Source organism: Ehrlichia minasensis, from assembly GCF_004181775.1.
GTDB lineage: Bacteria > Pseudomonadota > Alphaproteobacteria > Rickettsiales > Anaplasmataceae > Ehrlichia > Ehrlichia minasensis.
In genome coordinates this window covers 1-54,294 of sequence record NZ_QOHL01000005.1, presented here as the reverse complement: position 1 = coordinate 54,294, position 54,294 = coordinate 1, and the positions used below count along the sequence as shown (strand labels likewise).

Genomic DNA, 54,294 nt, shown 5'->3' with positions numbered 1-54,294 from the left:
TCAAATGCTCAGATAGAAATAGCTAACACCAATGCAGAACAAGAAAATATTCTTAACAGTACTACAGAAGAAAATACGATCAATCTTAATATTGAAGAGCAATTAATTAATAATCCAGAAATACAAGTAAATCCAAATATTCAAATAGAGCCAACTATTGCTGATGCAATGCAAGAACCAGATAATTCAAATGCTCAGATAGAAATAGCTGTTGCCAATTTAATAGGAGAGCTAGGAAATATCAATGAAATACATCCAGACGTTTCAGAAAATCATATTATTCAAGCAGCAATAAATGCAGCTACAGAACAAGAAACAGTCAGTATTACACATAATGATATAAATAAAATTATGAAAATGGATGATAGCGCCGTAAGTAGGCAAAAAATAGTAAAAGAAACAGTTGCTAAAATACAAGAAAATATTAACGATATTGTTTTACAGATAGTAAAAAACACAATTATTAAAACAAAAAAAGATGTTAATTGCACAATGCAAAACCTTGAAGATTTGCATGCTAACACAACACAGGAAAACCTAAATGCTCAAATAGAAACAACTATTGCTGATGCAATGGAAGAAGAACAAGTAGTACCTGATATAATAAGTACAATACTTCAAGAAAATCCAAATAATACTCAAATAGAAGAAGAACAAGTAGTACCTAATATAATAAATACAGTACTTCAAGAAAATCCAAATAATACTCAAATAGAGGAAGATCTTGCTAATGCAATAGAAGAAGAACAAGTAGTACCTAATATAATAAATACAGTACTTCAAGAAAATCCAAATAATACTCAAATAGAAGAAGATCTTGCTGATGCAATAGAAGAAGAAGTTAATATTCAAAGTGATGATATTTCAAGTAATAATGAAGCAGTAGTTGAACTAGATATGAGTGCTCGTTCACTCAGACATTCTGCTTCTACAGAATTAAATGATTTTTACTCTGAACAGTTGAATACACGTTACAACAATATTAATAGATAACATTTTGATTTTGTTAATAATCAATATACTAGTTACACAAATATGTGAAAACTAGTATATTGATTACTTAGCAGAATTTCTCAGCGAAATACATATTAATTAAATGACAACATCATTATGTAAAACACTAATGTTACAATGTCATTGCACAGAAATATACATTCATAGTTAATTTTATATAATAGAACAGTAAAATCAATAGCAAATCATATTATCTAAAATAATTAGAATACTCTGATCATTCTAACGTTGTTACGATAACAAGCATTTAAGTAACACAACATAAGAATTCATTAACAGCAATACATTTAAACTAAGTATTCCTAGAACTTTAAAGGTATACGCTAATACAAATAGTAAAGAGATAAACAAAAACAAATGAATAATTTAAAGGTGTTAAAATATATATTATAATAATAACTTTTATAAAACTTATATAAATAAAAAATGCATATTAATTTCGACATTATAAAACAACAAATAATCTAAGCAAGATACACAAAACTTCACGTATTACCAATACTAATCTCAACATACACATAGATCTAACAACATCACATACATATATCATAAATACTATAACAAAGAATTCTTGAAGTCTAGGTCAGATAACAAGAAACAAAACACATATCAATAAAAAGTATTACAAATAAATCTTATATAAATTATACAAAATTTTTTATCGCAATTATAGTATGTTCATTTTCTCTTACTACAAACGTGTAAGATAAAAAATAACTTCATATAATTTATTAATAAAACAAGTAAGAACACCCTAAAATATATTTAGTGTACAACATTCAGTTTGATATCTTATAAAATATCAAATCAACATTATACGATTACATTTATATTAGAATAAGTTGATTCTTACACCTATATACTATATATTACGTAATAGTTAAGTACCATTTTTGTTAACTGTATAAAATATTACAAAAGTTTTATTTATGAGGTTTCTAAATTGTTGTTTATTGTAAATTTACATTTCACGTCTTGAGGTGATTTTTACAGCATTCTTTGCTTGCAGGCTGATTTATAAACATATATGATTTCAATTTTTAATGGGTAAATTATGGAAAGTAATGATGGAAAGTTAGAATCTATTAAAGATACTGTGACTAAAATCGTCATTGATTGTTTAAAGCTCAAAGATGAGCAAAAAGCTACTCTTTCTGGCAGCACAAATTTAGCAAAAGATCTGAATCTTGATAGCCTTGATTTTGTAGATTTGGTAATGTGCTTAGAAGATCACTTCTCTATAGAAATTTCTGATGAAGAAGCACAAGAACTAGAAACTATAGATAAAATAGAAGAGTATATACGTAATAAAATATCAAGTGAAAACTAACTAAGGTAATTTGCTATGACAAAAAGGAGAATCGTGATCACTGGTTTAGGGTTGGTTACTTCTTTAGGAAGTGATGTAAAAACAGTATGGGAACTTTTATCTAATGGAGTATCAGGAATAAGAAAAATCAATAGATTTGACACATCTGACCTTGATTGTAAGATAGCTGGACAAGTAATAATGAAATCTGAATCTGAAAAATATGTTTTTAATCCTGAAGACTACATTCCAGAAAAAGACTTAAAAAAAATGGATAATTTTATTCATTTTGGTATAGCAGCTGCCACACAAGCAGTCAACGATTCTAATTTACTTGATTATAAAGATCTTGATTATGACAGAGTAGGAGTAATAGTAGGGTCAGGAATAGGTGGTCTTGTATTCATAGAAAAAACAGTTATATGTTTACAAGAGAGAGGTCCTAGAAGGATTAGTCCTTTCTTTATACCAGCAAGTTTAATTAATCTTATCTCTGGTCATATATCTATAAAATATGGGTTCACAGGGATCACTGATGCAGTAGTAACTGCATGCTCTACAGGAGCACAAGCTATAGGTAATGCAGCAAGAGCGATTCAATCTGGTGAAGCAGATGTGATAATAGCAGGTGGAGCTGAAGGTGCAGTATGTCGCTTAGGAATTGCAGGATTTGCAGCTATGAAAGCACTATCAACAAAGTTCAATGATACTCCAGAATTAGCATCACGACCTTGGGATAAACAAAGAGATGGCTTTGTTATGGGGGAAGGTGCAGGAATAGTTATACTAGAAGATTATGAGCATGCTAAAAAACGTGGAGCAAAAATATACGGAGAACTGTTAGGATATGGTATGACATCAGATGCATATCATATGTCAGCACCTCATCCAGAAGGAAAAGGCGGAATGAAAGCCATAGAATTAGCACTATCTAGTGCACAATTAAATCCAGAGTCTATCAATTATATAAACGCACATGGTACTTCTACTCCTTTAGGAGATAGTACAGAAATTCAAGCAATAAAAAGCATATTTAAAGAAAGCATCTACAAAGTTCCAATATCATCCACTAAATCCTCTATAGGTCACCTACTTGGAGCTGCAGGAAGCGTCGAAGCTATCTTTTCTATACTCGCTATGAATACAGGAATTACACCACCTACATTAAACTTATATGAATCATCAGAAGATCCACAATTAAATCTTGTTCCATTCAATGCACAGGAACATAAGGTTAATCATTGTCTTTCTAATTCTTTCGGCTTTGGTGGAGTAAATATATCACTAGTCTTTGGAAAATTATAAAGTCTTGCTTCTATACTTTATATTTGATAACATATAGACTTGTTTTATGTTGATAAATCAAGTTTAAGTGTGTTTTTAAGATGCATAACTAGCAGTATGATTTTAACAACACACTTCTTAGTCGATAGTTGCCACCTTTATTTATTATAAAACTTTCATTAATTGTTTGATTATTATTAGTTAATATTTTAACTTATATTATTAAACATCAATGTGAAACTAATTATGAAAACTAAGAAAGAGTTATCTTATCAAGAGTTTATCTCATGTATCAGATTAATAAGAACACCAAATATAGGTCCATCAACATTTCATGCATTAGTCAAATTATACAAAACTTGTCAATACACATTAGAAGTACTGCCAAATTTAATAAAAAGATCTAATACAAATGATAAACTATACAACATATGCTCTACTGAAACAGCAGAATTAGAAATAGAAAACATCAATAAGATTGGCGGAAAAATAATTACAGTATTTGATCAAGATTATCCAGAAGTTTTACGCCATATCCATGATTACCCACCAGTTTTAACAGTACTAGGCAACACATCTATATTAAAAGAAAAAACAATTGGTATAGTAGGAAGTAGAAACCCATCAATCAATGGAAAAAATCTTGCTTATAAGTTATCATATGAACTAGCCAACTCTGGTTTTGTAATAGCATCTGGATTGGCAAGAGGAATAGATAAATCTGCACATAGTATAATCTTTCAACAATTACCAACAATTGCTGTTATGGCTAGTGGAATCAATATAGTATATCCACAAGAAAACACACACTTATATAAAACTATAATAGATAAAGGAGGATTAATTATTACAGAATTTCCTTTTGCAACATTACCAAGAGCACAATTATTCCCACAACGTAATCGTATAATTTCTGGACTATCACTTGGAATAGTAGTTGTTGAAGCTTCAATACAATCAGGATCACTCATTACAGCAAATTTCGCATTAGAACAAAATAGAGAAGTATTTGCAGTACCTGGATCACCACTTGACCATAGATGTAGTGGAAGCAATAGGTTAATAAAAAATGGAGCAAAATTAGTAGAATCAACAGAAGATATAATAGAAAGCTTACAATTTAACAGACATAATGCCTACATTCAAAATTCACTATTTGATAACACTACACAAAACAACTATCATTTTAATGAAAGCAACAATACAAAGGATATCATCTTACAACATATCAGTCACAGTCCAATTGAAATAGAAGAAATTATTACATCTACTAACTTAAATATAAGCAGCATTTTGATAGCATTAACTGAGTTAGAAGAATCAAAAAAAATAGAAAGATTCCCTAATAACAAAGTCGCTCTAATACATTAAAAAATTCTAAGAACATTAAAATTTTCAAATAAAGTCACCTTATTAGCAATTTTCACAAATTTATACGCATCTTCATATAATATTTTTCCATGGCTACACTACAGCAATTACTTTATAGGTGCATTTACTGCCAATGTTATCTTGCATCAGTAATTTTTGCTTTTATTTGAGTATTATTTGGATTTTCTTGCAGTACTAGACTTGTTGCATTGGATACCACTTCTACCAGATTACGTTAGTAATATCTATCTACATTTGAGTACTTGTAATACTATACAAAAAATTTTCTAGTTTCTTTATCACACATTAAGTATCTTTTCAAGTTAGCTATTGTTTTCTTACTTGCAATTGTCAGTTGTTTCTACTTCAGTAAGCATTTGTTTATTATCTTTTGTATATTCACAATACTACCAGATGTTTCTATAGTCTATATCACTGCTGTAATAGCTTTGAAATGAAGGACTCTATGGAGGTGTTGGTATTATCTTAAATTATATTCAGAAGGTTATATGTACCAGTAGGTGAAACACATATGGCTGTTGAAGCTCCAAAAGGTGAATTTGGTGTATATAGTATCCGATGGAACAACCATATCGATATGGAATTAGAGCTTCTGGATTTGCTCATTTGTAAGCAATAGATATTATAAAGGTCATATGTTAGCTGATTTAACAGCTATAATTGGGCCTTTAGATATAGTATTTTGAGAAATAGATAGGTAAAATAATGTTTAGCACACAAAAAAATAATAATACAACTTACACTGGAGAATTTAAATTCAGTAGGGAAAATCTAAAACAGGTAAAAGATATAATTAATAAATATACTAAGATAGAAAATCTAGCTGCAAGCTTAACTCTTTTGCATACATTAACAATATCTGTTTTTATTCTAGTAAACAGTAAAATTAATCACAACCTAGTATTTAAAAAGTTAAGAAACATAAACTCAAATAAAGTGTAATCTATCAATAAACAAGTAATTATATGTAGAAGGATCTTGCATAATCAAGTCATTGCAATACATCATAGAAACAGAAAACAATAACTATAGAAATTTTAAAAATGTATCAAATTTCATATAAAAAACATTATTACAACATAAAAGGATTATACATAATGAAAGATTCTAATACACTAGAAAACCTGACAATCAGCACTTAATACTTTAACAACTTACTGTATATAAACTAGAAAAAATAAACTATAGAAATTCCAGCTTAAAGATTACTTTCTTTTATATAATGCATTATTACAGTATACAAAATTATATATAAATAAAGTGATTCTAACCCCATCACAAATTTTACAAACATTCAACCAAATAAAATTTTCACATTATAAGTCACATATCTATAAACTAGCAATTATAGACAGTCATAATTAAAGCAACATAAACCCCAACATATTATTATTACATCCAATAACACTATACAGTATAGAAAAATCACACATAATAAAGTTATTTTAATACACTAGACAATTCTGCAAATTCTTAAACAGAATTCACAAATTACTATTAAATACTACATGACAAGTATATAAAGATACTAATTGATATAACACTGTGTTTTGAAACTAATTTATAAAGATATACATAAATGAATAAATTGCATTTTTTGATGCATATATACTATAACTTCCCACACAAGATAGCAAAAACAGAAAATCAAGTACAACACCTCATAAACACAATATTTAGAACACAACTAATTCTAACCAAAAAAGAAGAAAAACTCATATAACCGCTAATTAACTTATCAACTGGCAAATTAATACGAACTATATAATTTACTATCTCCTCGCAAAAAGTTTATCTAACTCAACTAAACTAAGTTCAACATAAGTTGGTCTACCATGATTACATTGCCCAGAGTGTGGAGTACTTTCCATACTTCTTAGAATAGCATTCATCTCTTCAATTTTTAATTTTCTACCACTCCTGATAGAACTATAACATGCTATTGTACCACATATATCTTTAATCTTATCATCTAAGAATAAAGTATCACCTACTTCTATAATACTATCAACTATATTAATAATAAGAGATTTAACATCAAAGCTTCCAAAAATTGCTGGTACTTCCCTTACTATTACTGATAAATTACCAAGTGGTTCAATAAGTAATCCAAGTTTCAATAATTTTGCTTTATATTCAACAAGTAGTTCCAAGTCAAGATGGTTATTCATTTCAATAACTTCAGGTATTAATAGTATTTGACGTTTAATACCCTCTTTTTTCATAACTTGCTTCATATATTCATAAGTCAATCTTTCATGAGCTGCATGTTGATCAACAATAACAATAGAATATTGAGTTTGGGATACGATATATCTACTGTGTATTTGGCATAATGCATGACCCAACAGATAATTATCAATTAATAATTCGTTTTCTATCTTTTTATAACTTACTTGCTTCAACTTATCATTTTCTAACTCCATACTCCCACTTACAACACCTACGCTAAAATCATTAAAATCTTGTAGTGTGTTGCTGCTTAAATTAATATCATCCTTCTTTTCTTCAAATATATTAAATTTTCCTGATTTTTTACAATTAACAGATTCTTCAAAATTTTTGTTAACAATTTCACATTCAGATTGAACATCTTGCAAATCTTGACAAAAAGCATTGCTATCATTTAACAAATCACTTGCTTCCATACTTGTAGAATAACATTCTTGTGCATCATTAAATGACTGTTGTTTAGTTTTAAGACGTTTCAGAAGTTCAAAAGTGACATCATTACCAATGTTACGCGAGTTATTTATGTTTGCAATATTATCTCGAACAAAATGATCACCTTCAAATTCATTAATAGATTTTAATTTTGCATTCATGTTAATAGACAACACTTCTTTAATTGCATCAACCACAACTCTATATACTAACTTTTTATCTTGAAACCTAACTTCAGATTTATTTGGGTGAACATTAGCATCAACTTGATCACATGGGATATTAAGATACAATACAACAACTGGATATTTGTCTTTCTCTATAAAATCACTGTAAGCATATCTCACTGCTCCTATAAGTAAACTATCATAAATAGGACGACCATTAACAAAAGTATATATAAGACTTGATTTACTACGACTGAGCGTAGGAGATCCAATGTAACCTGATAACTCGATCTCCTCTTCTTTTACATTTATTGGCAAAGAATTTTTACAAAACTCTATCCCCAAAGCTTTTATTTCAGACAATCTATCAATATTTGATTGTTGCTTTAAATATTTAAATATCTGTTTATTATCAACAGACAATGAAAACATTATACCATGATTAACCATTGCTAACTTGTTAATCATATCTATAATAGATTGAATTTCTGTTTTTTCTGTTTTCAGAAACTTTAATCTATTAGGTGTAGCAAAAAATAAATCTCTCACTTCTATATATGTACCATAAGAAAGTGAATCTGGTGTTAATTCTTGCGTTCTATCTCCACCTTCAAATACTATTAACCATGCAGTATCAGAATCTTGATACTTTGAAATCATTTTCACCTTAGCAACAGCTGCTATAGAAGTTAACCCTTCCCCTCTAAAACCTAAAGATTTGACTTTAGTTAAATCACCATCAGGAAGCTTGGAAGTAGCATGAAGAGTAAACGCAATTTCTATATCTTCTTTTTTTATTCCAATACCATTATCGCTAACAACTATTAAATTACGTCCACCACGTTCTATTGCAATATCAATAGTAGTAGCATTCGCATCTATTGAATTCTCAACTAACTCCTTAACTACACTAGCTGGACATTCTATAACTTCCCCCGCAGCAATCCTATTAATTGTCCTAGGGTCTAATAGTATAATCGACATATGCTAACACTGATAATTGTAATACAGCTTATAAGCTATAGAAAATAGCAATGATCTTTCAATAGTATAAACATTATTACATAACCTTTAAGTAAACTACTAAGATGATACATTGCAATAATTCTACAATCCAATCTTATCAATCTATTTTACTTACTACAATTAAAAATACTACATCACTACCAAATTAAATAATGTTACCTGGTTAACAGCATTTGAAAATACATATTCATAAAAACAAATACACATTTCCTATTTTTTTTATATAATCATTAAAAGCTCTTCTCTTCAAGTGTATCAGTATATGGGAACGTCAATGTTACTATAGTACCCAAATTAGGTTCACTTTTTATTTTGAAAACACCATCCATTAATTCAACTAATTTTTTACTTAATGGCAACCCTAATCCTGTACCCTCATATTTACGAGCATGTCTACTATCTACTTGTCCAAAAATAGACATCACTTTATACAAATCTTGTTGTGCTATACCTATACCATTGTCAACAACTTCAATATCAATGACCTTCTCTTCAAGGTTATACTCTACTACTAATTTTACAACCCCATTTTCTGGTGTAAATTTTATTGCATTAGACAATAAATTAATTATAACCTGCTTCATTCTTTTAGGATCTGCAACCATTATGACTTTATTAGACGGTAATACTTTTTCAAGTTTAACTTTTGCCTGTTCAGCTCTTGGAACCATCATGTTAAAACATGAAGAAATAATCTTACTTAAATCAAACTTTACAAACTCCACAACTAATTTATTAGCTTCAGCTTTAGAAAAATCTAGAATATCATTAATTAAACTTAATAAATGAACACCAGAATTATGAATATCATTTATATATTCTTTGTAATGAACATTATCTATGGTACCCATAGATTCACTTTTCATCATTTCAGAAAATCCAATAATAGAGTTTAACGGAGTACGTAGTTCATGACTAACATTAGCAAGAAACTGGGATTTGCTTATATTCTCTTGCTCTGCTACTTCTTTTGCTTCTTTTAATTTTAGATTAGCATCATACTGTTTACTCAGTATTTTAGTATTTTTATAATATATACACCATGTTACAACAACAAATATAATAATGATTAATATAACTATTATCAAAAATATAGTATAAAAATTTACAATAAAACTAGATAAATTTTCCGAATTTTTAATTATCTTTAAAAACATTAAAGGATGACTCTCTTTATTATCTAATGGGAATATAGGAAATATAGATTCAGTAATTGCACTATTATTTACTTTATGATCTACATATTCTCCCCTCAATAATGAAGCCATATCTTCAGAATGTAATAGCAAATCTTGATCTGCAATATCATCGCTATTTCTATTAGAAAATATTATATTCCCATCTACATTATACAAAATAACATGAAACCCTTTTATTTCTCCCAACGCTTTTAAGAACTCAGCACGCAACTTTATTAATAAGTTCATATAGTAAGTATTAGTTGCCACATGACTCGGAGCCTTTGCTAATAATTGAGCATACTTATTAATAATAGAATTAACAAGTACTGCTTTAATATTCACATTTATTTCTTTTGATACTTCATACAAATAATCATCCCTCAAATATATATGCGTGTAACCAACTGCAAAAAACAAAGTAATAACTAAGAACATCAATAATAAAACTCTAAAATACTTCATAATATATATCCAGCTGCTCATATCATGATAATATGTATACGATGTTATTTATAAACTTTTTCTTAGTTGACATATAACAATATCATGCTACATTCATATATACAGTAGGTTTACTACTTAAGTTTTAACTTTTCTATAATATTGGAGCTGTATAGTTATGAGTAATTCACCTCTTTTATCTGTTTATTCACCATCTAGTGTTACATTTTCACACGGGAAAGGAGTATACTTATACAGTTATGATGGAAAAAAATACCTAGATTTTCATGCAGGAATAGCTACTAGTTCTTTAGGGCATGCTCACCCAGTATTAGTAGATGCATTAAAAACACAAGGTGAAAAGCTCTGGCATTTATCAAACTTACATACAATACCAGAAGCCATAAGATTGGCACAAAAGTTGGTAGATATTAGTTTTGCTGATAAAGTATTTTTCAATAATTCAGGAGCAGAATCTGTAGATTGCTGCATTAAAATAGCAAGATCATATCAATGTGGGAAAGGTAATCACCAGCGTTACAGATTTATTACGATGAAGGAGTCCTTTCATGGAAGAACATATGCAGCATGTTCAGCAAATGAACCAAGTAAATTTTCTCCGCTACTCAAGCCATATGTTGAATGGTTTGACAGTGTGAATCCTGATATTACATCTGTAAAAAACGCAATTAATGAGCATACAGGAGCTATATTATTAGAACCTATTCAAGGTGAAGGAGGAATAAATGTACTTGATGAATCTTTTCTAAGAGAGTTACGTGCAATTTGCGATCAAAATGATATATTATTAATTTTTGATTGTGTACAATGTGGTTCTGGAAGAACAGGAAAGTTCTTTGCATATGAGCACGTTGGAGTAACTCCAGATATATGTTGTCTTGCAAAAGGATTAGGTGGAGGGTTCCCTATATCAGCATCTTTATCAACTAACAATGCTTCTCAATTCATGAGCGTTGGCATGCATGGTTCTACTTTTGGAGGAAATCCTCTAGCAACTACCATTGGTATGACTGTAGTTGAAGAAATTTTAAAAGACGGGTTCCTAGAAAATGTCACCAAAAATGGTCATTATTTACATAAAAAACTAGAAGACGTAGCCAATAAATTTCCAATAATTGAGCAGATAAAAGGTAAAGGGCTCATGATAGGAATGAAATTCAACACTAATGTTAATACCAGAGAGTTAATGTATGAATTAATAGACTGTGGATTACTCACCAGCACTGCTAGTGGTAACGTTATTAGAGTTATACCACCTTTAATAATTAACCAACAAGAAATTGATGAAGGCATTGCTATATTAGAAAGTTGTCTAAAAAGTAAATATTGTTAATAAAAAAATTAACTTGATTCTTAATAACTGACATGTTATTATTTGTGGTAAATTTTTGTGTAGCACTCAATAGTTATTCAACATAAAGTTATTGCTTCACCTGTTTTTAATCAATGGGTATATTTATGGTATTAGAAAACAACAATATTACTGATGATGATGATGCACAAGAAAGCACAAGCGCACAGGAATCCACAGAAACAGTCAGTGAATCCTCTTCTTCCACGTCAGTAACACAGTCAACACGTGACAAAAAACTAGATAATATTGACTTTAACACATTGTTTTTAGCAATTTCTTTTGTTGGATTGTTAATAGAGGCTGCATCTTCTACATTTAATCTAGTTTCAACTTATGTTCACGTCCCTGGACATATCAAGCACACGGTAGCTATCGCATTTTATGTAATATGTATACTTGCTTCACTGTCCATGGTTGCAAGTTCAACGCTTGCAATCAAGCAATCGCTAAATTATAAGCACAATCTTCAAAAAATATCAACAGGTCCAAGCAAGGAAGCTCAAAATAACATAGATGAAGGATTGTTAGGATATGGTAAATTAAAACAAAGACAAATTAATATTAAAGTTTGCGAAAACGCTATAACTATTATTTCAGAACTCTCATGGATAATAGTTTCTGCTATGTCATTAGCAATGATTACTGCAAATTCTGGTACTCCAGAGCTTGAATTTGCAAGTTTATGCCTTGCAGTTCTTGCACCTTTTTTAGCTTTTATTTCTTGCGCTTTAAGATTATCAGATGCAAACATATCAAGAAAAACAGCTACCTCTACAAGAGAAAAAAGGCAAGCTAATAACTTCGCAGTCTTATGCGGTATTATTTTAGTCTTTGAAGCAATTCATTGCAGTTGCCATATAATTGAGGCATTTACGCTTGGTGGGCAGATGCAAAATATTTATGATTTTCAAGATGTTACTATACTTGGCTTAGAGCTGGCAACAATATGTATGTTTATTATAGCATTCTTTGTAGAAAAGTACCTTGACAAAAGAGCCGAAAGCTCTGATCATGGTTCTATTCCTAGTCTATTAAATAATGAAAACACAAGTCCACTACTACACCAACATGCTCAAATATCTTAAAAATTTAGCAACTAGTTGTTTTAGTAATACTTCTTCCTTACTAGTATTATAAATAGCTTTTTAATAATTAAACCATCAGTTATCACTCTTTTTATTTTCAAACAGACAACTCATACAACAAGGATTGTATTACCATATAGTTATTCTTAATTTACAATAACAAAAATTTGTAATTTTGGTTTTACAATATATTTGAAATTTCCTACAACTTACATTCATTACACTTTTTATTATTACACCAGATGCTTGTCCAATCTGTATATTATTTTTATCAGGCAGTTATTCCTATAATTAATAATACCATCACTAACCTTCAACACTAATATATACACAACATTTATGATGATCATGTAATTTTGGCATTCTAAACACATTTACTAAGTTTTTTTCTTACATTTATTATTTGCTACCTGACAAATGCTTCTAAAATAACGGATTATACACTATTCATCAGGTTCCATAGTTAAGTAATAACATTATTAATTTTCATATTTGATATATATTAAACAATAAAAACTCGTAATTTTACCATTCTCAATATATTCATAAATTTCTACAACTTACATTCATTACACTTTTTATTATTACACCAGATGCTTGTCCAATCTGTACATTATTTTTATCAGGCAGTTATTCCTATAATTAATAATACCATCACTAACTTTTACATCAAAATATACCCATTAAAATTTATTATGATGATAAAAATTTTACTTTGACTTGCTCAAATACATTTTATAGGATTTTCACAGCACACGTTTATCATATTTTACTATAAACGCCACAAAACCCTGTAAAGATTGAGTATCCTTTGATGTTAGCTGGTAAACTTTATAACAATCAATCAACAAATCAATTACTATTAAACATGAGTTATACAATAGTGTTTGATCGTTACTCAATCAGACTACATCATTTATTTACTATGAAATTTCATACATATTTACCAATAAATTGAACATTATCTAATAACACAACACTGTTCTAATGACTCAATAATATCAAGTAACAGATTATTAGTATTAACTTTATGAATTACTCAAACACCGATTGATCATTACAGCATCTTACAATGTACTTACTCTAAAACCTCACTACAATGCTTCATAATCAGTCAAGATATTACCCAGTAACACAACACTTCCTAAATGCTAAATAATATAAATCATAAATGATGATCATTAAACACATTTTTGAATCACCTAATCACATTTAATTGATTGACAATAGTTTACATAAATTTACTCTTATGTACTTATTACTCTGAAGCTTTACTACATATTTACAACAAACTGAATTTTATACAATAGCTTCATAATTGTAGATAATATCATCCTTTTTTATCACAAAATTATTCAAGCAGTATTTCTCTTTTACCAGTATTTGCAATACCAATGACACCATCTCTTTCCATACGTTCTACTAAATTTGCAGCCCTGTTATAGCCTATTCTTAACTGCCTTTGTATATAACTAACAGACGTTCTTCTGTCTCTCATTACTATCGACACTGCTTGTTGATATAACTCATCATCCCGTTCAGGTAAATTATCATCCATACAATAATCATAATCCTGCTGAACTTGAGTAATACCTTCTATATATTCAGGAGTTCCTTGAGACTTTAAATACTCAACTATATCCTGTACTTCATTATCACTTACAAAAGCTCCATGAACACGTATTACTCTACCACCGGATACCATATATAGCATATCTCCCATACCAAGCAACTGTTCTGCTCCTTGCTCACCAAGAATAGTTCTACTATCTATCTTCGATGTTACAGCAAAACTAATTCTCGTTGGAAAATTTGCCTTTATTACCCCTGTTATTACATCAACAGAAGGACGTTGAGTTGCCATAATTATATGAATACCAGCAGCTCTTGCCATTTGAGATAATCTTTGTATTGAAGATTCAATCTCTTTCCCAGCGACAAGCATTAGATCTGCCATCTCATCTACTATAACTACTATATAAGGAAAAACCCGAGGTTCTATTACCACTTTTTCAAAAATCGCCTCTCCTGTTTCTTTATCAAACCCAGTCTGCAATATTTTTTCCAAAGTCCTATTTTCACTAATCGCTTCTTTAATTTTATCATTATAACCAACAATATTACGCGCTCCAACATCAGACATAAGACGATATCTATTTTCCATTTCACTCACTACCCATTTTAAAGCAGCAATGGCTTTTCTAGATTCAGTCACTACAGGAGTTAATAAATGCGGTATAGAATTGTAAACAGACAACTCCAAAACCTTAGGGTCAATCATAATCATTTTACATTGATCTGGAGTCAAACTATAAACCAAAGATAAAATCATAGTATTAATTGCCACAGATTTCCCAGAACCTGTAGTACCAGCAATAAGAAGATGCGGCATTTTAACTAGGTCAGCTATTACTACCTCCCCATCTATACCTTTTCCTAAAGCTATAGGCAATTTAAGTTTAGAATCTCTATACTGTGCACTTTCGAATAAATCACGCAACATTACTATTTCCCTGTAGTGATTGGGTAACTCTATCCCCATAACATTCCTACCAGGAATAACCGATATACGAGTTGACAATGCACTCATAGAACGCGCAATATCATCAGACAACCCTATCACTCTGGATGACTTAGTACCAGCAGATGGTTCAAACTCATATAACGTTACTACAGGACCATACCTAATATTAACTATTTTTCCATGTATAGAAAAATCCTTAAGTACCTTATCAAGCAAACTAGCAACATTATCATCTGGATGAAATTTTCTTTGATTTATTGGATTAGGTTTAGATAAATAATCAACACTAGGTAAAATAAATTCTTTATTCTTTTTTTTTTCTCTAATTATCTGAGTATTTATAGAAGGATTCATCTCTTGAGGTTTCACCTGAAAATTCACTTGAGGTGTATTATCAACCACCTTTTCTTCATCATATTCATCTTCAATGTAATCGTCTTCTTCATCCTCCTCATCATCATATTCATCACCTTCTTCCTCTTCATCATCATATTGATCATTATCATCAATTTCTTGATGATCCTCTTCATCTTCTTCTTCAGCATGAAAATCTAATTCTTCCTCATCTGCAGAATCCAATTCTTCTATTAACTCCTCAACTGACTCACCCACTGATTCTTGGACTGATTCTTCCATTAATTCTTCTGTCAGTTCTTTTGTAAAGCCTTCTGCAAAATCTTCTGTAAATTCATCTGTTAAATCGTCTTCTAACTCTTCCTCTTCACTTAATAAATCTTCCTCCACATCATAAAATTCTTGAATTTGCCCTACGTTTTCAGGGATTTTCTCTTTTACAACAGAATTATTAACATTATCAACACGATTCATTATTCTATTAGGTACATCTAACAACAAATCATAAAGATATAGAATTTTCTGCCAACCAATAACACCAACAACACCCATTACTATCATAGGAAGCAAAACAATTACTGGACAACTTTGAAAATAAATACCTAAAACACCACCATAATGATATTTATACATAACCTTAAAAGAAGATACCAATCCGCTGACACCAATTACAGTGATTAAACTACTAACCAAGTACAAAGCAAGGTTTCGCTTAACACAATAGAAAACATTAACAACATAAAAAATCATCAAAGGAATGAGTACAAAACTCGCTACTCCAAATATTTGTATCAAAATATCAGCTACATGAGACCCAACAACTCCACCCCAGTTTTTTACAGAAGCATCAGTTGCTATATTGAAAGATAAATCATCATAGTGATAAGTAAAAATTGATAAAGAGATAAATGCTGTAATAAAAGACAGTAAAAATATTTTTAAATAGAAAAATGTTTTATTTAGTATAGACTTCATACTCACAACTATCTTACCCAAAATAGTAACGCAAAGCATATCTCACAAAATTAATAAATATCAACAATATAAGAGGAGAAAGATCAAAACTACACGAAACAGTAAAAGGAAAAATCTTTCTTACAAAACCTAAAGCAGGAGACACTAATTTAGATAATAATAAAAAGACATTACTAACAATTTCATTATACCTATTTACAATATTTAAAAATATCAACCAGCTTAGTATTATCCATAGCATCAAAGAGAAATTATAAATACTTAACAATGTATCAAGCAAATACACTAAAGGATGCATAAAGTAATAGCTCTCTTAATATGAAACTTTGAGTGTACAATACACTAAAACTATAGTCAATCAAAAGAGAAAAATTCAACTTGAAAAACTCAATAGTATTATTTATTATATAAAATTTACCGTAATATTTGATCCTAGATGGGTTTGTTAGTAACTTCAATACTTAGTATACTTATACTATTAATTTTATCTGCATTTTTCTCTGCCGCAGAAACAAGTATTACTTCAATCAGTAGCTCACTTGTACATAGGTTAATGTTACAGGGTAACAAACGAGCCAAAATAATCAACACACTAAGTCAAAAGAAAAAGCTTGTCATTAATACTGTATTGATAGGTAACACTATCATAAATATCACTGCCTCTTCTATTGCAACAGCAATTTTTTTTGAAATTTTAGGTCCACAAGGAATACTATTTTCCACCGTCATCATGACATTTTTTATATTAATATTTTCTGAAGCATTACCAAAAAGTTACGCAATACTCAATCCAGAAAAGATAGCTTTACTTATATCGTGCCCGCTATCATTTTGCGTATTGATTCTATCTCCAATAACACTATCAATACAATATATGATAGACTTTATCTTAAAAATTTTAGGTATGCATAAGGATAAAGAAACTATCTCAGCAGCAGAAGCTATGAGAAATTTAATATCATTACATGATAGCAAAGGAACTATGCTTAAACAAGACTTAAACATGTTAAGTAGCATATTAGACTTAGCAGAAACAGAAATTTCACAAGTAATGACACACAGAAAAAATATATTAGCTTTTAATATAGACACAAATATAAATGATCTAATAAAAAAAATAATAGCAAGCCCCCATAGCAGAATACCATTATGGAAAAACCAAGAAGATCAAATCATAGGAGTAGTACATGTCAAAGATGTAATAACACTAATACGAGAAAAGGGTAAGAGCATCACTCAAAAAGACATACATAGAATAATGACAAAGCCATGGTTTGTTCCAGATACAACTTTATTAAGTGTACAGCTTCACAACTTTCTAAAAAATAGGAAGCATCTTGCTTTAGTCATAGATGAATACGGAGCCCTACAAGGAATAGTAACATTAGAAGATGTTATTGAAGAAATAGTAGGAGATATTACAGATGAACACGACATCACAACAGAAGCTCCAATAAAACAAATCTCTGAAAACATATATCATATTAATGGGTTCACTTCCATTAGAGATATCAATAGACAATTACGTTGGAATCTACCTGATGAAGAAGCATCAACTTTAGCAGGAGCAATTGTATATGAAGTTGAACGTATACCTGAAGAAGGAGAAGAGTTTTTATTATACGGGTTAGCATTTAAAATACTCAAGAAGAGTGGTCATACAATCTCTAGCATTCAAGTTGACATATCACCAAATAATACATCAATTGAACAACACAAAAAAGAATAAGCAAAACTCATATCCATCAACAGTGATATTTTATGTTAGAACACTATAACGTGAGCATAATCAAGTATAATTTTGCTCAAAACATTTAAACACATCATATAATTTAGTAAAGAGTATAAGTAACAAATTTTTAAAATGCTATCACATTTAAATCATATAAATTTTAAATTCAGCACATAAGTATTGTAATCATTAAATAAATCTGTATAGTCAACACTTTACGTAAAACTTACAAAAGACAAATAGTAAAACCTTTTATAATAACATTAAACACATACTGTATTCTATATAAAGCCTTAGCATTAGACAAATTAACACAGTGTAATAAATTGCACACAAGAATAATCTTATTACGCATGTATTTTATTTAAAACCACAAACATTATATAAATATGGATAAGAGCAACATTATATAAATTTTAAATGCAGTACCAAAGTATTGCAAATATCAAACAAGTTTTATACAAAAGTAACATGAACAACTACAGCATATAAAAAATATTAAATTAAAACATTATAAAGCCAAAAATACTGAATTAATAAGCATTAAGAATTACAAACAGTACCTTAGCATCAGTATTATTACCTACATCATTTTTAAACAACAATCACACTCTACAAGTATTAAAAATTTTAATAATTATCATTAATATAGTAATTTCTAATCACTATCACAATAAAATAACTACTACCAATAAGTTTTGATGATTCAATAATATTAGAATTAATCTTCCTAAAATTTTACAAACCACTAAAATCATATCTCCATTAACAATTACAATTGATATACCAAAAGAGATAAGAAAAAAGTTTCTGTAAGAAATCAAAATAATTGTCAATATGTTGATTATGAACACGTGTTAGTCAAGATTAAAGAAACACAAAGAATACGTATACAGAACGGTTGCCTATTATAGATGTTACACAAAAATCTGCTAAAGAAATAGCTGCAACTATTATTCAGTATTTTAATAAAATGCAATATTAGTAATAAACATTTTTTTATGTCAAATTGTACAAGAATATTACATAAGCACACTTTTTCTAATAATAGATATTATACATTTCCATAATTTGCTGTGATGATTATACATGTAATGTTGAGTACATTTAAAGTTTTATGTAAGATAGTAGACCTTATATTTTTATTGTGGTAATAACTTGAGACATCAATGTAACTTAGTACATTTACTGTTATAGAATATACTGCGTATAAGCGATATTTAATTATTGATACAAAAGTTATATATAGTTGGCACATAGATCTTATGTTTGAATGCGATGAAATATACATTATAGATAAGGATGATTTAATACATTATAGTCATACTTCACAATTGAAAAACATTGACGACATCACTAAAAGTGTTGGGTTATTGTACTCTATAAAGAAGAAAAGTATATATGCCATTAATGTCGCAAATAAAAGTAACAATAAATGCTTAGACTATTACTTTAATGGACAAGAAGGACTATGGCTTTCATATAATAGTAAATCATATAATGACAATGCAAAATTTTTGCTTGAATATAAAAAGGCATATACATTAGAAAGTAAATGCTTAAATCCTTTGGATTTTCAGAAAGATACTCTAGTTATAGCTAGGGCTCGTACTAATCAATCTGTTGGAAACACTAGTTTTTTAGATGAGCAATGTTTTCCCGATATTATACTTGACAAAGATGATCAGCTTGAGAAAAATTTCCCTGCTATAATCAATCCCATAAGGTTTTATCAAATAGTACCAGATTTGTTTTGGCTAAGGTATGTGATTAATTTAGGAGTTAAAGTAGTACAATTAAGAATTAAAGATGAACCTATAGAAAATACAGAAAACCAAATAAAAGAAGGTGTGCGTCTTGCAAATCAAAATAATGTAAAGCTATTTATTAATGATTATTGGCAACTTGCAATCAAATATAAGGCTTATGGTGTACATTTAGGACAGAAAGATATAAAAGATGCAAATTTTAATGAAATATTTAATGCAGGGTTAAGGTTAGGTATTAGTACTCATTGCTATCATGAATTAGCAATAGCTAGATATCTACGTCCTTCATATATTGCATTTGGACCTATTTTTCCAACTACATTAAAGAATATGGATTTTATGCCACAAGGTGTGGATTTACTAAGTTATTGGGTAAAAAACTCACGTTCTAGTATTGTGGCTATTGGTGGTATTAATCTGTCAAATGCTGATTTAGTAATTGAAACTGGAGTAAATGGTGTAGCTGTTGTATCTGCAGTTTTAAATAGTAAAAACCCAGCTGAGGCTACACATGAGTTTATACAGAAATGTAGATCTATACATTAATCCATTGCTATTAATGCAAGCACATGCACTTAACACAAACATAAGATCTATATGCCACCCTATGCCATGTGTATCAATAATTAAATATCACACCAATATATTCATAACAATAAATTATATTAAATCACATTGATACCTTAAGGTATTACCATAATAAAATATAAAGTCTACTATCCTATATAAAATTTTAAATGCACTCAACATTACATGTATAATCATTGCAGAAAATATGGGAAACATAATATTATTGTTAGAAGAAGCATTGCTATATAATACTCCTATACAATTTGATACAAATAAAATATCTATTACTAATGTTGCATTTTATTAAAATACTGAATAATCGTTGCAGCTATTTCTTCAACAGATTTTTGTGTAACATCTATAATAGGCCAGCCATTCTGCATACATATTCTTTTCGTTTCTTTAATCTCAACTAATACATGTTCATAATCAACATACTGATAATTGTTTTGATTTCTCATAGAAACTAACCTCGTTTTTCTTATCTCTATTAATCTATCAATATCAATAGTCAAACCAACAATAAGTTTATTTTTCATATTTGATAAATCTACAGATAAGTTAATAGAGTTTACTAATGGTATATTTACTACCCTATATCCACGATAAGCTAGATATATACTAGTAGGAGATTTTGAAGTTCTAGAAACACCCAAGATAATTATATCAGCTTTATCTATATCCCAAAGATTCTGCCCATCATCATGTGCAACAGTATAGTTAATTGCATCTATACGTGTAAAATATTCATCATCTAATCCTATACTAGTATTAACATACGGATCTTTTTTAATATGTAAGTAACAGGACAGTTCTCTAATAACACGCGATAATACAGGGATACATGGGATTTCTTGCACCTCAGCTTTTTGCTTTAAATATCTTCTTATATCATCATCAAACATTGTATACATGATAAAATTATACTTATCATGTTCAATCAATGACATGATTTTATCTATCTGTTCACAACTGTTAATGAATGACCACACAAACTCATTCACTTCGATAGATCTAAAGTGTTCCAATGCAGATCTAGCAACCGCAGCAACAGTTTCACATGTAGAATCAGAAATTAAATGTAAATTTAAAATGACAGAAGTGTTCATATAAAAAAGGCAATTAGTAGAACATAAAAGACTTATCCAAAAAACCTGTCTTATTTAATTATATATACAAAGTACAAAACAAGTAATTCTAAATTATAAACTTTTCATTAAAATATTATCTTATATATCTTTTAAATACTAAGCAACATCAACTATGATGAGCTAGAGATTAATATCAGTATAAAAACCCAATAATAAAGTAAAATAAAAAAACTTATAAAAAATACTGATAGTAAACCACAGCGGTACTTAATTAGTAATGCATTATACGATAAATTTTCTTATTACTCACACACTTCTAACTACACATTACTAAAGAACAAGCTTATGAAGCAATTGACTAATATGATTTATAAAAAACCCAATAACAACACTAATATTTATTACCAACTTGATAAGAAAACTTACAAAAAACTTTTATAGTAAGCTATAGTTTTCTAATTAGTGAAACCTCAGTATATCAAGCTTTGTTACTATTAAAACATTTTTAAATATCATAGAAGACATGAATCAAGTTACACTACTAAGTAAAAAACTTATACTTTTGCAACTTCTCTACAAGAGAAGCATAATACATTACCTCGGGTTACAGATTTCATTTCTTCTCGCGTCACATGAACATCACATGAAATACATTTCACACTTCCAGGAACTAAATTATCGTCAACTACAATCCTATCATCAAAAGTAAAACAATCACCTTTCCAAAGATTTTTTGCATTTTTAGTACTTTTAAAATACTCTAATATTCCTCCTTTCAAATGATATACTTTATTAAATCCTAAATTCTTCATAAAAGCTGTAGCTTTTTCACATCTAATACCACCTGTACAATACATTGCAATAATAGGATCTTGCTCTATTTTATCAGATGCCCAAGAGACAGCCCATTCTGGAAAATCACGAAAACATTCTGTTTGAGGATTTATCGCATTTTCAAATTTTCCAAAGTTAATTTCATAAGTATTCCTAGTATCTATAGTATAAACATCAGACTTAGAAATTAAATCATCCCAATCCTGCGGACTAACATATTCTCCACAGACGGAATTATCAAAATTTTCAATACCTAAACGGACCAACTCATTCCTTAATTTAACTTTCATTTTAGAAAAAGGATTATGCATAGAAAAACTCTTATGATATTGAATGTTTTTTAATCTATCATCCAGATCCAGAAAAGAGAAAAACTGATTTAATGCACTCTGATCACCTGCTATTGTAGCATTAATTCCTTGTTCAGATAAAATTATAGTACCTTTTATATCATGCTGTACACAAAACTCCTTCAATACAGGTTGAATATCATAATAATTAGATAAGTGTATAAAACGATAAAAAGTTGAAACAACATACCCCATATCAGGTTTCTCTTTAACATTCAAATATATTCTAATATATTTTATAAAGGTAACACTGTCAATTGAGCATAGCCAACTATGAACACAATACAACACTATTTCATTTTCTGATTAAAGATCAGTATTTAATTAATACAAAACTAATATATAAAATTCACATAAAGATAAAGTGTTACAGTACATACTACTAACACATCATAAAACATGCATATTTTTTTCACATTACACAGTTATATTAAGCAACAGAACCATTTAAGACATTATAACCAAGTATAAAATCATCAATATCACATGGATTTTTTCCTTCCATCTGTACTACAAGCGGTACTAAAACACTATTTTTACATTTAATATTCATACGAGAATTAACAACTACACCAGGGTTTAAACCTTGCACATTGCTATCAGAATAATAACTAGCCTTTAATATCCTTAATCTTTTTCCATTAAACAATAAAAAAGCTCTAGGATATAAAGCTCTAACCTTTCTACATATAACATCAGCTGTTTCATTAAAGTCTATACGAAAATCTATTATTTTATTAGTATATGTCGCATCATCACTACTTTGTTTAACGGGAACTAAATTATCAATGTTATTCAACACTTCAATTAACATTGAACTTCCCAAATGAGCGAGTTTCTTACTCAAAGTATCAATATTATCTTGCTCATCTATAGGAATATCCCTTTGCAATAAAATATCACCTTCATCCAATTGTTCATTCATTTGTATAATAGTAACTCCAGTTTTATCATCACCAGATAAAATTGCATAATGTATAGGTGCCGCACCACGCCACTTTGGTAATAGAGATGGGTGTATATTTATACATCCATACTTAGGGATTGATAACACACCCTGTGGAATAATTAACCCATATGCAACAACCACAATAACATCAGGATTCAAAGATAAAATCTTCTCTTGTTCACCATCATGTTTTAAAGATTTTGGTGTATTAACCTCTATATTATTTTGCTCTGCAATAATATGAACAGGTGTCTTAGTAAGTATTCTACCTCTTCTTCCAGCAGGCTTAGGAATTTTTGTATACACAGCAACAACTTTATGACACCCATCCTCTAAAAGACAAGAAAGTGCTGATACAGAAAATTCAGGAGAACCCATAAATATTATCTTCATAGTAAAACATATTCAGTGATACACAGCATATTTACATCAAATGTATATACAAAGCAAGTTAGACACTAATTTATTACTAACATTAAATAATATAAAGATATGAACTTGTATAAAAGTCAATTTAACCCACAAGAAAGATATACATTGTAAATACTATATTTTTAAAGAAATTTATGTAAATTTAGAACTAACTTCAAGAGAAGTACATAAAGTGGGGCCGGTAGGACTTGAACCTACGACCTGATCGTTATGAGCGACCCGCTGCTAACCAACTGAGCTACAGCCCCTAAACATAGCCAATAGATTTATTTACCATATACTACAGTAATTTACAATAAAAAGTTGACGCTATGATTATTAAAAACATAATTATATTTCACATACTAATCACAACACAACTTATATAAACATTCAATTTTATAAGCTTATCAAAAAAATACCATAATTTTACAAGGCACTCTCTCTAAATATTAGAAGACATTACCTCACAACAACACATTTTCAACTTAATCACATAAAATTGAATACAATAAAACCATTTATTGATTTAAAACAAAATATCAGTATACAAATTATTGTTTCAACAATACACTACGCTGTATTTAATACCTATATGAAATATACATATCATCATGATACCACTAAAATAATATATATCAGACATCACATCAAAATGTACATTCCATAATAAATAACACTTACAAATTATCTATTCTTTATTAATAGCACACTAACACATAACTTAATCTCACATCATATAAAACACTTCTTTATTTACTAAACAACATATGCAAACACAAAATTGCTATTAATAGAGATTAATGCCTAAAATATCATACTAACATAACAATGATTGATATTGCTTCAACACACTATATTTAATACATAAAATTATCTCTACAATACATACAAGACACTAACATTATTCAATTCTGTACAATTCCAGTGCGCTAGTAGCTATTATAGAGGAGGTATTGAGTTGAAGAATGATTTTTAACATTGTGTTCATTACTAAAATGAACACCTAAACAATAATGTATACAACCTAACAACTAATTCAGTATTTTTATAAATTTGTGTGTAATGAGAGGTATTAACTAGTTTTGCAGATGGAAATAGATAAAATATTTTTTCAAAATAATTTTGAAGAATTATCTTCAACATAGCTTCTATTGCTAAATGAATACACAGAAATAATGCAAACAGCGTAATGCTAACTCAGCACCTTTCTTAAATTTGAGGATAATGAGGTATTGATTAGTTTTGTAGATGAAAATAGACTAGATATTTTTTTAATAATGTTGAGGAATTACTTTTCCCATTCTATTTATTACAAGGTGATCACAAGATAATAAATACAAACATGCAATAGCTGCTTGTAATATATTTACGATAAATTTTGGTGTAATATCAAAGACTATAAAAATATTTGTCAAAGTCACAACAAAAGATCATAGGTAAGCTAGATTAGAAAAATCACAACTGACTTACTACTAAATGGCACTTTCAATTTGCAAATTATTTTTAGATTAGATCTACAATCCTATCAGTGCTGAAGCATTAGCACTTTGCATACAAAAATTTACAATACTCTTAAGTACATAAAGGTAGCAGTACTAATATTTAGAAATACAAGATGCTTAACTAAAAAACTAGCAAAAACACTTCACTCTCTTAACAGCACAAAACTTACCTAAATCTAATGCTGTATTGCATCTAAATCATCTATTTCAACCATATCTTGTGTTACAATATGATCCTGTTTTACAATATCAACAACTTGATTAGCTAATGCTGCACTAATTACTTCATCAACATTAGAAACAAAAACTAGCTCTAACCCTTCTTTAATATTATCTGGAATTTCTACTATATCCTTTTCATTTCTAGATGGTAATATTACTGTCTTTATACCACTTCTTAATGCAGCTAATAATTTTTCACGCAAACCACCAATAGGTAATACTCTTCCCCTCAAAGTCACCTCACCAGTCATAGCAACAGTATTTTTTACTGGAATATGAGTCATCAATGATACAATTGAAGTACACATAGCTACGCCTGCAGATGGTCCATCCTTTGGAACCGCACCTTCAGGAACATGAACATGTATATCATTTTCTAAGAATTTCTTAGGATTTATTCCAAAACTTAAACACCTAGAACGTACATAACTATATGCAGCTTTAACAGATTCCTGCATTATTTCACCTAACTTACCAGTGTATTTGACTTCACCTTTACCAGACATCAAAACTGATTCTATTGTTAGAATATCTCCACCTGAATCAGTATATGCTAACCCTGTTACCATACCTACTAGATTCTCTTTTTCTATCATTCCAAAAGTAAACTTTCTTACACCTGCATATTTTTCAATATTATCCATGTCTATAGCAATACTTTTTACTTCTTTGTTAATCAGTATTTCCTTCACTGCCTTTCTCATAAGATTAGCAATTTCCCTTTTAAAATTCCGCACACCACTTTCTCTAGTATACATTCTTATCAGGTGATATATTGCATCATCAGAAATACTCCATTCTTTCTCTTGTAGCCCATGATCTTTATACAACTTTGGAATTAAATGTGTCCTGGCAATTTCTAGCTTTTCATTTTCTGTATATCCAGATATATTGATTATCTCCATACGATCGATCAATGGCTTACTTAAATTTAAAGTGTTCGCTGTCGCAATAAACATAACATTTGAAAGATCAAATTCTACTTCTATATAATGATCAACAAAATGCTTGTTATGCTCAGGATCTAATACTTCAAGCAATGCAGCTGTAGGATCACCACGAAAATCAGATCCTATCTTATCTATTTCATCTAATAAAAACAAAGGATTACACGTTTTTGCTTTCTTCATTTCTTTAATAATCTTACCTGGCATTGCACCTACATAAGTTCTACGATGCCCCCTTATCTCAGATTCATCATGTATCCCACCTAAAGACATATGTATAAAATTTCTACCTGTTGCTTCAGCAATTGATCTAGCAAGAGAAGTTTTCCCCACACCAGGAGGCCCAACTAAACATAATATAGGCCCTTTAGGCTTTTTAAGACGCTTTAAAACAGCCAAAAATTCTAATATTCTTTCTTTTATCTTATGCATTCCATAATGGTTATTATCTAATATTTTTATGGAATTACTCATATTAATTTTTGCATTTGAATATTTACCCCATGGTAAATCAAGTACACAATGAAGATAACTAGATATTATATTCGCCTCAGGAGACATAAAATTCATTTTTTTATATCTCTTTAAATCAGCAGTAAGACGTTCTTTAGCTTCATCAGACAATGGAGTAGAATTTATCCTCTTTTCAAATTCACTAGCAGAATCTATATCTACACTTGAACTATCACTTTCTTCCAATTCTTTTTGTATAGCTTTTAATTGCTCATTTAAGTAATAAACTCTCTGAGTTGTTTCAAATTGAGACTTAACACGATTACGAATTTTTTTCTGAACATTTAATACACTAATTTCTAATTTTAAGAAATCATATATTTTTTCTAACCTTTTAGTAACATTGAATGTTTCAAGAATTACCTGCTTATCTGAAATTTTTATACTTAAATGAGATGCTATAACATCCGCCAAGTTACTTAACTCTTTCATATCATAAATTGATGCTGCAGCTTCTGCTTGTATTTTTTTACTCAACTTATTCCAGCTATCAAATTCACTTAATACTGATCTTTTTAATGCTTCAAGTTTATCATCGATTACCAAATCACCTTCATATACAACAGAGACATTTGCTTTGAAAAACATATTATCTTCAACAATATCTATTACTTTAGCTCTATTTTCTCCTTTAATTAGAATCTTCACTGCACCATCAGGCAGTCTTAATAACTGCACTATTTCCGCTACTGTACCTACCTTATATAAATCATCAGCAGTAGGATTATCAACTGAACCATCAATCTGGGTCAATAATAAAATTTTGCAATTATTGTGCTGAGCAGCATATTCTAAAGCATTAATAGATCGTTCTCTTCCAACAAACAATGGTATTATTACCTGAGGGAATACTATAGTATCACGCAATGTGAGTACCGGTAGTAAAGCTTTATTTTTCATATAATACCTTTAATGTTTTAAAAACAAGTGCGAGCTTACCATTAATTCCTCAACCATCTTCTTACTGATCACTACTTGATTAATACCAGTATCACCAGGACTTTCAAACATTAAATCAAGCAATAATGCTTCTAAAATAGCCCTTAATCCTCTAGCACCAGTTTTTCTTACAGCAGCTTTTTTTGCAATTTCTGACAATGCACTATCATCAAACTGCAGATTAATATTATCCATTTCAAAAAGTTTCTTATATTGTTTTACTAAAGAATTTTTTGGTTCAACTAAAATACGGCATAAAGTACTTTCATCAAGCTCACCTAAAGACGTAATCACAGGAATCCTACCAACAAATTCCGGAATTAAACCAAATTTCACTAAATCTTCTGGTTCTGTATAACAAAAAATGTCTTTGTTCTTTGATACTTTCTGTACATTTGCTTCAAATCCCATACTACTACCTCTATGACGAGATTCTATAATTTTATCTAATCCATCAAATGCACCACCAAATATAAACAAAATATTATCAGTATTTATCTGTATAAATTCTTGATGTGGATGTTTTCTACCACCTTGAGGTGGTACAGAAGAAACAGTACCTTCTATAACTTTTAATAAAGCTTGCTGTACACCTTCACCAGATACATCACGAGTAATAGAAGTATTTTCAGATTTTCTAGATATTTTATCCACCTCATCAATATAAATTATACCACGTTGTGCTGCATCAACATTAAAATTAGCTGCTTGCAACAACTTCAATAATATATTCTCTACATCTTCCCCAACATAGCCTGCTTCTGTTAAAGTTGTAGCATCAGCCATTGCAAAAGGAACTTGCAAAACCCTAGCCAAAGTACGAGCTAATAAAGTTTTTCCAGATCCAGTCGGCCCAATCAATAAAACATTTGATTTGGAAATCTCAACTTCACTAATAACACCTGAGTTCGATAAACGCTTATAGTGATTATATACAGCAACTGATAAAACCTTCTTAGAATGTTCTTGACCTATAACATATTCATCAAGAACTTTCTTTATCTCTTTTGGTTTTAAATCAAGGGTATCCATCTTTTTATAAGATCTACCCTCTTCCTGTAGTATACCACTACATAAATCAATACACTCATTACAAATAAAAACTGATGGCCCAGCAATTAATTTACGTACCTCACTATGAACCTTTCCACAGAAAGAACAGCTACAAGAATTTTTTTCATTATCTGGCATATCTCTCCAATATTAATTACTCTCCTCAATATCAAGACGCTTCTCAATAACTTTATCAATAATACCAAAATCTTTAGCTTTCTCAGCTCGCATAAAATTATCACGCTCCATATTTGCAACAACTTCCGGCAAATTTCTTCCTGTATGTTTTACGTAAATATCATTAAGCCTACTTTTAATATCCAAGATTTCTTTAGCATGTATTTCTATATCAGTTGCCTGACCTTGAAAACCACCTGAAGGCTGATGTATCATAATTCTGGAATTAGGAAGTGCATAACGCATCCCTGGTTCTCCAGCAGCCAATAACAGAGACCCCATAGAAGCAGCCTGCCCCAAACATAATGTAGATACCTTGGGTTTTATGTACTGCATAGTATCATATATTGATAACCCTGCTGTCACAACACCACCTGGGGAATTAATATACATACATATTTCTTTTTCTGGGTTTTCAGCTTCCAAGAATACAAGCTGTGCAACCACTAAGCTTGCCATCTGATCTTCTATTGGCCCAGTTATAAAGATTATTCTTTCTTTTAATAATCGTGAATATATATCATATGCACGTTCACCTCGACTAGTTTGCTCAACTACCATAGGCACTAAAGTCATAGCATCTCCTCTTCTTTATAACCAGTAATAAACGCAGTATTAAATTAGTATATACTATATAATTTTACAACTATATATTCTCAAACATAAGGCTTATTTCTTTAGTTGTCATAATATTCTTATCCTTCTTGACTAGCTTTATTATATAGTTAATCACCTTATCTTCAAGTACTTTCCCACTAATATAATTGGCAAAATTTTTATTAGACTGAAGCATTTTTAATACATTATTAATATCCACCCCATAATCCGTATAATTGTTTTTTATAAAGCCCAGCACATCTTCATTTCTAATAGTAATATTATTATGACGAGATATCTTTATTAGCAACATACCAAGCTTTACTCGCCTAATTGCTTCTTTTTCTACATCAATTTTTATATCTTCACCAGAATCAAGTATTTCTTTATTTATCTTTGTAATCTCTTGCTTTACAACACACTCTGGAACATCTATAGAGTATGTGTTATCCATATAATCAAATAACTCTTTCTTCATTATGGTAAGAATCATTTGGTCAAATTGTTGCCCTATTTGTTTTCTAACAAAATCTTCCATCTCACCAACACTTTTAAACCCATAATCCTTCGCTACAGATTCATTATCTTGAACATCTTTTACAACATATATACTTTTAACAACAACCGACATGTCTGTAGTCTTACCAACAAGATATGCAACACCATAATCATCAGGAAACGTCAAAGGGAAACTTTTTGTTTCTCCAACCTTCATACCCAATAACTGATCTTCAAATTCTTTTAAAGCTACACCTTTACCTATTACCAATGCAAAATCTTTTGCACTACCACCTCTTAAAATTTTCCCTTTAACTTTATTTTGATAATCAATAACTACCTTATCACCTTCTTGAACAGCATACTCTGCATCACTTACCATGACAAAATTAGGTCTTTGCTTTTTTAAATTTTCTATAAACTCACTGACATCAGATTCTTGAATATCAACTTCTATACCATTTAAAACTATACTATCAATATCCATCAATGGAGCTTCAGGCATAACTTCAAAACTTAGCTTATAAACTAAATTTTCTTCTCTATTGTTATTATCAGAGTAATAGTTAGGATAAGAAACAATATCAATATTTGAGGATATTATTTCACCAAATTCATTACTTTTTACAAAATCAGAAGATGTACTTTCAATAGTCTTTCTCACTACATCAGTCATAACATCACTTAAATATTCTTTCCTGACTAAATCAATAGAAGCCTTACCCATCCTAAATCCAGGTACTTTTGCATTCTTAGCAATTTCTGACAATTTAGAATCTAGCTGATCTAAAAAATATTTTTTATCAATAACAAACTCATACTCCCTTTTCAATTTATCATGTGAAACTTCTTTAACTACATAACAATCAAGCATATTAAATACCTTTACCGATCCCTAAAGTGCGGATAGAGGGACTTGAACCCCCACAAGTTTTATCTTACTAGGACCTAAACCTAGCACGTCTACCAATTCCGCCATATCCGCTCAAAAATCACCGCTACAATACCAATTAAATAATCAAACACTAAATTATAGACATCTATGATACAATTCTCAAGATTTTATAATCAAGTATAACGCAGATATTATATATAAGCATTTAATTATACTATCCTTATAACAACGATCATTTAACTATATTATAAACATCATCAACTTTCAAGAAGTGATCCCGGTGTGGTTCGAACACACGACACATTGATTAAGAGTCAATTGCTCTACCAACTGAGCTACGGGACCTTAAGATTTACTACTTCTGAGCAATTAGACTAAACTTCGATCGCTTTTTTGTCAAATTCAAATACACAAAACTCTTCTATTATCATTTATTAATATTGTATTAACATAAAATGCTCATTTTTAGATTAAAGCAATTTAATATTTTTTCAATATGGTAATCTTGACTATTAACACTATCAATTATACAATAAAGTTGATGCTAGATTAGCATAATTATGGAGTTTTCATGCTGCAAGGTGATATCACATGAGATTATTAAAAATTCTTCTTCTTATCGTACTAATGTGTACTGTGTCCAGTTGTATAACCTTTTCAAAAAGAGAGCGTAGAATTAAAAGCCCATGTATCAATTCAGTAAACAGTGATTCTCCTTGTCGTAAGTATCCTGTAAACGATCATTGGTTAAAACACTGATAACTATACACCTATACTTTTGTATAAGAAGTTTAAGCTTGCTACTTAATATATAGTTTAAGTGCTTTATTGTAGAGTTAATTTATTTGTTTTTCATGTAGAGGTGGCATGCAATTATATATGACGGTAGCTACATGGTTTGGTTGTGGTAATATAACTAAAGCACCAGGAACTGTTGCTAGCTTTGCTACAGTATTGCTTTTTCCTGCTGTCATATTAAGCAACTTATTCGGTATACTAATCATTACATTGATAACCATTTTAGGATGCCTTGCAATCCCAAAATATTTATTAGATTACCCAAATAAAATCGATCCTAAAGAAATTGTAATAGACGAAGTTATCGGACAATCAATAGCTTTCTCTCTTCCCATATTTTTTTTCAGGTATTATCATTACATACCTCAAACATTTCATGTTGTATATACATTACATTACATTAAAATATTCATCATCAGTTTTATATTTTTTAGAATATTCGATATCACAAAAATATGGCCAATAAACATTATTGAGCGAATATCTGGAACTCCCGGCATAATACTAGATGATGTTCTTGCAGGTATTATGTCTTCTATATGCACTACATTTATTATTATCAAAACAGGTACTTAGAGTGGAAAACGGGCACATTTCTTCTTTGGTAGTAAGTAACTTAAAAGATTACATGATACATACAATGCAAGTATCAAACTTAGAAATTCATCATTTTCAAAACATTACACTTACTATTAATGATAGTAAGAGTTCATTACTCAATTTTGCCTTTTATGATAATACAACTGAATGCAATGAAAAAAATATAATAGAGGTTTTAGAATTTCTAAAAAAAAGAAAAATTGATGCAACTTGGCCAGTAGAATCACACATGAAAAAGTTAAAATCAACTCTTGAAAAACTAGGATTAGTAAGTGTTAGCCCTCCAAAAAAAGCAATTGCAAACATAGAAAACTATATCATTCCACCTACAAAAGGCCCAAACATTACGCTAGACATAGTAAACAATGAAGAGAAATTATTAGAACTGGATAAAAGTGCATCAAAAATATTTTACAGTCAACAAAACGAAATTACAACTTTTTTAAGAGGGTTAGCCAATCACCATGATATTAATAATTCAAAATTAAAATTCTTCCTAGTGAAGTGCAACAATATTAAAGTGGGCATATGTGGAATGTATGTACAAGACAAAGTTGTTGGATTGTATAGTGATGGTGTGTTTTCAGAATATCGTAATCAAGGAATAGCAAGTCAAATGGTATTAGAAAGAATTAAAATAGCAAAAAAACAATATAATTGTTCTTATGCTGTAGCTCAATGCATGAAGCCTTCTGTAAACTTGTATAAGAGACTAGGATTTAAAATGCTTGGTAGCTTATTTCTATACACATCTTTGGTATAGAGTTTTACAAAATCACAATAAATTCAAGAAGATACATTATTATGTTTATTTACGTTACCATTTTTTTATTAATATTTGTTCTAGGTTTATTAATAAATGCCTATTATCGCGCTAACGTTAATATTTGTGCGTTAAAACACAACAGTAATCTTATTAACAGTTTATTATCGACCTTGGGAGATGGATTCTATCTTTGGGATGAAAAGCGACGCATCGAAAGATTCTCACCCAATTTACAAATTCTACTCAATACAGTCTTTTATTCTTTTGACGAGTTTGCTGATTTTTTTGAAGAATCAAAAGAACTACAAAAAAAATTTGCTGAAGCAAAAAAAGTTAATAAATCATTTACTATAGATTTAAAAGGCCAAGACACAGAAATATACTGTACTTGTTATGGACAAAGTATAGTTGACAACAATGGACAAATAATGGGCGTATTGCTTTGGGTACAAAATATAACAAACTATAAATTAGCGATAACAAGTTTAGAATACGAAAACACAACATTAAAAGAAAACTTACTAAACTATACTGACATATTAAATAATATACCATATCCCTTATGGAAAAGAGACAAAGATTTTAAAATCAAGACCCATAACTCATTTTACTCAGAACTTGTACAACATAATATCATAGACATAGAACAAAATTCACAGCTCATTGGCAAAAAAAACAACAAAACAAATCAAAAAGTACAATATGCTATCATTAATAATGAAAGAAAACTATATAACATGATAGAAATTCCCATAAAAAACTTTACAGAATTTATTGGGTATGGAGAAGATATAACTCGACTCAACTATTTTGCTCAAGAACTTAAAAACTATACTACCTTACAGATAAATCTATTAAACAATCTGCCGAATGCTGTAGCAATATATAATAGGGATGGATCAATTATATTCTACAACAAAATTTTCACAAAACTTTGGCAATTAAACTCTTCATGGTTAGATACTAATCCAAATTATTCAAGTATTTTACAAAAAATATATGAAGATAGTAACCTTTTAGACAAAGAAAAACTAGATTTAATATGTCAACAACAGTATGAAATATTTAAACAGGTTACCGAACCATATCATGGAACGATTATTTTAAAAGACAACACTACACTCAAAGTTACAGTTATCCCAAATTTCAAACAAGAGCTAACTTTTATATATAACAAATAATTATTCCATTATTGAAAGTGCAAATAAAAATCTATTTATTTTTACGTTCTTCATACCAAGCTAACTGTATAGATTCTAGAATTTTCTCATTACAACCATTCTTATCATCATCAAAGTCTGGCAATCCTAAAATCATTAAACGCAAATCTGTAAACCTAGTATCAAATATATCATGTTTAGGGTAATGATCTTCCAAAGACATGGCAATACTTTCAATATCATTCCATTTCATATAAAACACCTTTGTTTGAGAATATAAATTCCATTTAATATATAAAAATATAATTACACAAGCTAAACTACATCACAGCATATTAACATTGAAATAAAAACATTCGTATTAAAAACATAAATACATTATATTCTCTATATAAAGAAATAAAATGTATTATACCTCACTTCAGATCATAAATGATACTTTACTTTCAGCTACCGTTTAATAAGCAACATAAGGAAACTAATTATCACACACATTTCCAATAACGTTAAAAAACAGCAATAAATTTAAAAATAAATACTATACATTTAATAAGTCACTCACATAAATACCTTTTCACCTTACTTAAGATATCTTATCAAACACAACTCTACTAAAACCTTTCAATCAGTACTTTATAAAATTCACTATCCATGTAGTAATCACAAATCAATACTAACTATTTCTATAACAGTTTTCTCATTAGTTTTTTGTAACATTCACTATTTATTAGCAATACAAATAATAATACAATTCAACTTTGCAGAACAAGTCCTTCACTAACATTCTTGTTAAATACACTACACATTCAGTAACTTATAACAGCACAACATGAACTATTATTGTAAAAATTTTCATCAGTATTTGCAAAGCTTACTATCTCTCTATGTAGTAACTATCAATAATGATTCAACAATAACTATTGCTATAATAAGTCTTTCAACCAGTATTTTTGTAAAATTCACTACTCATATAGTAACTTATAAAAGATTTAACAAATACCCCAACTATTGCTGTGATAGGAATTGATAATAATATACCTGTAAATCCAATTTGTGACCCACACGTTATCATTCCAATAATTATCCATATAGGATGTATATCTATACTCTTTCCTATTAATAGTGGAGTAATGATATTCGACTCAACTAACTGCCCCACAATAAACATTCCTAATACTATGCTACATACTGTCCAACTATTAAATTGTAACATTGTTATAACAAAACTTAATAATACACATGAAATGGGTCCAACATATGGAATAAAAGTCATAGCTCCTGATATGAATCCTATAATTAAAAAATATTTTAACTTTATCAAACTCAAGCATATTGTATAGTATATGCCCATAATGAAACACACACTTAACTGACCTCTAATGTAAGCTGAAATTATTTTGTCTATTCTCTCTGTATAGAGCTTAGCAACACTTTGATATTTTACAGGAATCAGTGAATTCGAATATTTAACAATTGATGGCCAATTACATAATATATAGAACAACAATATAGGAGTAATCAATATGATAGACACTGTATAACTTATACTTATACTAGAGTTTATTGCACCAAACAATATATTATCCAGACTTTTCAGTATACTTACTAAAACACCAATAAAAGGTTTTATATTTTCATAACTCAACAAATTCTCAAAAGACAACTGCGATAACCTCATTACATTAGACACCTCTTCATATTCAACTATATTATATTTTTGAAGAAAAGCAGTTATACTATCTTTGTGAATTAATGGTATTCTCTCTATAAGAAATCTTACAAGCGATAGTAATTGCGAATAAGCAATAGGTATAAAACTAATCAAAAACGCTATAATTATACACACAGAAGACAGTAAAATTACAGCAACAGAAAACTGACGCGATAATCCTATATTCTGCAACTTGTTTACCAATGGATTGAGTAAATAAGCCATTATTATAGCACTACAACATGGAGCAAATACAGGTTTAATAATAAAAATTGCAAGTATAATTATTAGAATAATAACACTACGTGTTACATACTTATCAATCAGCTTACAAAGTTGATCACTCATCAGCTTAAGCATATAAATTTTTTTACATTATACTATTTTAGAATTTTTTGCATAGATATATATTCAACTTAACACAACTTAGCCTAATTATTTAATAAAAAGGTAACTACATCAAGTTACTTAATGCTTTTAACAATTGACGAAAATACCTTTTGTCATATCTCATACATAAGAGAAAAATTTACTTTCTTATAGTTTTATAACAATTTTACTATTACTCAGGAGAAGTTACATAACAAACTATAAATCACATCAGTTTAACTATTGTACAACTCAGTATTATCCACGCTTGTAATAACTTTAATAAATATGTGCTACAACTTACTTCTGTTATAACTTGTGTAAAAAATAATAAACAAGATATCTTTACAAACATAGGAAACATTGACTATATTAGCTCTTTATAAAAATCGTAGCATACTATTTTTAGTAATATGTTCACCTTAATTACTATCTAAACTTACATTGATTTATTAAACCAAGTATAACTTGTGTAAATTCTATTATTTATAACATTTCAGTTTACATTTAGATATCAACTAAATGTGTGTTCTATGATGGATCATACCAAAATATAATTGAGTTTAATAAAGTTAAAATATTTTTACAGAATTTATATTAGGAGTAATGACCCTTATACAATTACCTATACAAATATAACAACACACTACAATCTATTAACTACAGATTTACATTAACTCAATTATTGTTCAACAAAACAATTATTTTTTAGAACTGACCAGACTTATACTAAGCTATTAACTCAACAACTCAGTCGCGAAATAAAACTCTCAACTTACTTTGGTGCCCATGGGGAGACTTGAACTCCCACGACCTTACGGTCAACGGATTTTAAGTCCGCAGCGTCTACCGATTCCGCCACGTGGGCGCTACAGATTATCTAGAGTAAAACTCTATAACTAAATTAACTTCCATAGTAGCTGGATATGGAATTTCACAATATTTAGGTACTCTTAAATATCTCACTGACTTCTCCTGAGTATCAACTTCCAAATAATCAGGTACTTTATGCTCCTGAGATTGTATCGCAGCAATCACTGCAGGTAAATTCTTTGCCTTCTCTTTAAGTGTAACTACATCACCTACTTTCACAATATAACTCGATATGTTTACTGTCTTACCGTTAACCAAAACATGTTTATGAGATATTAGTTGCCTTGCGGAAAAAATAGTAGGTACAAGCCCAGAATTATACAGAACACTTGATAATCTAGATTCTAATAGTCCAACAAAATTATCACCAGTATCGCCCCTTTTCTTATACGCTTTCAAGAAAACATTGCGCATCTGTTTACTACTTATAGCATAATAAAACTTAAACTTCTTATGCGCTGCAAACTGCTTACCAAAATCAGATGGTTTTTTATAACCCATATTACCATGCTGACCAGGCGGATAATTCCTTGTATTAAATGGATCCTTAGATCTTCCCCAAAGGCTTACACCTAATCTACGACTTGCTCTATATTTTCTTTGTATTGCCATATATCCTTATTGATAATCAAACTAAAACGTATATAAAAATATTAAAAAAATACTCTTAACATAACATAACACAAACACATAAACTTTGCAAAATACAAAACTGTGTGAACTTTAGTATCATAGCTTTATCAATACATGTCAATTTATTTTTATGAATTTATTACCGCAACATACCCATTAAAGAATATTGTAAATGAAATAAATCTATTGAACAACATTACCTACACACACATTCAATTAACAGATTTATCACATTTCTACAATCTACACTTATAGATCACTAGACTATAATAATAAAACCACATTTTTGTCAAGAATATATACGTAAATTTACTAGCATGGTAGTATCAACAATATTACTATTATAACAAATAATAAACTCACAAATTGGTAATTAATAAATGCAACTAACATTATTTGATCTTAAAGATAGTTACTCATATCACTATCATGACTACATACTGTTAGAGCAAAATAAAGCAACATATAACATGTTAATGAACCAAGAATGGAATTCTTTTATTTTATATGGAAAATCAGGCTCAGGAAAAACTCACCTTGCACATATATGGCAAAAACTTAAAAATGCTATTTTTATTGATCAATATCTAACCAATACTAAAGAAGACATAGGGAATATAATATTAAATCATAACGCCTTCATTATAGAAAACATAGAAAATATAGACAATGAACTATCTATATTACATTACTACAATTATATAAAAGAAAATAAAAAGCTACTACTCATGACTTCTTCTATAGCTCCTAGATTGCTCAACTACCACATAAAAGATTTAAAATCTCGTATACTACATACTATGAGTGCAAAATTAGCAAATCCAGATGAAGAACTATTAAAAATTATGCTCATAAAATTATTTGCTGACAAACAAATACACATAGAATTAAAAGTTATAAACTACATACTCAATAATACAGAACGCTCTTTTCAAAATTTAAGCAATATAGTAAAATGCATAGATAGAAATTTACCTTACTATAACAATGGCGTTACTATCCCTTTCGTAAAATCTATAATAGAGAAACATGACTGAACATCAATACAAAGGCAAAGTACTAACAATAGCTGGATCTGACTCTTCTGGTGGCGCTGGTATTCAAGCAGACATCAAAACTATTTCATCACTAGGTTGCTATGCAGCAAGTTGTATCACATCAGTCACAGCACAAAACACTTCCAAAGTTTATAATGTATATAACATACCACAACATATTATTCAGCAACAGATAGAAGTTGTTTTATCTGATATCAACATAGATGCAATTAAAATTGGGATGCTACCCTCTTCTGAAGCAATCATAGCAGTAGCACAATCTTTACCACACATTCCTATCGTTGTAGACCCAGTAATGATATCAACATCAAATTGCAGATTAATGGACAATAGTGCAATTTCTGATTTTATAAAACACATAATTCACAAAACAACAATCATTACACCAAATATCACAGAAGCAGAAGTTCTAACTCACACTAAAATTACCAACCAAAATGACATGATAAAAGCAAGTCAAACAATCAAGTCACTTGGAGCAAAATATGTTTTAATTAAAGGCGGGCATATCAATCAAGAGATTATAAATAATATTTTACTGACAGAAGACAATCAAATTTTGAACTTTCCACATCAAAGAATTTTTGATGGTGAATTACACGGTACAGGTTGTACTTTATCTTCAGCTATTGCAAGTTTTATATCACAAAAAATTTCAGTACAAGAAAGTGTAAACTTAGCTATCCAATATATTCTTAAAACCATCAAAACAGTTCCACAAATAGGAAAAGGAAATAATCCTGTCTTTCACAATTACAATGTAATAAACCCTATCTTTTAATAAAATCTATATTTTCTATTTTAGTTACTCACATTATAAATTTATGATTCAAATTCAATGTAACTTTGTATTGTAATTATACATACATTTTAATTAATAAATTGCAACAAACGTATTTGTAAACAACAATATATCTTGTGAGAACATCATAAGGCGACCAACCACTTAGTGATACTACCTTTAATATTCTTATAAGCTCCAAATTATAACATAATAAATTTAAGAAATAAAACCCATTAGAATAAACAACAACATTATATTGGAATGTATGATGTTTCTATCAACGAACTACTGTACAGCTTTAGTATGTGCTTTTTTGTGCTTAGTTAACTCTTTACTTATATCTTCTTTCGTACCACACATAATTTGCGAATCAAGATCCTCACCAATTTTTCTTACTTCTTCTAAATCACGACGACTCATCTTTTTCTTTTGCTTTTGATCACCTTCTCCTTTCTGCTGCTCTTCGATATCTTGCGCGTGTTCTACAATCAAACCATCATCTGTTCTTACATTTTGCCTCAAAGCGTCAGCATCCCCAGTCACTCTAGCTTTAAGTAACATACAATCTTTTGCAAAAGATAAACAAGAACCTTTTACATCTACAATCACAGATTTAGCAGGTTTAACAATAGCAGCAAATCCTGCAGTAACTGGTAAACAGGACATATTCTCGTTATGTACACCATTTGCTATTGCGCTAGGTACTCTAATCATAGCCTCAGAAAAATCAGCAGCATTTTTTACAACACAAGAAGAGCATCTTAAGCTATTTGCTATCATAGATAATAAAAATATACAGCATGTTCTAAAATATGGTCTACCACCACCTGTTACAACCCCAGAACTTTGATGAATTATATCTCTATCTATATTTTTAGACAGAAATCCAACAATTTTTTCACAACACAAACCAGCACCAGCTAATACTGAAGCTGCTAATCTACCAGCACACCCAACTGTCAACCCAGATAAATTCAACGGTAACATAAGAAAGGATAGTAACCAATCTCGTTGCCCAGTCTCCTGATTAACAATAGAAAAAGAAAAAGGATAAATGTTGCTATGTTGAACACTTAACATTACTTTTCTATCACCTCCACTAGATACTGGATCAACAACACTATTACCATCACAAGCTATAACCAGCACCTTATTTCTTTCTGTTTTACCTTCAAAATCTTTATAATTATCATCAGCAGTATTTATAGCAAACAATCTATGTCCTTGCACATTATAAATTGGACCTCCGTCTGGAGATTTTAATGGGGTAATTGGGTATTGTTTTCCTTGATATATTAAACTATTTCCTCGAACTTCTAACCCTTTTCCATGACATTTACTAGATACATATTTACATGTTTGATTTCTATGCAGTGCTGGAAATCGTGCTGTGCAAGTTACTGCTTGGTTAGTACCAAAAATAGGTAAGACACGAAGTAATGGGATAATACCAACATTACCGTATACTTTACGCAGTATACCAAAAACTTTTAAACCATTAGATGGTATTACTCTAATGCCACGCCTAACACCATTAAAAAAATTACCTAACATACTTAGTCAACACTAACTATAAAATACAAATATTCACTACATTATACAATATAACAGTAAAAAAATTAATATTAAGAATATTATAATATACAGAGCCAGATATAAATATCTTATATAAAAATAGATTTACCAACGACAAAACATTAAGTTTATAGTATACAGAAAAAAGAAAAAAATTATTAATTAAAAAACTTTATATTATTAATAAATTACAGACAACAAACGTGATTAATACACAAATAACTTATTATACAAAACTATAAACACCAAAAACAATACTGTTAAAACTGCAATCCCTTTAATAACAAGGAATAACGATGCCCTTAATACAGCAGAATGTATATAGTCTTCTAATATAACTTGTATACCCAAGACTCCATGATAAAACGCAAAAACAAAAAAGCATAATAAAATAATAAAATCAGTTATACCTATACTAGAAAAACATAAATGAAGATCTGGTAAAGACTTGAATATTAAAGAAACAACAGCAACAAACTTAAACAAAAACCATATGGAAAGAGGGAGTAAAACAAAAGCTGTAGCTCTTTGAATCAACCAATGATAAACTGAATGACTAGCCATAATACTATACCATCAACTCAGGAATAAACTATAAAGTATAAAAGAAGAGATTATGCATAAACACACAACAATTATACCAGTAATCTTCACTGCAGATTTAGTCAAACAGAATCCTAAATCCCATAACAAATGCCTTATACCATTTAAATAATGATAGGAAAATATATTTAACCATATAAACGCAATCAACTTGAAAGAATACAATGATAAATAAGAAGCATAGAAAAAATTATAAGTCTCATATACAACTTCAGGAAATAAAAAAGCAGCAATAATACTCCATGAAATTACAAATAGACCTACAAACAACAACATGCCAGTAAATCTATGCATAATAGATAGCTTATATACAACCTTATATATTTGCAAATGTGGAGATAGAGGCCTAACTTTCGACATTATCAAATTAAAAAAAATGAAACAAACTTTAAAGAAACTTATAATTAACTACAAGAATAAATACAATATAACACTTAAATATTAAGCTAAGACAATAAAAATAAAATAGAAAGAAAGACGGCGTAGCACCTTATCCAAACATTACTAAAAAATAATATAAGATAAGAAAGCCTAAAAGGAGGTAATCCAGCCGCAGGTTCACCTACAGCTACCTTGTTACGACTTCACCCTAGTCACTAACCCAACCTTAAATGGCTGCTTCCTTGCGGTTAGCACACCAGCTTCGAGTTAAGCCAATTCCCATGGCGTGACGGGCAGTGTGTACAAGACCCGAGAACGTATTCACCGTGGCGTGATGATCCACGATTACTAGCGATTCCGACTTCATGCTCTCGAGTTGCAGAGAACAATCCGAACTGAGACAACTTTTATGGATTAGCTAAACCTTGCGGTCTCGCAACCTATTGTAGTTGCCATTGTAGCACGTGTGTAGCCCACCTTATAAGGGCCGTGCTGATTTGACATCATCCCCACCTTCCTCCAGTTTATCACTGGCAGTTTCCTTAGAGTGCCCAGCATTACCTGTTGGTAACTAAGAATGAGGGTTGCGCTCGTTGCGGGACTTAACCCAACATCTCACGACACGAGCTGACGACAACCATGCAGCACCTGTGTAAGGTCCAGCCGAACTGACTCCCCCTGTTAGGAGGGATACGACCTTCATGTCAAAAAGTGGTAAGGTTTTTCGCGTAGCATCGAATTAAACCACATGCTCCACCGCTTGTGCGGGTCCCCGTCAATTCCTTTGAGTTTTAGTCTTGCGACCGTAGTCCCCAGGCGGAGTGCTTAACGCGTTAGCTACAATACAAAGATAAAATCCTCACATTTAGCACTCATCGTTTACAGCGTGGACTACCAGGGTATCTAATCCTGTTTGCTCCCCACGCTTTCGCACCTCAGTGTCAGTATCGAACCAGATAGCCGCCTTCGCAACTGGTGTTCCTCCTAATATCTACGAATTTCACCTCTACACTAGGAATTCCGCTATCCTCTTTCGACCTCTAGTCTAGCAGTATTAAAAGCCGCTCCAAAGTTAAGCTTTGGTATTTCACTTTTAACTTACTAGTCCACCTACGTGCCCTTTACGCCCAATAATTCCGAACAACGCTTGCCCCCTCCGTATTACCGCGGCTGCTGGCACAGAGTTTGCCGGGACTTCTTCTATAGGTACCGTCATTATCTTCCCTATTGAAAGAGTTTTACAACCCGAAGGCCTTCTTCACTCACGCGGCATAGCTGGATCAGGCTTTCGCCCATTGTCCAATATTCCCCACTGCTGCCTCCCGTAGGAGTCTGGACCGTATCTCAGTTCCAGTGTGGCTGATCGTCCTCTCAGACCAGCTATAGATCATAGCCTTGGTAAGCCATTACCTTACCAACTAGCTAATCTAACGTAGGCTCATCTAATAGCGATAAATCTTTCCCCCGCGGGGATTATACAGTATTACCCATCATTTCTAATGGCTATTCCGTACTACTAGGTAGATTCCTACGCATTACTCACCCGTCTGCCACTAACAATTGCCTATAGCCAAAAGCTATAAATAATTGTCCGTTCGACTTGCATGTGTTAGGCTTGCCGCCAGCGTTCGTTCTGAGCCAGGATCAAACTCTCAAGTTTGACAAAGCCATATATATTATGGCTTGGACTCATGCAAACAAACAAATAAAATACTTTGATGCACGATAAAATAAATTAGCTATTATGCATCGCCGCCTTTATTTCTATTCTATAAATTCCAACTATTCAAACAACTTCATCATCTATGACATTTAGCCATAGGTTGAATTATCAATTAATATACATTCAATGTCAATACATTTTTTAACATTAATTTTAAAATAAAAAATTATATGATCTTAATACCAGCTCCATGCTTATTAAATAACTCAATAATTGAAAGCAAATCTCTTGTTTTTCTAATATTTTTTATTTTTATAACATTATTAGAAATCATACCTATGACTAAAAACAATATTGTAATTTTAAAATCGTAACATGCGTCTACTAGATTCCAATCTAAAACATTATCAGAGCAACCGTAAATAATTAAACTATTTCCTTCTACATCTATTCTGATTCCACCTTTTACTAATTCATTTATCACAGTTTTCAATCTCTTATCCATAAGTATATGATCTAACATATTGCTTAAAACTGTTATCCCATCAGCATACACAGCTATTATCACAATAAATAAATATTCATCAATATCAAAGTCATTATTATGTAAACACCTAATGCCTTGTAAAACACTACCTTTAATCAAAAGATCCGCAACTTTTTCCCCAATTGCATTGTTTCTATGATTAACAAAAAAAAGATTACCTCCCATTTCTATCAAAACTCTATGAAAATTTTTTATTCTATCAGTAAGTAATACATTTAATATGCTAATCTCTGATTCTTTTAAAATTAGAGCTACAGCTATAAAAGATAACATACAAAAAAAATCATTGGGAATACACACATCTTTAGAGTACAATTCCCGTTGACCAGATATACTAATTACATAATTCCTATCTACAAAGCACTCTACCTCTGCATTAAGATATTGAAGTGCAGGTATAATACTATCCTTACCAGTAGTACTAATTATAGTTGTAGTACCAAAAGTATTCAACGCAGCAAATATCATTGCTATTTTTGTTCCATCATCTTTAGCTGTATACCTTATAGGCAACATATCTATACATCCAACTAAAGCAACTGGCAATTTATTATCATTTGCAATAAATCTAGCACCCATTAATAATAATGGTTTTATTACTGTATTAATACTACTATCTCCACACAAAAAAGATGTAAAAGGACAATTAGCTAAGCAGCCCATAATCATATAAATAGCTGGATTATTCAAATACAATGCATCCTTTGGACAAAGAAACCCTCCTACACCCATTCCTTCAATAGTACAAACTTTACTATTTTTGTTATATTTAATTTTAATGCCAAGCAAATTCAAAGATTTTATGGTTAACATTATATCATCATTAAATACAATGTCATAAATCTTAGTCACACCTATTACTTGAGACGCCAACACTAAAGTTGCATGTGACATTAAATTATCTTTTAGCATATCTACATGACCACATATGTGGTATATTTTCTCAGATATCAGCACCATAAACATCGACCTATTATCGAGATATAACTTAGTAGAATATAACAATCATCACATTCATTAATTTAATATTCCAATAATATCAGAATACACAAGAGTACTAGAGATATCATCAACACCACTAGATACTACTAAAATGTCAACAACACTAAACAAATTAGTCAATTGAACGTAACCCTACACACTTATTTAATCATTAATATGAGAAAGTACCAACATTTATAATTACATAATTATCAGCATTCAATATAATTAGTCAACTATATCCCAATAAAAATTCTTTAACAAAATCACCAATAAATTCAAATATACTTATTTAAAAACTACTGAAGATTTTTATATAATCAAATACTAAATTGTCTTTATTCTAGATCAACAAATTGGAACAAAACTAAACTGGAATGCTATTAACTTCAATATCCCTTACCCAACTTAATTTGAAAATTTGCATAAAAATTAAAGGAGTAATTAAAAAGCTATTCGGTAATTGAATTGTCACATGATCATCAGGCAGCAGCACATCAATCAATACAATAGTAGAACCATTATCCTTCAATAAACTTGATAACTCTTTTATTATAACACTGTCTTCAACACTGACATATATAACCATACTCTTGATAATAGAAGATATTTTACTTTCAAAGCTATATATATTCTTACCAAGCAATCTTGCTGCAGTGCTATAAAAATCATTATCCATTTCAATAATAACAGGCGCACCACTGGTAAATAAATCTTTATTGTCTTCTATTACACTCCCGTTATAAAAAGCTATTTCATGAATATTATAAGGATCAGAAAGAGTCACAACTGCAAATTTATCCCTAGTTGCAGAACGTACTTTAACATTAGAAATTATCCCCACAATTTTATTATTATAAGCAGACCTATCATCATAGCTAATAAATCCTATATTCAACTTTTCCAAAAGACATTTATAATTTTCCATAGGATGATGATTAAGATAAAACCCTATAGAAGAAAATTCATTATCTAACTTCTCTTCTCTAACCCAATCATCAGTCTCTGATAATTTATAATGAGTTCTATCAGTAAATAAACTGAACTGATTAAAATTAGCATTGTATTTATTATATTCAATAATGTCTAAGAACAGAAAAACTGACTCAAAAAGCTGTTTTCTATTGCTATGAATACTATCCAGCACTCCAGCTTTAATAATACTTTCTAGTATTCTCTTATGTACACATTTAGTACTTACCCTATCAATAAAATCCCATATATCTTTATAGGCAACATCATCTACTATTTCTTTTGCTGAATGTTGTCCCACATTTTTAAGAGCTCCAAGAGCATATCTAATAGATGACGACCCTTCAATAGTAAAGAATACTTTGGAAGTATTAATATCCGGTGGCAATATCTTTATACCATGCAACTTTGCTTGATGACATAACATCTCTAACTTATCTTTATCTGTTATATCTAAATTCATAGAAGCAGTAAAAAACTCTAATGTATAATTAGCTTTTAAATAAGCAGTCTGATAACTAATTAACGCATAAGCTGCAGCATGAGATTTATTAAATCCATAACCTGCAAACTTTGCCACCAGATCAAAAATATAGCTTGCCTTTTCTTCTTCTATTCCATTACTAATAGCACCATTTATAAATGCTCTACGTTGATTATCCATTTCCTCTTTGATTTTCTTACCCATCGCACGTCTTAACAAATCCGCTTCACCTAAACTATATCCAGCCATGATCTTAGCAATTTCCATGACCTGTTCTTGGTAAATGATAACACCAAAAGTCTCTTTAAGAACATCTTCAAGAATTGGATGTATATAATCTGGCTTTTCAAACCCATGTTTACGCGCTATATATATAGATATGTTATCCATAGGACCTGGCCTATAGAGAGAAATTAACGCAATAATATCATTTATATTATCTGGTTTCAGCTTACTAATTACTTCTCTCATACCAGAACTTTCAAGCTGAAATACACCAACAGAATTACCTGCAGATAACATTTCATATGTTTTTTTATCATTTAAAGGAATACGTGATATATCAACATTTTGGCCTCCTCTATTTACCAAATGACAAATTTGATTTATAACAGTTAATGTACGTAATCCTAAAAAATCAAATTTAACTAATCCAGCCTTTTCAGTATATTTCATATTATACTGAGTAATAGGAAGAAAAGACACATTATCATAATATAAAGGTAGCAACTCCTCTAACTTTCTATCACAAATTACAATACCTGCAGCATGTATCGAAACATGACGATAAAGTCCTTCAAGCTTTAACGATATTTCTAATAATTTAGCAACTGTCTCATCACCATCACGTTCCTTTTGTAAATTCTTATCCATCTCTATCGCTTCAGATAAAGTAACAGGCCTAACTGGGTTATGAGGAATCATCTTGCAGATTCTATCTACTTGAAAATAAGGCATTTGCATAACTCTACCAACATCACGGAGCACAGCCTTAGCCTGCAATTTACCAAAAGTTATAATATGAGCAACATAACCATACTTTTTTCTTACATACTCTATAACGTGATCTCTACCTTCCTGACAAAAATCAATATCAAAGTCTGGCATTGAAATACGATCAGGATTTAAAAATCTTTCAAAAATTAAACCAAATTCTATAGGATCAAGATCAGTAATTTGCAAAGACCAAGCAACAAGAGAACCAGCTCCAGAACCCCTACCAGGACCTACCATTATATCATTCCTTTTACTCCAGCATATAAAATCCGATACTATTAAGAAGTATCCTGCATAATCCATTGAAATAATAATATCTAATTCATAATGCAATCTTTCATAATACTTAGATGTTTGTTCCTCAGACAAATTGCTATCTTTCAAACGACTATTTAAACCATCAATTGCTTGGCTTATTAATTCTTGACTTTCATTTCTACCGCTTGAACAAGGAAAATGAGGCAACATTGGTTTCCTGATTTCTGGCATAAAAGAACAACGTTGGGCTATCAATACAGTATTAGAAATTGCCTCAGGGATATCCACAAATAACTCATGCATCTCATCAGAAGACTTAAAATAATGCTCTTTTGTAAACATTTTTCTATCTTCTTGAGCAATATAATTACCACCTGATATGCAAGATAACACATCATGAGCTAAAAAATCTTCTCTCCTTGCAAACAGCACATCATTTGTTGCAACTAATGGGACATCCTTTTCATAAGCAAATTTAATAAGTGTTTTTTCTATTAGCTTTTCTTCCTCAATATTATGACGCTGAAGTTCAACATAAAGATTATCTTTAAAAGCAAGCAATAATTTATCTATAATGCCATAGTCAATTACATTTCCCAATAAAAGTTGAGCTAAAAACCCATCGTGTCCTCCTGTGAGAATGATAATTCCATCTTTCAGGTCAATAAGTGTGTTTAAATCGATTCTATTAATTTTACTGGACTGATCATTTCTAAATGAATTACTAATAAGATTAACAACATTGTTGTACCCAACTTGATTTTTAACCAATAATATTAGTTCTCCAATATTATCACCATTATAACTTACCATTATATTACAACCTATAATAGGCTGTATACCTGAATTAGAAGCACAATCAGAAAATTCCAAAGACCCAAACAAATTACCTGAATCTGTCAATGCTAATGCAGGCATATTATGTTGCACACATAAGTTCACTAAAGACTCTATTTTTACCATCCCATGAAGCAATGAGTAATCACTATGAGATCTAAGATGAACAAATATTTGACTCATAATTACCAATTAACAAGCAATTTACTACACAGAATGATACACAATTCAGTGAAAGCTATAATTTATATTGCATACCATGCTATACTTATAATAGATAGATATACAATAATAATTCACAACAACAAACCAAAAAGCAATTTTAGTAATAAAAATGATTGCAACAAAAATGTGATAAATTGCTTGCTGATGATTTCAAATGATTATTAATTAAATATTACTAACACACTAACCCCCATACTCAAGTACTTATATGTAACTTGATACAATCAATAAATTACTGAACATTTAAAAACAACAATAATGTTATATTTGTTAACTATAATTACGCAATATAAAATTTAGAAACAATTTTCACTGATAAAAAAGAACCGTCTGGTATTTAACTTCAACAAACTAGTTATTTAGCTGATAACATTCACAAGTTAATCTAATAAATCACATACCATTTCCACAAGTATTTACCAAACCTAAGAAACTTTAATATTTAAGCAAATATCACTTAAGCCATAGTAGAAATAAAAAAGCTACTATTTATCATAACCTAAAGATTTTGATAAACAGTAGCAAAATTTTTTATTTTTCACACTCACATTCTGTTTCTCCAGGATCACACTGCGGTGTTAAAGTAGAATAGAAAGTCAAAATAGCATTATCCTTAGCTACAAACGTATAATCTACACCATCATTTTTATAAAGACATTTTTTTAAAACATCACCACCTAATTCTCTGTGTTTAGAAAACGCTTTATAAGCCTTTGTAGCATTTAATATAATCTCATCAGCATGTAAAAAATCACACCCTTTTCTAGGATCAATAACTAAGTAATTGTTAGGATTTCTAAATATTACTCCAATTGTATAAACTTTATCACTTACTTCATCAACTACAGCACTATCATAGTGTCTACCAGCCCAATGATTCTCTTGAGCTTGAATATAACGTCCAAAAAAATGCATACCACCTAATTTAAGAATATCAGGCTGTCCACACATAATATGAGCAAAAGCTTGTTGATCAAACCATAATTTTGTTAGCTCATCTTTAAACTGAGCAAGATCTGCATTAGGAGTAAATACCTCATGATTTAAATCTTCATAAAGTTTCTCAACATATTCCTTATACTCAGCATTATCTAACATCACTTTAAAAAGATCTGCTCTAGGAGTATTAATCCAATTGCCACAAACATTTAAAACAGCTCTATCAAACTTATTCAGCTCAGGAACAACAGGCAAATCACAATCATTATCACCGTCTTTATCCATATTAAAAAAAGGATTCATGATAGATTGATTTCTTAAACATTTATAAGAATTTTTTACATCATCCTGATTTTTTAAAACCTCAAGAGGTGGGTAAACATCCGAACAAGCCATTAAACTAAATGGTAAAAAAATTACCAATAAACATACATATTTACAAAAATTCATAACATTACCTTCACATTTATCTACAAAACTACAAGCGTTTGTTGTATTTCAACTATACAAATCAGTATAACTGCTAATCATTTTATTAGAGACAATCTATTTACTTTAATATCATAAATCACAGCATATTTTGTCAAAGATGCCATAATATTAGATTTACATACTAATAATATATGCAACATTGAAATAACACGCAAAAGCACAATTTTAATAAAAGCATTATACTAAAACTTTATATTAAGAATAAAAAACTCATATATAATATAAAAAAGTAAACTATCACTCATTATAAAATTAACTAATTAATACTATATTTAGAATCCTTAAAATTCAAAGAATAAAAAATCCTTAAGAAATAACTTTCTTAATGTCACACTAAAACTCTACTGTCTCTCCTTACAGAAAATTACAATAGGTTGTTTTAGCATAGTAATATAATCAGTATTCAAATTTCAGTACTCTAAAACTTTGCACTTTAAAATCAAGCTAAAATTTACTGCTACATAATTACATACAATTCATAATGTATATATAACATGCAGCAGTAATAAAACAATTATTCTACATTATCTGATACAAGCACATTCTGTTTGACCTCTTGTACAAGTTGGGTTGAAAGCCGCAAAAAATGTAACAATAGAGTTTTTACGTGCTACAAACACATAATTTACATCTTCATTATCATAAATACATCTTCCATTTGCTCTTTCTACTAATTGCGAATTTTTAGATAGTCCCTTGTAAGCCTTAGTAGCATGTAATATGATTTCATTAGCGTGTAAGAGATCATAGCTTTTTTTAGGATCAACTGTTAATTGACCTCTAGAATTTTTAAACGCAACTCCAATTAAAAATACTTTATCACTAACTTCATCCATCAGATCGTCATCATAATACCTACCAACCCACTGATTTTTCTGAGCTTGCAAGTAACGTCCAAAAAAATGCATCCCACCTAATCTACCACGTCTAGGTTGTCCACACATTATATGAGTAAACCCATGATTATTGAACCATAATTCTGTTAATTCTTTTTTAAATGTATCAAGATCTGCATTTGGAGTAAACACTTGATGATCTAAGCCTTCATATATTTCATCAATATAATTTTTATATTCTTTTTTATCCAATAGATTCCTAAAATCTTCTCTCTTTGGAGTACTACCCCAATCACCACAAATATCCAATACAGCTTTATCAAATTTATTAAGCATAGGTGCAACAGGCAAGTCATTACATTTGTCGTATTTACCAGCCTTAAAAAAAGGATTTATCCCAGATGGATTCTGAGTACACTGATCAGGAGTTTCAACAGGCTGACATGCTATCAAATTGAAAGGTAATAGCAAAAAGCAAAAATAAATAAATTTATAAAATTTCATAACATTATTCCTCAAATAATAAAAAATTCACAATATATCAATTCATAAACATATTAGATAAAAAACTTCAACTTGTATACTAAATTAAGAATTATTTAGTAATGATGTTTATAATTTTATTAATAAATTAATCTATTAATACACACGCCATCCCACATTTTAAAGTTTTTGTTAATATTAAGTACTTACTTACTGAGTTTTTATTCTTACAACAAAACACAACCTAGAAAAAATGTTATAATGTATTAAAGTCAGTATTGTAGGAACCAATGGATATCATTCAAAAAATAGAAAATAAAATTATATCTGCACTAAATGTATTTAAGATTGAAATAATAGACGAATCATCAAAACATCATGGACATAACTTTCATTCTATTTCCAATATTTCACATTTAAAAATACAAGTAGTATCTGATGATTTTTTAAAAACAAGTAAAATCAATCGACACAAAAGACTACACAAGATCTTAGAAGAAGAAATAAAGCTAACACATTCAATTTCATTTTCACTTTATACAAAAGCAGAGTATCAGAAACTATTTTCTTCTATAACAAAATAACCTACTATTCATATATATAGTCAAAAATGAAAAAGATAGTATTATACTTACTTGATCAATCTCTATAACCCTATTATAATCAAGTATCTAAGTATACTAATATACACAATGTGAAATTTAAGTGCTTTAAAATAAACCAAAGGCAACACTAATAGTTAACAGGGTATCATACAAAGATTTAAAAGCACTTAATTAGTATATGTAAATTTTATTCTTTTAAAATAAATTTAAGCGTATTATCCATACTAAAATTACTAAGACATATTCAATATACTAGTACTTACATTGTTAATCTTTTAAACTTAAGTTAAACTACACTTAAGCACATTAGAGAATTAAACAATATAACTATTTCCAGAATAATTCACCAACATTTCTAACATATATATAACACTACAAAAATAGAAAACATACCAATTTCTAGGTACACTACTTTAAAATTTCCTTCTGAAATACCACACAAGCTGTAGAAAAATAACCATTTATATTCTAATTATTTGACAAGAAACTTACAAATATTTCTAATCATCAGTTTTATATATTCAACACGTGGATATTATATTCCTAGCACTTCAATGACACTACTAACACTCTACCTACACATGATGCTATAGCACATAAATGAAAGCATACTAATTTTTATGGTACACTAACTTAACATTTCCTTACTAAATAACTATGCAAGTTCCAGAAAAACAACTATTATATTCAATATTTGAAAAAACCTACAAATATTTCTAATCATCAATTTTATATATTCAACACTTGGATATTATATTCCTAGCACTTCAATGACACTACTAACACTCTACCTACACATGATGCTATAGCACATAAATGAAA

35 protein-coding genes, 4 tRNA genes, 1 rRNA gene and 2 pseudogenes are annotated in these 54,294 nt (G+C 29.7%); 16 read left to right on the top strand and 26 right to left on the bottom strand.

Going from position 1 to position 54,294, the window contains the following annotated elements; translation table 11 throughout:
- The 5 genes and pseudogenes from DRF75_RS05025 to DRF75_RS05150 all read left to right on the top strand — a co-directional run.
- Positions 1–993: hypothetical protein (locus tag DRF75_RS05025; protein ID WP_165375556.1), on the top strand; the 993-nt coding region annotated here is incomplete at its 5' end.
- A 1,075-nt stretch (positions 994–2,068) separates the two neighbouring features.
- Positions 2,069–2,344, top strand: coding sequence for an acyl carrier protein (locus DRF75_RS01765; RefSeq protein WP_045170786.1), 276 nt, complete (start codon positions 2,069–2,071; stop codon positions 2,342–2,344).
- A gap of 15 nt (positions 2,345–2,359) precedes the next feature.
- Positions 2,360–3,628 (top strand): beta-ketoacyl-ACP synthase II, encoded by a 1,269-nt coding sequence (gene fabF, locus DRF75_RS01760; protein ID WP_045170785.1) that lies wholly within the window; start codon positions 2,360–2,362, stop codon positions 3,626–3,628.
- Positions 3,629–3,853: 225 nt separating this feature from the next.
- On the top strand, positions 3,854–4,978 hold the full coding sequence (gene dprA / locus DRF75_RS01755) for a DNA-processing protein DprA (RefSeq protein ID WP_129992556.1): 1,125 nt from the start codon (positions 3,854–3,856) through the stop codon (positions 4,976–4,978).
- Between the two features lie 451 nt (positions 4,979–5,429).
- Positions 5,430–5,685 (top strand): annotated as a pseudogene (locus tag DRF75_RS05150) (NADH-quinone oxidoreductase subunit D-related protein); the annotation flags it as partial.
- A gap of 1,086 nt (positions 5,686–6,771) precedes the next feature.
- On the opposite strand, the gene mutL reads toward DRF75_RS05150, so the two are convergent.
- Entirely contained in the window at positions 6,772–8,814 is a 2,043-nt protein-coding gene (gene mutL, locus DRF75_RS01750; protein WP_045170782.1) for a DNA mismatch repair endonuclease MutL, read from the bottom strand.
- A gap of 272 nt (positions 8,815–9,086) precedes the next feature.
- A complete protein-coding gene (locus DRF75_RS01745; RefSeq protein ID WP_129992555.1) occupies positions 9,087–10,499 on the bottom strand; it encodes a sensor histidine kinase in 1,413 nt (470 codons plus the stop codon).
- Positions 10,500–10,656: 157 nt separating this feature from the next.
- Between DRF75_RS01745 and DRF75_RS01740 the strand changes: the two genes are divergently transcribed.
- Positions 10,657–11,832, top strand: a complete 1,176-nt coding sequence (locus DRF75_RS01740) for an aspartate aminotransferase family protein (RefSeq protein ID WP_129992554.1) — start codon at positions 10,657–10,659, stop codon at positions 11,830–11,832.
- 125 nt (positions 11,833–11,957) lie between these two features.
- Positions 11,958–12,938 (top strand): hypothetical protein, encoded by a 981-nt coding sequence (locus tag DRF75_RS01735; protein ID WP_129992553.1) that lies wholly within the window; start codon positions 11,958–11,960, stop codon positions 12,936–12,938.
- A 1,351-nt stretch (positions 12,939–14,289) separates the two neighbouring features.
- Here the strand turns inward: DRF75_RS01735 and DRF75_RS01730 are convergent.
- Both DRF75_RS01730 and DRF75_RS01725 read right to left on the bottom strand, forming a co-directional pair.
- The gene (locus DRF75_RS01730; RefSeq protein ID WP_235424708.1) at positions 14,290–16,791 is read right to left on the bottom strand and encodes an FtsK/SpoIIIE family DNA translocase; all 2,502 of its coding nucleotides are present in this window, start codon (positions 16,789–16,791) and stop codon (positions 14,290–14,292) included.
- A 13-nt stretch (positions 16,792–16,804) separates the two neighbouring features.
- The gene (locus tag DRF75_RS01725) at positions 16,805–17,089 is read right to left on the bottom strand and encodes a YggT family protein (RefSeq protein WP_045170778.1); all 285 of its coding nucleotides are present in this window, start codon (positions 17,087–17,089) and stop codon (positions 16,805–16,807) included.
- 138 nt (positions 17,090–17,227) lie between these two features.
- On the opposite strand from DRF75_RS01725, the gene DRF75_RS01720 reads away from it, so the two are divergent.
- From DRF75_RS01720 to thiE, 3 genes and pseudogenes are all read left to right on the top strand, one after another.
- Positions 17,228–18,520, top strand: coding sequence for an HlyC/CorC family transporter (locus tag DRF75_RS01720; RefSeq protein WP_045170777.1), 1,293 nt, complete (start codon positions 17,228–17,230; stop codon positions 18,518–18,520).
- 809 nt (positions 18,521–19,329) lie between these two features.
- Positions 19,330–19,508 (top strand): annotated as a pseudogene (locus tag DRF75_RS05145) (kinase/pyrophosphorylase); the annotation flags it as partial.
- Positions 19,509–19,788: 280 nt separating this feature from the next.
- Positions 19,789–20,838 carry a thiamine phosphate synthase gene (thiE, locus tag DRF75_RS01715; RefSeq protein WP_129992552.1) on the top strand — a complete coding sequence of 350 codons (1,050 nt, stop codon included), beginning with the start codon at positions 19,789–19,791 and terminating at the stop codon, positions 20,836–20,838.
- Between the two features lie 311 nt (positions 20,839–21,149).
- Here thiE and DRF75_RS01710 read toward each other — a convergent pair whose 3' ends face one another.
- The 10 genes from DRF75_RS01710 to DRF75_RS01665 form a co-directional block, all read right to left on the bottom strand.
- Positions 21,150–21,971: a pyruvate, water dikinase regulatory protein gene (locus tag DRF75_RS01710; RefSeq protein WP_045170755.1), complete on the bottom strand. Its 822-nt coding sequence runs from the start codon at positions 21,969–21,971 to the stop codon at positions 21,150–21,152.
- 536 nt (positions 21,972–22,507) lie between these two features.
- A complete protein-coding gene (gene trhO, locus DRF75_RS01705; protein WP_045170757.1) occupies positions 22,508–23,332 on the bottom strand; it encodes an oxygen-dependent tRNA uridine(34) hydroxylase TrhO in 825 nt (274 codons plus the stop codon).
- A 235-nt stretch (positions 23,333–23,567) separates the two neighbouring features.
- A complete protein-coding gene (gene fmt / locus DRF75_RS01700) occupies positions 23,568–24,479 on the bottom strand; it encodes a methionyl-tRNA formyltransferase (protein WP_045170754.1) in 912 nt (303 codons plus the stop codon).
- Between the two features lie 212 nt (positions 24,480–24,691).
- Positions 24,692–24,766, bottom strand: a tRNA-Ile gene (locus DRF75_RS01695).
- Positions 24,767–26,178: 1,412 nt separating this feature from the next.
- A complete protein-coding gene (gene lon, locus DRF75_RS01690; RefSeq protein WP_045170753.1) occupies positions 26,179–28,584 on the bottom strand; it encodes an endopeptidase La in 2,406 nt (801 codons plus the stop codon).
- 9 nt (positions 28,585–28,593) lie between these two features.
- Entirely contained in the window at positions 28,594–29,814 is a 1,221-nt protein-coding gene (gene clpX / locus DRF75_RS01685; protein ID WP_045170752.1) for an ATP-dependent Clp protease ATP-binding subunit ClpX, read from the bottom strand.
- A 12-nt stretch (positions 29,815–29,826) separates the two neighbouring features.
- Entirely contained in the window at positions 29,827–30,429 is a 603-nt protein-coding gene (gene clpP, locus DRF75_RS01680; RefSeq protein WP_129992551.1) for an ATP-dependent Clp endopeptidase proteolytic subunit ClpP, read from the bottom strand.
- Positions 30,430–30,499: 70 nt separating this feature from the next.
- Positions 30,500–31,822, bottom strand: coding sequence for a trigger factor (gene tig / locus DRF75_RS01675; RefSeq protein ID WP_045170851.1), 1,323 nt, complete (start codon positions 31,820–31,822; stop codon positions 30,500–30,502).
- 27 nt (positions 31,823–31,849) lie between these two features.
- Positions 31,850–31,933 (bottom strand) — tRNA-Leu (locus tag DRF75_RS01670).
- Between the two features lie 182 nt (positions 31,934–32,115).
- Positions 32,116–32,188, bottom strand: a tRNA-Lys gene (locus tag DRF75_RS01665).
- Positions 32,189–32,722: 534 nt separating this feature from the next.
- On the opposite strand from DRF75_RS01665, the gene DRF75_RS01655 reads away from it, so the two are divergent.
- Genes DRF75_RS01655 through DRF75_RS01645 form a run of 3 tightly spaced genes read left to right on the top strand, consistent with a single transcriptional unit; the run spans position 32,723 to position 35,188 of the window.
- Entirely contained in the window at positions 32,723–33,217 is a 495-nt protein-coding gene (locus DRF75_RS01655; protein WP_235424711.1) for a phosphatidylglycerophosphatase A family protein, read from the top strand.
- 1 nt (position 33,218) lies between these two features.
- A complete protein-coding gene (locus tag DRF75_RS01650; protein WP_045170849.1) occupies positions 33,219–34,004 on the top strand; it encodes a GNAT family N-acetyltransferase in 786 nt (261 codons plus the stop codon).
- A 41-nt stretch (positions 34,005–34,045) separates the two neighbouring features.
- Entirely contained in the window at positions 34,046–35,188 is a 1,143-nt protein-coding gene (locus DRF75_RS01645; protein ID WP_045170848.1) for a hypothetical protein, read from the top strand.
- A 31-nt stretch (positions 35,189–35,219) separates the two neighbouring features.
- Here the strand turns inward: DRF75_RS01645 and iscX are convergent, their stop codons facing one another.
- The 4 genes from iscX to rpsD all read right to left on the bottom strand — a co-directional run bounded on the left by iscX (position 35,220) and on the right by rpsD (position 38,732).
- Positions 35,220–35,420, bottom strand: coding sequence for a Fe-S cluster assembly protein IscX (iscX, locus tag DRF75_RS01640; RefSeq protein ID WP_045170847.1), 201 nt, complete (start codon positions 35,418–35,420; stop codon positions 35,220–35,222).
- A 684-nt stretch (positions 35,421–36,104) separates the two neighbouring features.
- On the bottom strand, positions 36,105–37,226 hold the full coding sequence (locus DRF75_RS01635) for an AI-2E family transporter (protein ID WP_045170846.1): 1,122 nt from the start codon (positions 37,224–37,226) through the stop codon (positions 36,105–36,107).
- An 802-nt stretch (positions 37,227–38,028) separates the two neighbouring features.
- Positions 38,029–38,115 (bottom strand) — tRNA-Leu (locus DRF75_RS01630).
- Positions 38,116–38,123: 8 nt separating this feature from the next.
- Positions 38,124–38,732 carry a 30S ribosomal protein S4 gene (rpsD, locus tag DRF75_RS01625; protein ID WP_129992549.1) on the bottom strand — a complete coding sequence of 203 codons (609 nt, stop codon included), beginning with the start codon at positions 38,730–38,732 and terminating at the stop codon, positions 38,124–38,126.
- Positions 38,733–39,133: 401 nt separating this feature from the next.
- Here rpsD and DRF75_RS01620 point away from each other — a divergent pair, with 401 nt between their 5' ends.
- Positions 39,134–39,790 (top strand): P-loop NTPase family protein, encoded by a 657-nt coding sequence (locus DRF75_RS01620; RefSeq protein WP_045170844.1) that lies wholly within the window; start codon positions 39,134–39,136, stop codon positions 39,788–39,790.
- Entirely contained in the window at positions 39,783–40,592 is an 810-nt protein-coding gene (gene thiD / locus DRF75_RS01615) for a bifunctional hydroxymethylpyrimidine kinase/phosphomethylpyrimidine kinase (protein ID WP_045170843.1), read from the top strand. Before DRF75_RS01620 ends, thiD begins: the two co-directional genes overlap by 8 nt.
- 288 nt (positions 40,593–40,880) lie before the next feature.
- Here thiD and DRF75_RS01610 read toward each other — a convergent pair whose 3' ends face one another.
- From DRF75_RS01610 to DRF75_RS01575, 8 genes are all read right to left on the bottom strand, one after another.
- Complete coding sequence (locus DRF75_RS01610) at positions 40,881–42,149, bottom strand: hypothetical protein (protein ID WP_129992548.1); 1,269 nt, start codon at positions 42,147–42,149, stop codon at positions 40,881–40,883.
- A gap of 228 nt (positions 42,150–42,377) precedes the next feature.
- Positions 42,378–42,734 carry a succinate dehydrogenase, hydrophobic membrane anchor protein gene (sdhD, locus tag DRF75_RS01605; protein ID WP_129992547.1) on the bottom strand — a complete coding sequence of 119 codons (357 nt, stop codon included), beginning with the start codon at positions 42,732–42,734 and terminating at the stop codon, positions 42,378–42,380.
- 12 nt (positions 42,735–42,746) lie between these two features.
- Positions 42,747–43,133 (bottom strand): succinate dehydrogenase, cytochrome b556 subunit, encoded by a 387-nt coding sequence (sdhC, locus tag DRF75_RS01600; protein ID WP_045170840.1) that lies wholly within the window; start codon positions 43,131–43,133, stop codon positions 42,747–42,749.
- A gap of 174 nt (positions 43,134–43,307) precedes the next feature.
- Positions 43,308–44,814 (bottom strand): 16S ribosomal RNA (locus DRF75_RS01595).
- A 229-nt stretch (positions 44,815–45,043) separates the two neighbouring features.
- Complete coding sequence (locus tag DRF75_RS01590) at positions 45,044–46,324, bottom strand: 3-phosphoshikimate 1-carboxyvinyltransferase (RefSeq protein ID WP_200887580.1); 1,281 nt, start codon at positions 46,322–46,324, stop codon at positions 45,044–45,046.
- Between the two features lie 388 nt (positions 46,325–46,712).
- Positions 46,713–50,075 (bottom strand): DNA polymerase III subunit alpha, encoded by a 3,363-nt coding sequence (gene dnaE / locus DRF75_RS01585; RefSeq protein WP_200887579.1) that lies wholly within the window; start codon positions 50,073–50,075, stop codon positions 46,713–46,715.
- Positions 50,076–50,648: 573 nt separating this feature from the next.
- Positions 50,649–51,506 (bottom strand): EndoU domain-containing protein, encoded by an 858-nt coding sequence (locus DRF75_RS01580; RefSeq protein WP_045170837.1) that lies wholly within the window; start codon positions 51,504–51,506, stop codon positions 50,649–50,651.
- Positions 51,507–52,072: 566 nt separating this feature from the next.
- A complete protein-coding gene (locus DRF75_RS01575) occupies positions 52,073–52,888 on the bottom strand; it encodes an EndoU domain-containing protein (protein ID WP_045170836.1) in 816 nt (271 codons plus the stop codon).
- Between the two features lie 269 nt (positions 52,889–53,157).
- Between DRF75_RS01575 and DRF75_RS01570 the strand changes: the two genes are divergently transcribed.
- Positions 53,158–53,451: a BolA family protein gene (locus tag DRF75_RS01570; protein WP_045170835.1), complete on the top strand. Its 294-nt coding sequence runs from the start codon at positions 53,158–53,160 to the stop codon at positions 53,449–53,451.
- Positions 53,452–54,294: the final 843 nt, after the last annotated feature.

Bases quoted from the DNA above. Each gene is read 5' to 3' on its own strand.
- DRF75_RS01765 (WP_045170786.1), top strand. From the start codon at position 2,069: ATGGAAAGTAATGATGGAAAGTTAGAATCTATTAAAGATACTGTGACT.
- fabF (WP_045170785.1), top strand. From the start codon at position 2,360: ATGACAAAAAGGAGAATCGTGATCACTGGTTTAGGGTTGGTTACTTCT.
- dprA (WP_129992556.1), top strand. From the start codon at position 3,854: ATGAAAACTAAGAAAGAGTTATCTTATCAAGAGTTTATCTCATGTATC.
- mutL (WP_045170782.1), bottom strand. From the start codon at position 8,814: ATGTCGATTATACTATTAGACCCTAGGACAATTAATAGGATTGCTGCG.
- DRF75_RS01745 (WP_129992555.1), bottom strand. From the start codon at position 10,499: ATGAAGTATTTTAGAGTTTTATTATTGATGTTCTTAGTTATTACTTTG.
- DRF75_RS01740 (WP_129992554.1), top strand. From the start codon at position 10,657: ATGAGTAATTCACCTCTTTTATCTGTTTATTCACCATCTAGTGTTACA.
- DRF75_RS01735 (WP_129992553.1), top strand. From the start codon at position 11,958: ATGGTATTAGAAAACAACAATATTACTGATGATGATGATGCACAAGAA.
- DRF75_RS01730 (WP_235424708.1), bottom strand. From the start codon at position 16,791: ATGAAGTCTATACTAAATAAAACATTTTTCTATTTAAAAATATTTTTA.
- DRF75_RS01725 (WP_045170778.1), bottom strand. From the start codon at position 17,089: ATGCATCCTTTAGTGTATTTGCTTGATACATTGTTAAGTATTTATAAT.
- DRF75_RS01720 (WP_045170777.1), top strand. From the start codon at position 17,228: ATGGGTTTGTTAGTAACTTCAATACTTAGTATACTTATACTATTAATT.
- thiE (WP_129992552.1), top strand. From the start codon at position 19,789: ATGTTTGAATGCGATGAAATATACATTATAGATAAGGATGATTTAATA.
- DRF75_RS01710 (WP_045170755.1), bottom strand. From the start codon at position 21,971: ATGAACACTTCTGTCATTTTAAATTTACATTTAATTTCTGATTCTACA.
- trhO (WP_045170757.1), bottom strand. From the start codon at position 23,332: ATGGGGTATGTTGTTTCAACTTTTTATCGTTTTATACACTTATCTAAT.
- fmt (WP_045170754.1), bottom strand. From the start codon at position 24,479: ATGAAGATAATATTTATGGGTTCTCCTGAATTTTCTGTATCAGCACTT.
- lon (WP_045170753.1), bottom strand. From the start codon at position 28,584: ATGAAAAATAAAGCTTTACTACCGGTACTCACATTGCGTGATACTATA.
- clpX (WP_045170752.1), bottom strand. From the start codon at position 29,814: ATGCCAGATAATGAAAAAAATTCTTGTAGCTGTTCTTTCTGTGGAAAG.
- clpP (WP_129992551.1), bottom strand. From the start codon at position 30,429: ATGACTTTAGTGCCTATGGTAGTTGAGCAAACTAGTCGAGGTGAACGT.
- tig (WP_045170851.1), bottom strand. From the start codon at position 31,822: ATGCTTGATTGTTATGTAGTTAAAGAAGTTTCACATGATAAATTGAAA.
- DRF75_RS01655 (WP_235424711.1), top strand. From the start codon at position 32,723: ATGACGGTAGCTACATGGTTTGGTTGTGGTAATATAACTAAAGCACCA.
- DRF75_RS01645 (WP_045170848.1), top strand. From the start codon at position 34,046: ATGTTTATTTACGTTACCATTTTTTTATTAATATTTGTTCTAGGTTTA.
- iscX (WP_045170847.1), bottom strand. From the start codon at position 35,420: ATGAAATGGAATGATATTGAAAGTATTGCCATGTCTTTGGAAGATCAT.
- DRF75_RS01635 (WP_045170846.1), bottom strand. From the start codon at position 37,226: ATGAGTGATCAACTTTGTAAGCTGATTGATAAGTATGTAACACGTAGT.
- rpsD (WP_129992549.1), bottom strand. From the start codon at position 38,732: ATGGCAATACAAAGAAAATATAGAGCAAGTCGTAGATTAGGTGTAAGC.
- DRF75_RS01620 (WP_045170844.1), top strand. From the start codon at position 39,134: ATGCAACTAACATTATTTGATCTTAAAGATAGTTACTCATATCACTAT.
- thiD (WP_045170843.1), top strand. From the start codon at position 39,783: ATGACTGAACATCAATACAAAGGCAAAGTACTAACAATAGCTGGATCT.
- DRF75_RS01610 (WP_129992548.1), bottom strand. From the start codon at position 42,149: ATGTTAGGTAATTTTTTTAATGGTGTTAGGCGTGGCATTAGAGTAATA.
- sdhD (WP_129992547.1), bottom strand. From the start codon at position 42,734: ATGGCTAGTCATTCAGTTTATCATTGGTTGATTCAAAGAGCTACAGCT.
- sdhC (WP_045170840.1), bottom strand. From the start codon at position 43,133: ATGTCGAAAGTTAGGCCTCTATCTCCACATTTGCAAATATATAAGGTT.
- DRF75_RS01590 (WP_200887580.1), bottom strand. From the start codon at position 46,324: ATGGTGCTGATATCTGAGAAAATATACCACATATGTGGTCATGTAGAT.
- dnaE (WP_200887579.1), bottom strand. From the start codon at position 50,075: ATGAGTCAAATATTTGTTCATCTTAGATCTCATAGTGATTACTCATTG.
- DRF75_RS01580 (WP_045170837.1), bottom strand. From the start codon at position 51,506: ATGAATTTTTGTAAATATGTATGTTTATTGGTAATTTTTTTACCATTT.
- DRF75_RS01575 (WP_045170836.1), bottom strand. From the start codon at position 52,888: ATGAAATTTTATAAATTTATTTATTTTTGCTTTTTGCTATTACCTTTC.
- DRF75_RS01570 (WP_045170835.1), top strand. From the start codon at position 53,158: ATGGATATCATTCAAAAAATAGAAAATAAAATTATATCTGCACTAAAT.